This is a genomic window from Streptomyces sp. NPDC018019 (assembly GCF_044327805.1).
Classification (GTDB): Bacteria; Actinomycetota; Actinomycetes; order Streptomycetales; family Streptomycetaceae; genus Streptomyces.
This window is the reverse complement of sequence record NZ_JBIRGD010000027.1, coordinates 1-56,027: the sequence shown is the minus strand read 5'-3', so window position 1 is coordinate 56,027 and position 56,027 is coordinate 1. Positions and strand designations below refer to the sequence as shown.

Sequence of the window (56,027 nt, the reverse complement as noted above, 5' to 3'; positions counted from 1 at the left end):
GAGCACCGCGCCGACGCGCTCCCACTCGGGCGGGTTCTCCGCCCAGACGAAGGAGCCGTCGATCACGAAGAAGCCCACCAGCACCACCGCGGTGATGATGACCGCTTTGCGTGGCGGCAGCGCCGGTCTGCCGGCCTCCGCGGTCTCACCGCCCGGTCGAACGACCGCATAAGTCGTCACATGTCCCCCATAGTCCGCAGTGCTCGGTCGAAGCACTCATCCTCCCCGGATCATAAGGAATCCGGTTCGCCCGCCGACAGCCGTGTGCGCGGCAGCTGCGCAGGTCGGAGGCGGGTCAGACGCCGTCCGGCGCCAGCATCCCGGCGGCGGCGACATAGCTGCGGGCCGCCCGGACGGCGGCCGGCGGCAGGGGTGCCCCGCCCGGCGGAACAGGAGCGCCGCCCCTGCCGCGCCACTGCGCGAGCAACTGGTCCGCGTCGGGACCGTGCAGTTCGACGCGGTGGTCGGAATCCCTGGACAGCAGTACCTGGTCGCGCCCCGAAGGGCGCAGTAACACCCCGTCCCGCAGCCGGGCCCCGCCACCGGGCGCGTCCGCGGCCGGGCGGAACCGCGCGTGCCTGGTCACCGGCACCACGCTCAGCAGCGGCACGGCGCCCACCACCAGGTGGCGGGCCACCACGTGCTCCAGCTCCGCCAGCGCCGTCAGCAGCTCCCGCGAGGCGTCGTCCCAGCGTTCCTCGGGCACGTCGAAGCCCGGGAAGCCGGGCACCACGTTGGCCAGGGAGACCGGGCCGAGCAGCATCCGGCGCAGTGCCTCGCGCAGGTTGCGGCCCGGCCCGGCCGCCGCCAGCTCCCCCCACGGTGTCCGCAGCACCACACGCTCGCCGAACTCGACGGTGACGTCCTCACGCAGCGACCAGAACTCGGAGAGCTCCGGCGCCGCCAGGCGGTCGATGCGCATGGGGGTCCTTCCACGGTGGGGGCGGGGTCAGAGGAAGAGCGGTACGGGATTGAGGTCCGCGTACCGGGTCGGCGCGGCCAGCCGGCCGAGCGCGACGGGTACGTCGAAGAGCCGGCCGGGCGCGAAGCGCGCCCAGTGCGGCCGCAGGCCCGGCACCACGACCTTGACCACCGGCAGCCCGACGTCGGGCCGCGTCTGGTCCAGGACGAGCAGTTCCATGTCCTTTTCCCGCAGCAGGGCCACGGCGGCCTCGATGTCCTCGTACAGGTCGTCGCGCGGGGTGTAGGGGTGGGTCCCGGGTCCGGTGGGGGTGCGCCCGTCCGGGAGCAGGTAGGGGTGCCCGGCGACGGTCGCCGTGCCCAGCCAGTCCCGGAGGTCCGGATCGTCGGCCGCGGCTCGGAACGCACCCCCGCGTGCGTCCACCACGTGCGGCATCATCTGGTTCAGCTCGGTCAGGGCACGGCGCAGGGCGATCCGCGGATCGAAGTGCGCGCCGAACCCGAACATGATGTCCTCGGTCCCCGGGTCGGTGCGGCGCGAGACGGCCGCCATCACCGGTATGCCGAGGTCGGCGGTCAGGTCGAGCACCCACACGGAGCGGTGCAGCGCCGCGTGCACGGCCCGCAGTTCGCCGATCCACGGGTCGGCGAAGGCGTCGAGGTCGACGGCGGGCTGCCGGGTGCGGTTGTACCACCACAGGGCGAGCGCGTCGCGTTCGACCAGTTCCAGGAAGCCCTGGAGCACCGCGTCCTCCAGGGTGCCGCCGGCGGCGGTGCCGTTGGAGGTGGCCAGGCAGGAGACGCGGCCGGGCTCCTGGGGAACGCCGTAGTACAGCAGCGCTGTCGGCAGCAGCTTGTGCCGCTGTCCGGTCACCGACCACACCGGCGTCCAGTCGGTCGGCGCGTCCTCGTCGAACGGGTCGCAGACGTGCTGGAAGGGGGCGTGTGCGGCGTTCCACGCGGCCCGGTCCGCGTACTGGCGCGGATCGTAGAGCTGTACGGAGTCCGGGTGGACCGCTTCGGCGGCCAGCTCGCGGTAGCTGCCGCGCACCGTCGCCTCGCCGCCCTCGAAGTGCCCGGAGTGGCGCTCCAGCGCTTCGGCGAACGCGCCCACCCTGGCCTGTACGGCGGTGGTGCCCTTGCCTCCGCAGGTGGCGCGCAGACCGGCCCGGATCGTGCCGAGCCCGTGCGCGCCGGCGGCCGGGTTGGTGCCCGCCTGGAAGGAGTTGAAGAACTCCGGGCCGCGCGGGTCGCGGCGCACGTCGCGGACCAGGCCGGTGACCGGGTCGAGCAAGTGGCCGTAGCGGTCCAGCAGTTGCTCGGGCGAGACGGCGCGGTGGCCGCCGCCCGCCGTGTCGCGCTTGGCGCGTGGACGGAGCACGACCGGGGCCCGCACCTGGGCGGCCGTCATGCCGGGCGTACCGCAGGTGGGGCACTGGGGCCTGCGCCGTACCGGGTGGAGCGCGCTTTCCAGGGTCAGTCCGTCGAACGTGCGCAGCGCCTGCTGGCCGGCGTGCCGGTAGCCGGTGAGCCACTTGGCGGATTCGAGCGCGGCCAGGTGCAGCGCGGCGAGGCGGGCGGCGGGCAGGGAGCAGGAGGGACGCGGCACCGGGCCGGTACGGCCCAGCATGCGCTGGACGTGGGCCTCCACCGGCCGGGTGCGCCACAGCCGTTCGGCCAGGCAGGACCAGCAGGGGCCGTCGGGGTCGCCGAAGAACGGGCCGATCCACTGCTCGGTGCCCCCGGCCTTCACCGGCAGCCAGCGGCGGCCCGCCGCGCGCAGTTCGGCGTCCACGGCCGCGAGGGCGGGGTCGAGGTAGTCGTCGCAGAGGACCACCGTGAGGGCGGCGGGCGCGTCGCCGGTGCCGGGCCCGGCGGCCGTCAGGCCGGTGGCGGCCAGACAGGCGGTCAGTTCCGCCGCGCCGGCGCCGCTGCCGACCGAGCGGGTGGCGACCGTTCCGGTGGCGCGGGCGGCCATCGCCTCGGCGCCGTCCAGCCCGGCCGCTTCCCAGTACGCCAGCTCGGCGGCCTCCTGCGCGGTCACGGCCGGGCGGCTGCGGCCGCACAGCAGTCCGGCGCCGCTCAGGCGGGACATCAGGCGGGCGGTCTGCCCGTCGGGCAGGGCGCCCGCGGCCTCCCGGGCGATCCGGTCGAGGGGCCGGGTGCCGTCGAGCAGGGGCGCGAGGCGGGCGATCTGCTCGCCGTGCAGCGCGGTCACCCGCTGGTCGGAGATGAGGTAGACCGCTTCGCCCGGCACCTGTTCGACCCGCAGGTGCGGTTTGAACCCCAGCAGCGGGGCAGCGGTGGCGGGGGCGCCCATCAGGCGGCGTACCCGGCGGGCCCGTCGGCCGGCGACGCGGCCGGCGCGATGTGCGAGGCGAGGCACAGGCGGGCGGCGGGGCCCGGCCCGGTCTGCCCGAACTCCTCGATGACCAGGTCGTCCTGGACCGCAACGGCGTACGTGGTGTTCGTCAGCATGATCGTCATCCCTGGGTCGGTGATCGGGGGGTGTGACAGCCGGCGCTCGACTCCCGGTCGGGCCGGCCTGGAGAACTCTGCCGTGCCGGCCGCTTCGCCCCCAGTGCCGTGATCACGGGATGCACATGAAACTTTCACACCCGGCGCAGGAGAGGCACACGCCGGGTTCGGTAGCCCGGCACTGTTCGCGACGGCCCGCGCACTGAAGACTTCGCAGGAGTTCAACAAGAGGTCCCGCCGACTCCGAACCCATCGGGCGGCCGGCGGAACCGACACCGGAGGAACCCCCATGGAGATCAAGGTGCTCGGCCCCCTGGTGGCCGAGACGGGTGGCACGTCGATCGTCCCGAGCGCCGGCAAGCCCCGGCAGATCCTGGCGCTGCTGTCGGTCAACGCCAACCAGGTCATGCCCGTACCGACACTGATGGAGGAGATCTGGGGCGACGGGATGCCGCGCAGCGCGCTCACCACGCTCCAGACGTACATCCTCCAGCTGCGCCGGCTCATCGGCGCCGCGCTGGGCCCGGACAGTCCGTACACCGCCCGGGACGTCCTGGCGACCCGGCACGGCGGGTACCTGCTGGACGTCCAGCCCGGCGCGGTGGACGTGCACGAGTACGACCGGCTGGTGGCCGGCGGCCGGAGCGCGGCCGACCGCGGCGACGACGCGGGCGCCGCCGCGCTGTACCGCGAGGCGCTCGCCGTCTGGCGCGGCCCCGCCCTGGTCGACGTCCGGCTCGGCCCGCTGCTGGAGATCGAGCTGGTGCGGCTGGAGGAGAGCCGGCTCGGGGTGCTGGAGCAGCGGATCGACGCCGATCTGCGGCTCGGGCGGCACATGCAGCTGCTCGCGGAGCTGACGTCGCTGACGGCCCGTCACCCGCTGCACGAGGGCCTGCACGCGCAGTGCATGGTGGCGCTCTACCGGTCCGGCCGGCAGTGGCAGGCGCTGGACGTCTACCAGAACCTGCGCCGCGGGCTCGCCGACGAGCTGGGCCTCGACCCGTCGGTACGGCTGCGGCAGCTGCACCGCGCGGTGCTCGCCGGCGACCCGGCGCTGGACTTCGCGGCGGACGGGCGGCGGTCGGCGCTGGACCTCTTCGCCGCCTGACGGCCGGTCCGCACACCGGCCCCACCCCACACCCCCACACCCCCGCCGCGTCCCGCGCGCGGAACCCCGCCCTTGGAGCCCGTCTCCGAGCCCCGGCACGGCGCCCGCCGCCCGGCCGTGGTTCGGACATGGGCTCCGGCCTCCCACAGGGGCGGGCTCCGGCGCGGGCGGGACTCGATCGGCCCTCCAGTCCGGCCCCGCACAGTGCCCGGCAACGTCCCGCCGCCCCCGCGGACCGGGACGGCCGACCGACACCTGGGGGTTACCTTGCGAGTCATCGACCTCTCGTCGCCCGTGGACGCGTCCGGCTGGGAGCCGGACCCGGTCGTCCACGAGATCATGACGCCCGCGGAGGGCGCCGTGCACATGGCGGCGGAGATGAAGGAACACTTCGGCCTGGACTTCGACCCGGCCGACCTGCCCGGCGGCGAGCTGCTGTCGCTGGACACGCTCACCCTGACCAGCCACACCGGCACCCACGTGGACGCGCCCTCGCACTACGGCTCCCAGGGCGCCTACGGCAGGCCGCGGCACATCGACGAGATGCCGCTGGACTGGTTCCTGCGGCCCGCCGTGGTGCTCGACGTGCGCGACGCGGGCACCGGCGTCATCGGCGCCGACCGCGTCGCCGAGGCGCTGGCCGCGACCGGCTACGACGTACAGCCGCTGGACATCGTGCTGCTGCACACCGGCGCGGCCCGGCACGCGGGCACCCAGCGCTACTTCACCGACTTCGCCGGCCTCGACGGGCCCGCCACCGACTACCTCCTCGACCTGGGCGTACGGGTCATCGGCACGGACGCCTGGAGCCTGGACGCGCCCTTCGGGCACATGATCCGGTCCTTCCAGGAGACCGGCGACCGCTCGGTGCTGTGGCCCGCCCACTTCGCGGGGCGGCGCCGGGAGTACTGCCAGGTGGAGCGGCTGGCCCAGCTGGACGCGCTGCCCGCGCACGGGTTCCGGGTGGCCTGCTTCCCCGTGAAGATCGCCGGTGCGGGAGCGGGCTGGACCCGGGCCGTCGCCCTGATCGACGCGTGACGGCCGGCCCCCGCGGCCACTCCCCCGCCGCACCCTGGCTGTTCTGCTTCCACCACGCGGGCGCCGGTGTCTCCTCCTTCGCCCGCTGGCAGCGGGTGCTCGGGGACGCCGCCGAGGTCGTCCCGGTGCTGCTGCCGGGCCGCGGCCCGCGGGCGAAGGAGCGCCGCATCACCGACCCCGCCGAACTGATGGCCGAGCTAAGCGAGTTGATCACGCCGCTGCTCGGCGGGCGCCCGTACCTGCTGTACGGGCACAGCCTCGGCGGCCTGGTCGCGCACGCCCTGACCAGGACGCTGGAGGAGGAGGGCCAGCCGCCGCCCGCGCGGGTGGTCATCGGCGCCGTACCGCCGCCGCACCTGCGCAACCCGCTGCTGCGGGCCGCCGGGCTGCCGGACCGGGAGCTGCTGGAGGTGCTGGTGCGGTACGGGGCCGCGCCGCCCGAGGCGGTCGGCCGGGACGCCTCCCTGTGGCAGCGGCACGTGATGCCGGCGCTCCGCGACGACCTGCGGCTCGGCGAGGCGCTGTGCCGGGTCAACGCCCGCGCCGCCGTACGGACCCCGCTGCTGGCGCTGGCCGGCCGGGACGACCCGATCGCGCCGCTGACCGAGATGGCCGAGTGGGCCGACTACGCGCAGGACCGGTTCCGGCTCGAAGGGCTGACCGGCGGCCACTACTTCGTCCGCGGGCGGACCGTGCCCGAGCTGCTGCGCAAGGTCGCCGACGAGGCGCGAGCGGCGGTCCAACCCGAGTCGAGCGGGCGTCAAGAGGGCCGGGCGACGCTGAGCGCACCAGCGGACCGAGCAGAGAGGTGACGCAGCCATGCTGCATTCTCCCGGGGCACGCCCCCAGGACCGTCGCACCGAGGAGGACGGATGAGCCGGCGCGTAGTGATGACCGGGATCGGCGTGGTGGCGCCGGGCGGGGTCGGCACCAAGGCGTACTGGTCCCTGCTGACCGCGGGCCGCACCGCCACCCGGGCGATCTCGCTCTTCGACGCCTCCGCGTTCCGCTCCCGGATCGCGGCCGAGGCCGACTTCGACCCGGTGGCCGAGGGGCTGACCGCCGAGCAGGCCGGCCGGCTGGACCGGGCCGCCCAGTTCGCGCTGGTGGCGGCGCGCGAGGCGGTCGCCGACAGCGGCATCGAGTGGGAGGCGGCCGACCCGTTCCGTACGGGGGTGGCCATCGGCAGCGCCGTGGGCGCGACGACCGGCCTGGACACCGAGTACGCGGCGGTCAGCGGCAACGGCGCCCAGTGGCTGGTCGACCACGAGCGGGCGGTTCCGCACCTGTACGACTACTTCGTGCCCAGCTCCTTCGCGGCCGAGGTGGCCTGGGAGTTCGGTGCGCAGGGGCCCACCGCGGTGGTCTCCACCGGCTGCACCTCCGGGCTGGACTCGGTGGGCCACGCGGTGGAGCTGATCCGCGAGGGCAGCGCCGACATCATGATCACCGGGGCCACCGAGGCGCCGATCTCGCCGATCTCGGTCGCCTGCTTCGACGCGATCAAGGCGACCTCGGCGCGCAACGACGACCCGGCGACGGCGTCCCGGCCGTTCGACCGGACCCGCAACGGGTTCGTGCTCGGCGAGGGTTCGGCCGTCTTCGTCCTGGAGGACCGGGACCGGGCGCTGGCCCGCGGGGCGCACATCTACGCGGAGATCGCGGGGTTCGCCTCGCGCAGCAACGCGTACAACATGACGGGGCTGCGGGCGGACGGCGCGGAGATGGCGGAGGCGATCACCGCGGCGCTGGCCGAGGCCCGGGTGCCGGCGACCGACATCGACTACATCAACGCACACGGCTCGGGCACGCTGCAGAACGACCGGCACGAGACCGCGGCGTTCAAGCGCAGCCTCGGCGAGCACGCGTACGCGACCCCGGTCTCCTCGATCAAGTCGATGATCGGGCACTCGCTGGGCGCCATCGGCTCGCTGGAGATCGCCGCGTCGGCGCTCGCCATCGAGCACGGCGTGGTGCCGCCCACCGCCAACCTGCACGAGCCGGACCCCAAGTGCGACCTGGACTACACCCCGGTCACGGCGCGCGAGCGGGAGATCGGCACGGTGCTGAGCGTGGGCAGCGGATTCGGCGGTTTCCAGAGCGCGATCGTGCTCACCGGGCCCGAGCGGAGGACGGTATGACGAACCAGTTGGCCGAACGCACGGCGCACGCGCGCCCGGACGCCGGGCGGGGCCCGGCGGTGTTCACCGGCATCGGCGTGGCCGCGCCCAACGGCCTGGGCGCCGAGGCCTGGTGGCGGGCCACGCTCGCGGGCGAGAGCGGCATCCGGCCGGTCACCCGCTTCGACGCCACCGGCTACCCGGCGCGGCTGGCCGGGGAGGTGCCGGGCTTCGACGCGGCCGAGCACATCCCGAGCCGGCTGCTGCCGCAGACCGACCACATGACCCGGCTCGCGCTGACCGCGGCGAAGGAGGCCCTGGAGGACAGTGGCGCCGACCCCGCGGAGCTGCCGGAGTACTCCGCCGGCGTGGTGACCGCCGCGTCCGCGGGCGGCTTCGAGTTCGGGCAGCGGGAGTTGCAGGCGCTGTGCGCCAAGGGCGGGCAGCACGTCAGCGCGTACCAGTCGTACGCCTGGTTCTACGCGGTCAACACCGGCCAGATCTCCATCCGGCACAAGCTGCGCGGGCCGAGCGGCGTGCTGGTGACCGAGCAGGCGGGCGGCCTGGACGCGGTCGCGCAGGCCCGGCGCCAGCTGCGCAAGGGCAGCCGGCTGATCGTCACCGGCGGGGTGGACGGCGCGATCTGCCCGTGGGGCTGGACCGCGCAGCTGGCCGGCGGCCGGATGAGCACCGTCGAGGACCCGGCCCGCGCGTTCCTGCCGTTCGACACCCGGGCCGCCGGGTACGTCGCCGGCGAGGGCGGCGCGATCCTCGTCCTGGAGGACGCCGGGGCCGCCCGCGAGCGCGGGGCCCGGGTCTACGGGCAGCTGGCCGGGTACGCGGCGACCTTCGATCCGGCGCCCGGCCGGGGCGGCGAGCCGGGGCTGCGCCGCTGCGCCCAACTGGCGCTGGACGAGGCCGGGATGGCGCCGTCGGACGTGGACGTGGTGTTCGCGGACGCGTCGGGCGTGCCCGAGCTGGACCGGCAGGAGGCCGCCGCGCTGACCGCGCTGTTCGGTCCGCGCGGGGTGCCGGTGACCGCGCCCAAGACCATGACCGGACGGCTGTCGGCCGGCGGCGCCTCGCTCGACCTGGCGGCGGCGCTCCTGTCGCTGCGCGACCAGGTCCTGCCGCCGACCGTGGGCGTCGGGCGGCCGGTCGAGGGCGACCGGCTGGACCTGGTGACCGAGGCGCGGCGCGGCCCGGTACGCACCGCGCTGGTGCTGGCCCGCGGCACCGGCGGCTTCAACGCCGCGGCCGTGGTGACCGCCGAAGACCGCTCCTCGAATGCCGCCGGGTGAGCGAGGAGGAGACCGTGAGCACGACCATGAGAACAAATGCGAGAGAGGCGACGACCATGACGCTGAAGGAACTGACCACGCTGCTGCGCGAGTGCGCCGGTGTCGACGAGGGCGTCGACCTGGACGGCGACGTCCTGGACGTGCCGTTCGACGACCTGGGGTACGACTCGCTGGCGGTGCTCCAGACGACCGGCGTGATCGAGCGCGATTACGGCATCCAGCTGCCCGACGACACGGTCGCCGAGGCGTCCACGCCGCGGCTGCTGCTGGAGTTCATCAACGCATGCCTGGAGGCGGTGCCCGCCAAGGCGGCCTGACCGCAGGACAGCACGGCTGCCGGGCCCCGGCCGGGGCCCGGCAGCCGTTTGCCGTACCGGCCCGAAAACCCGGCGGGCTGATGACCGTTCGCTGCCGGGCGCCGGGTGGTGCCGTCCGGGCTCGCCGTACTCCTCCCGGGTGCGCCGGCCGCCATCGCCGTCCACCGCGCCGCGGGGGCCCGGCGGAGCCGGATCCGGTGGCGCGAGGGCAGGGGCGGACCGCCGGCCGGGCGGCCGCGGCGGGCCGCCGACTCGACCGGTACGCGTGAATTCGTACGCGGCAGGTGGCTGATGAACCCGCGAAACGGCGTTTCCCGGGACAGATCGACTCGTTGGGCGTGGACGAGCCTTGTCCGGCCGCGGGTCCCCAACGGGCCGCGGGGAGGCTCGTACGCGCCCGGGGCGCTGGGCTCCGGCGCAAGGAGAGAGGACGATCTGTGCGAAAGACGAGCTACGCGCTGGCCGCGGCCGTCGCGCTGAGCGGTGTGCTGTTCACCGGGGCGGCCACCGAGGCCGCCGCCACCAGCCGCCCGCAGGCGAAGCCGAGCGGCCCCCCGTTCCCGTACGCCGACTGCCTCCGGGAGGTCAAGCGGCAGTACAAGGGCAAGAAGGACCCGAAGGCGACCTGCGACGTGCTGGTGCAGAAGGGCTGGATCAAGAAGCCGGGAACCTGACCCGGCCGCTGCCCCGGCACGGGCCGCGCGTCCTGGGCTCCGCGCCCGGGGCCGCGGGCCCGTGCGGAGGCGGCCCTCGCGATGCGGCCCGCCGGGCCGTGGCCTCGATCTGGGCGAGGTGGGCGGCGAGGATCTCCTCGAACGCGGCGATGAGGACCCCGTCGACGACGCGCTCGCGGCTCTGTACCGCGTGGCGATGTACGGCTGACCGGGGCCGGGGACCTGGGCCTTCACCACTGGTGCGGGCCGGGTGCGTGCGCCGGCGTGCACTTCGGTCAGACGGAGGCGCACGCTGCCGTACGGCGAACGCCGCGCAGGCCCCTTGTGCGCCGGTGGCGGCCGGGGGAAGCTTCGTTAACTGTGAAAGTAAACCGGTCCGGGAAACAGCCGCGGCCCTCGAAGGGATAAGGACACTATCCGGGCGGCCCGTCCGTGGCGAATGCAGGGACCGGAATGCGGGAGCGACTCATCGGTCCGCCGTCTCCCCGGCGGGCGGGTGGTCATGAGTCTTTGGCCCTATTGGTACTGGCCGATCGGCCGACGGAGCAAGCGCGCGGTACAGCGAGACCCGGTGACAAGAAGGGGGACTCCATGCCGTCTCTGCAGTCGGTTCCACGGGTTTCCGCGGACGTGACGTTCATGGAATACGGAATTTCCACCGCCGCACGCCTTCTCGGCAGTGCGGGGCTGGATGCCGGACAGGGGGCGAGGGTACTGCGCAGGATGTTGTCACCGTGGGGAACGAGGCCCATAGGAAAGCAACCTGAATGGCGCTCGGACGTGTGCGCCGACGGTTCGCCGATCGAGTTCTCCGCCGCCTTTTCGCAGGAGTGCACACAGATACGGGTACTGGTGGAGGCCGTTCCCGACCGGCTCAGCACGTCGGCCGCACAGGAATCCGCGCTCGCGCTCACCCGTGGCCTCATCACGGAGTTCGGCGCCGTCGACGACCGCCTGGCGAAGATCCTGGACCTGTTCCTTCCGGACCGGGACCCGATCGGCTTCGCCATGATGCACGCCGTCGTCTTCTCGCCCACCGGCGGCCCCGAATTCAAGGTCTATCTGAATCCGGGGGCCGGCCGGGGCATGTCCGCCGCCGAGCGGACACGCGAGGCGCTGGACCGCCTGGGATTCGGCGCCGCGTGGAAAGCCGTCGGTGAATACGCCCGCCGGGGATTCGACACCGACCGGATCGTCTACTTCAGCCTCGACCTGACGGGCGGCCCCCGGTCGCGCATAAAGGTCTACTTCCGCCACTACGACACTTCTCCGGCGGAACTCGACGCCCGGATGGCGTTGTCGCTCCAGCACGAGACCGGATTCCTGGGGGATTTCTGCCGTGCGCTGACCGGCAGCGCCGACGGGGTGCGGCCCCAACCGCTCGTCAGCAACCTGACCTTCACGGCAGAGGGCGGGCCCACACCCGTGTCCGCCACGCTGTACGTCCCGCTGTGGGTGCACCCGGAGAGCGACCGCACCGTACGGGACCGCATCAGCTCGGTCATGGCCCGCACGGGCCTGCCCGTCGGCGGTTACCGGGCGCTGCTGGACCACGTGGCCCGGCGCCCGCTGTCGGACGGCCGCGGCATCCACACCTACGCGTCGGCGCGGATCCGGCACGGCCGCCCCCGTATGACCGCGTACTGGTCCTCGGAACTCTACGACCGGTACCCGCCCGCCCGTTACCAGCGGAGGTGAACGCCATGCCACAGCACGACACGCTCCGGCGGCTGTTCGACGACGCGCAGGTCCGCCCGGACCTGCTCCGGCAGCGGTCCCCGCTGCGCTGGGGCGCCTTCCCGCCCGGCGTCATCCCGCTGACGGCGGCCGAGCCGGACTTCCCCGGGCCCCGGGCGGTCACCGACGCCGTGCTCTCGGCGGTCGCCGACGGCTACTTCCCCTACGCGTCGCCCACGGGCTCCGAGGTGCTCCGGGAGACCTTCTCCGACGTGGCCGAGGCCCGGCACGGGATCGGCAACCACCCCGACCGCGTGGTGCCGGCGCCCGGCACGGCAGCCGCGCTCTGGGGCGTGGTGCGCCTGCTGTGCGGCGCGGGCGACGAGTGCATCGTGCTGGACCCGGTCGACCTGCTGTTCGGTCAGGCCGTCGACGCCGTGGGGGCCCGGCGGGTGTACTGCCCGGTCGACAAGAGGACGGGGCACCTGGACCCGGACCGGCTCGCCTCTTTGATCACTCCGCGAACCGCGCTGATCTGCCTGTGCACTCCGCACAACCCGCTGGGCACGGTCTTCGGCGGGGCGACCCTCCGGGCGGTGGCGGAGACCGCGGCGGCGCACCGCGTCCCGGTCCTTTCCGACGAAGTCTGGAGCGAGATCGTGTACCCGCCGAGGACGCACGTCAGCATGGCGAGCCTGGACACCGGTCGCAGCCCGCGCGTCTACACCGTGACCGGCCTTTCCAAGACGTTTGCGCTCCCGGGACTGCGGATGGGCTTCGTGATCGCCCCGAGCGCCCGGGAGGCGGACGCCCTGCGGCTCGCCTTCCAGCGTCTCGGCGCCACGTACAGCATGTCCCCGTTCGCCCAGGCCGGCGCCCTGGCCGCGCTGCGCCTCGGCTGGCCCTGGCGGAACGCCTTCCTGGAGCACCTACAGGGCCTGCGGGACCACTGCGTGGAGCGGCTGAACGCGATACCGGGCTTCTCCTGCGGCCGCCCGGACGGAACGTACGTCCTGTTCCCCGACGTGTCCGCCACCGGGCTGAGCAGCCGGGCGATGGGCGCGTTCCTCCTGGACAAGGCCCGGGTGGCGGTGGTGCCCGGCACGGCGGAGTGGTTCGGCCCGGCCGCCGAGGGCAACATCCGCATCAGCTACGCCACTTCGCGGGCGGTCATGGACGAGGCGCTCGACCGCGTCACGAGGGCGGTCGAGGAACTCGCCCCCGGTGGCCCGGCCGTGCTCCGGGCCACCGGGACGCGGTAGCGGGGTGCCGCCGCCCGGTCCGGCATCAGCCGCGCAGCCATGCTTTCACCGCGGCCCACCAGGACGTACGCCCCCTGGGGGCGGGCACCGAGGGGGCCGGAACAGCCGGCGGGGACGGGGCCGGGGGCACGGCCGGGGGCAGCGAGCCGCCCCCGGCACCGTTCCCCGGAGGGGGCTCGATCGCCGGGACGGCGAAGGCCGGGCCGCCGGACGGGGCGGAGCACAGGGGCCGGGTGGCGGTGAACTTCACCGGGAGGCTGGTCAGATGGCGTGTCATCCAGCCCGCCTTCCAGCGCAGGTCCTCCTCGGGGATGCTCAGCTGTACGTCGGGCAGCCTGGCCAGCAGCGTGTCGATGCCGGTGTCGGCGATGGCGCGGCCGATGTTCTGGCCGGGGCACTCCTGGGGGCCGCTGCTGAAGGCGAGGTGCGAGCGGTTCCCGTGCATCGGGACCGAGGGGTCCGGCCGGACGGACGGGTCGTGGTTCCCGGCGGCCAGGCCGAGCAGCAGCATGTCCCCCGCCTCGATCTTCTGGCCGCCGACCTCCGTGTCCACCGCGGCCCAGCGGCCGGGGATGGTCATGAGGGGCGGTTCGCTCCACAGCACCTGCTCCACCACGTCGGGCAGGGTCATCTGCCCGCCGGCCAGCGAGGCGTGGCACCGGGGATCGGTCAGCACCATGCGCAGCGTGGCCTTGAGGAGGTTGACCGTGGTCTCGTTCGCCGCGATGAGGATGACCCGCAGATGGTTCCACACCTCCTCGTCGGTCAGCCGGGAGTGGTGGTCGATCAGCCAGGACGCGATGTCCTGGCCGCGGGACGCCTGCTTGCGCCGCACCAGCTCCGTGAGGGTTTCCACGATGAACGCGTTGCTGGCCACCGAGGTCTCGGTGCCCGCCACCATGTCCCTGCTGGCCTTGACCAGCTGGGGCCCGTACTCGTCGGGCATGCCCAGCAGCTGCGTCAGGACGAGCATGGGCAGGTGTTCGCAGAACTCCTCGACCAGGTCCGCCTCCCCGCGCTCGGCGAAGCCGTCGATCAGCTCGTGCGTGAAGCGGGTGATGTGCCGCCGGATCCCGCGGCGGTTGAAACGGTCCAGGCTGTCGGTGACCGCCAGGCGCAGCCGGTTGCGCTCCGCGCCGTCCAGGAACAGGCAGACCGGCTGCCACGCGATCATCGGGAGCAGCGGCGAGTCGGGCGGGACCCGCCCTTCCCGGAACCAGCGCCAGATGCGCGAGTCGCGGCTGAACCGGGCGGGCGTGCCGGCGACCTCCAGGATCTCTCGGTAACCGAGGACGAGCCAGGCCGGGAGGTCGCCGTCGAGCAGGACGGGCGCGACGGCCCCGTGCCGGGCCCGCAGGCGCTCGTACAGGCCCATGGGGTCCTCGGCCGCCTCGCGGCCGAAGAGCCGCGCCAGTCCGTCCGTGGCGCCGAACCGGGCGTGTGCCGGGCACTCCGGGGGCGGGGTGGCCGCCCACCTGGTGCCGGGCTGTTCGGGAGAGGGGAAGGTCACCGTGGCTCCGGAGTCGTGGTGGTGAGGGTGTGCAGGTAGCGCATGAGGACCAGCAGGCCGTCGCGGCTGGAGACGCGCTCGCGGGCGTCGCAGTCGATCACCGGCACCGCGTCGGGGATGTCCAGGGCCTCCCGGAGCTCGGACACCGGATACGCGGGGGCGTCCGGGAAGGCGTTGACGGCGACGATGAAGGGCACGCCGCGTTCCTCCAGGCGGCCCATCACGTCGAAGCTGTCCTCCAGCCGCCGGGTGTCGATCAGGACCACCGCGCCCAGCGCGCCTTCGAAGAGCCCGTTCCACAGGAACCAGAAGCGCTGCTGGCCCGGGGTGCCGAAGACGTACAGGACCAGTTCGTCGCTGAGGGTGATCCGGCCGAAGTCCATCGCCACGGTGGTCTCGTTCTTGCGCTCGACCCCGGCGAGGTCGTCCACGCCGGCCCCGGCCTGGGTCATGATCTCCTCCGTGGTCAGCGGTCTGATCTCGCTGACCGAGCCGACCAGGGTGGTCTTGCCGACCCCGAAGCCGCCGACGATCACCACCTTCACCGCGGTGGTGATCGAGGCCGGCAGGGTGTCCTCGCACCGGGGGCCGACGACGGGTTCAGAGATTCTGTAGTCCATGCATCACCGCCTCCAAGAGTTCGACATCGGGCAGCGACTTGGCCGGCACCGACGCCCGGGCTTCGACATGGCCGCTCGCCAAGAGGTCCGTGAGCAGTACGGTGACCGCGCTGACCGGCAGGTGGAGGTAGGCCGAGATCTCGGCGACGGACAGCGGGTAGCCGCATATCCGGACGATGGCGGCGAGTTCGGGCTGCATCCCCGGACCGGCCTCGCCGCGGCTGACGATCAGTGTGACGACGTCCAGCGGAGCCTGCCGTTCGGACTCCTTGCGGCCGGGCGTGATGACGTAGAGCCGCTCGGGACCGCCCTCGTCCCAGGACCGCTGCTCCTTCTTCCCCGGATCACTCATGGGACCTGCCGGTCGGCCCGTGGCGGACTGGACAGGTGCTGGCCGATCCGGGCGACCAGGTCCCGCATCCGCTGCCCCATGAGGCCGGCGTCCACGTCCTCGTCGGCCAGCACCGCCAGATACGCCCCGGCGCCGGCCGCCATCAGGTAGAAGAAGCCGCCGTCGACCTCGACGACGACGAGTTTCATCCGGCCGTCGCCGCGCGGGAACTCCCCGGCGATGGCCGCCGACAGGCTCTGCAGCCCGGCACAGGCGGCGGCCAGGCGGTCGGCGGTGTCGTTGTCCGCACCGCACTGCGCCATGCACAAGCCGTCCGAGGACAGCACCACGATGTTGCGGGTCTGCGGCACGCTGGACGCCAGCTCCTCCAGCATCCAGTCCATGTTGAGCCGCTGCTTTGTCGCCACTTGCTCACTCATCCTTATCTGCCGGCTCGGTCACTGCTCGGGCTCCGCGTCGCCCGGACCGCGGGAGTCCGGGCCCGGGGACTCGGCCGGGGGCCCGGAGACACCGTCGAGGAAGGCGGACATCCACAGCCCGGCCTGCGGGGGCCCGTCGTCCGCCGCCGGGGCCGGAGTCCGGGCGGCGGAGGCCGCCTGCGGCGGTCCCGCGGGCCGGAAGACGGGGGTGGTGCGCCGCCTGCGCTGCGGAAGCCCGTTGGCGGTGCGCGAGGCGACGGTGGGCGCCGGCTCCCGGGCAGCCGGCACGGAACGGTAGCTCCGGCCGGTGGGGTCGCGGGGCGGCGGCAGGACGGCCGCCTTGGCGATGGCTCCGCCGGGCGCCGGGGTGACGGTGATCAGTTCGGGGGGGACGACCAGGACGACGCGCACGCCCCCGTACGCGGACACCCGCAGCGACACGGTGAAGTGGTTGCTGTGGGACAGCCGGCCGACCACCGCGAGGCCCAGGCGCGGTGTCTCGCCGATGTCGTCGAGGTCCAGTCCGCTGGTGGCGTGCTGGGCCAGGGCCCGCTCGGCGCGGATCCGGGCCTCGTCGGTCAGGCCGAGCCCGGCGTCCTCGATCTCGACGGCCACCCCGGACTGGACCTCGCTCGCGGTCAGGTGGACCCGGGTCTCCGGCGGCGAGTAGCGCGTGGCGTTGTCCAGCAGCTCGGCCACCGCGTGGATCAGCGGCTCGGCGGCGCGGCCGAGGATGCCGACGTCGGCCACCGAGTGCAGGTCGACGCGCCGGTAGTCGGTGATCCGGGACATGGCCCCGCGCAACACGTTGAACAGCGGGATGTCGTTGCGCCACTGACGTCCCGGCCGGGCGCCGCCGAGTACGGCGATGCTGTCCGCCAGGCGGCCGATCAGCGCGGTCCGGTGGTCGAGGTGCAGCAGGTCGCCGAAGACCTGCGGGTCCTGCCCGTGCCGGTCCTCCATCTCGCGCAGCTCCAGGGCCTGTTGGTGCACGATGGCCTGGACGCGCCGGGCGATGTTGACGAAGGCCCGCCGGGCGGCGTCGCGCAGGTCCTCCTCGGCGTCGACCGCCTCAAGGACGGAGCGCAGCACCGCGTGGTGTGCGGCCTCGAACCGGGGGCTCACCCCGGAGACCTGTGCGGTGCCGCGCAGGACGTCCTCCACCGAGGTGCCCTGTTCGAGCCGGGCCAGGGCCGCGGGCAGGGTCTCCCGGGCCAGCCGTTCCGTCTCGGTCTCCTGCTCGGCCAGCTGCCGCTGCAGGAAGGTCTCCCGCTCGGCGGACTGCCTGCGCAGCCGGTCGATCGTACGTCCCCGGCGGGCCGCCTCCGCGGCCACCACGGCCACGGCCGCGGTCGCGAGGACGCCGGTCCAGGCGGCGTGGGCACGAGCGGCCGACGGCAGCAGCGCCGCGGCCAGGGCCGTACATATGGCCAGAAGCACGGGCGGCAGCAGCCACGGCGCGGTGGCGGCCGCCCCCGGCTTCCCGGGTGGCGAATCAGCACGAACCATCGGCGTCCTCAAAAGCATTCATGGAAGGGACAAGGGCGGATACACGGTGTTCACGAGTGGGCGAAAAAGCAGCGGGAACACAAACTGCGGCATTCCGTGCGCGGAGCCGGGTCCCAGGACGCCCGTGCCTCGTGCGGCGGCGGCATCGCGACAGCCATCAGCGGCGTGCCGCAGCCGTCACAACTCGCTGCGCGGCAGTGAGCATAGCGGGGGCGGAATGGCCCCGCGGGGCACGTGCATATAACACATGAATGTACTCACGTACGAAATTCAGAAGAATCGTTTGGCGGTGGCAATTCGCCGATGGCGCAGCGCACCGGAACCGCACGGGAACAGAAAAAGGAAGTGCCCGCACGCCGGGGGAAAGCGTGCGGGCACTGGTTTTCGCGGCCCTTGAGGGCCGGCGGGATCAGATCAGATCGTCCCGGGTGATGCGGCGGTCCCGGACCTGCCAGGTGCTGCCGGCCCGGACGAGCTCGTCCTCGCAGAGGGTGCTGGCCTTGATCTCGGGACGGCCGCCGCGCGGGGTCTCGATCACCAGGGCGTAGCAGCGGGCCGTGACGGTGTCCCCGGTGCCGCCGGTCACGGCGACCATGCCCAGCCAGTGGCGGCGCTGCACACCGGCGGCCCGGTACGCCTCGGTGGCCTTCGCCGCGGCCTCGGTGATGGCCGCGCGGCCGACGGCCGGGGCGGGCTGGGCGTTCGCGGCGAACACGCCGTCGGGCGTGAAGGTTTCCGCCCACTCCGCCACCCGCCCGTCGTCGAGCAGGTGCATCTGCTGCGCGTAGAACTGCTGGATCTCCTGGTACAGCTCGGCGGGCGCGGTGGTCCACGTCGGCGCGGTGACGGTCATGGGGCGGGTCCTCTCCTGTGGTTCGTGCTGCTCCGCCACGGTGCCCGGGCCGGCTCGAAGCGCGGTGGTGGGCGCCTCGAACCGGAGCCGGGCGCGGGCGTCCACCGGTGCTCGATACCGGTTCTAGTGCGGCTCGGCACGTTGGGGCGCATACGTGCCGGTCCCTGCGCTCCGTACGGACCGGCGGCCCTAATGAGGAGAGTTGTCATGGCAGAAACCACGGACGTCGAGCGGACCGGGAACGGCGCGGCGCGCGAGGACGGCGGTCAGCGCCGGGTCGCGCTGATCACCGGCGGGACCAGCGGTATCGGGCTGGCCGCGGCGCGGACCCTGGCCGCGGCCGGGCTGGCGGTGTTCGTCTGCGCGCGCAGCGCCGAGTCGGTGGACCTCACCGTCAGGCAACTGCGCGAGGAGGGCCTGGAGGTGCGCGGCGGCACGGCCGACGTGCGCAGCCCGGAGTCCGTCAAGGAGCTGGTGGCGGCCGCGGTCGCGGCGTACGGGCGGATCGACGTGCTGGTGAACAACGCGGGCCGCAGTGGCGGCGGCGTCACCGCCGACGTGCCCGACGAGCTGTGGCACGACGTGATCGCCACCAATCTGACCAGCGTCTTCCTGCTGACCCGCGAGGTGCTGAACGAGGGCGGGATGCGCGAGCGCGGCTGGGGCCGGGTCATCAACATCGCCTCCACCGCGGGCAAGCAGGGCGTCGTCCTCGGCGCCCCGTACTCGGCGTCCAAGCACGGCGTCGTGGGCTTCACGAAGGCGCTGGGCAACGAGCTGGCGCCGACCGGCATCACCGTCAACGCGGTCTGCCCGGGGTACGTCGAGACGCCGATGGCCCAGCGGGTCCGCGAGGGGTACGCGGCGGCGTACGGCACGTCCGAGGAGGCCGTGCTGGCCAAGTTCCAGGCGAAGATCCCGCTGGGCCGCTACTCCACGCCGGAGGAGGTGGCCGGCCTGGTCGGCTACCTGGCCACCGACACCGCCGCCTCCATCACCGCGCAGGCGCTCAACGTCTGCGGCGGCCTGGGCAACTTCTGACCCGCCGCGCGGCCCCGCGCCCCCTCGACACCCCTGCTCCCGCACTTCGTACCGAAGGACCCACCGTGCCCAACTCCGTCTCCGTGACCGGCACCCACCGCACCCTGCACACCGTCACCGTCGACGCGCCCGCCGAGACCGTCTACGGGATCGTCGCCGACGTCACCGCCTGGCCGCAGTACTTCACGCCCAACGTGCACGTCGAGCACCTGGAGCGGGACGGCGCCACCGAGCGCATCCGCATCTGGGCCACCGCCAACGGCGAGGTCAAGAACTGGACCTCGCGCCGCGTCCTGGACGAGGCGGCGCTGCGCGTCGACTTCCGCCAGGAGGTCTCGCAGCCGCCGGTGGCCGCCATGGGCGGCGCCTGGGTCGTCACCCCGGTCGACGACCGCACCTCGCTGCTGGAACTGCACCACGACTTCGACGCGGTCGGCGACGACCCGGCGGGCGTGGAGTGGATCACCGCGGCGGTGGACCGCAACAGCGCCGCCGAGCTGGCGAACATCAAGGAGCTCGCGGAGGCCGCCGGGGACCTGGCGGAGCTGGTCTTCAGCTTCGACGACACGGTGCACATGGCGGCCGACGGCGCCGTGGTCTTCGACTTCCTCAACCGGGCCGACCTGTGGCCCGAGCGGCTGCCGCACGTGGCCCGGCTGGACCTCACCGAGGACGAGCCGGGAGTGCAGGTGATGGCCATGGACACCAGCGCGGCGGACGGCTCGGTGCACACCACCGAGTCCGTGCGGGTGGTGTTCGGCCAGGACCGCATCGTCTACAAGCAGACCACCGTCCCGGCCCTGATGACCGCGCACACCGGCCGCTGGACCATCGAGCCGGCCGGGGACGGCGTGGCCGTCACCTCGCGGCACACCGTCACCCTCAAGCCGTCCGCGGTCGAGAAGGTGCTCGGTCCGGGAAAGACCGTCGCGGACGCGCGGGAGTACGTGCACCGGGCGCTGAGCACCAACAGCACGCGCACCCTGGAACTGGCCCGGCAGTACGCGGAGGCCCGCCGTGGCTGAGCACCCGGGCGCGCTGCCCGAAGTGCCGCGCCGGTTCGACCAGTTGCTGTCCCGGGCGGCGGCCGCCCACCCGGAGCGCCGGGCCGTGGCCGCCGGCGGGCTGGAGCTGGACTACGCCACGTTCGACGCCCGGGTGACCGCCACCGCCGCCGCCCTGCGGGAGCGGGCGGAGCCCGGTGACGTGATCGCGGTCGCGTCGGTGCTGCACCCCGACTTCGCCGTGGCGTACTACGCGGCGGCGCGGGCCGGGCTGACCGCCGCCGTGGTCAACCCGCTGCTGCGCGAGGAGGACCTGCTCCACGTGCTGACGCTCGGCGGGGCGCGGGTGCTGTTCGCCGACGCGGCGCTGGGCGAGCGGCTGGCGCGGGTGCGCGACCGGCTGCCCGCGCTGCGCGAGGTGGTGGTGTACGGGGCCGGGGACCGGCTGAGCGGGTACGGCGCCGACGGGCCCGTGCCCGACCCGGGCACCGGGCCGGAGGACACCGCCGTGCTCCAGTTCACCAGCGGTACCACCGGCCGCCCGAAGGCGGTCCGGCTGACCCACCGCAACGTCACCGTCAACGCCGTGCAGGTGGCCCGCGCCCATCTGCTCGACGGCGGCTCGGTCGCCCTCAACCACCTGCCCACCTACCACCCGATGCACCTGAACTCGGCGGTCGCCGCGGGCGCCGTCCAGGTGCTGTGCGCGGCGCCGGACCCGTACACCGCGCTCACCACCGCGGCCCGGGAGGGCGCCACCATCCTCTACAGCCTGCCGGTGCGGCTGTCCCGGCTGGCGGGCCACCCGGATCTGGAGAGCACCCCGGCGCCCGCGCTGCGGCACGTCGCCTCGGGCGGTTCCGGCCTCCCGGCGGAGGCCGCCCGCACGCTGTCGCGGCGCCTGGGCGTGCCCGTCTTCCAGGGCTACGGCCTGGCGGAGACCTCGCCGCTGACCCACAGCGACGATCCCGCCGACCCGGTGCCGGGCTCGGTGGGCCGGCCGGTCGCCGCGACCGAGTGCCGCGTCGTGGACATCGACACGCGGGCGGTGCTGCCCGCCGGGGGCGTCGGCGAGGTGCAGCTGCGCGGCCCGCAGGTGATGCGCGGGTACGCGGGCGGCCCGGACGGTACCGGGCTGGAGCCGGACGGCTGGCTGAGCACCGGGGACGTCGGGCGGATCGCCGAGGACGGCCGGCTCTTCCTGGTCGACCGTCTCAAGGACGTCTTCAAATGCGACAACTTCCTGGTCGCGCCCTCCGACGTGGAACGCGTGCTGCGGCGCCACCCGCTGGTCGCGGACGCCGTCGTGGTCGAGGTGCCGGACGCCGCGCACGGCGCGGTGGCGGGCGCGCTGGTGGTGCTCACCGAGGAGGCGGACGGCGCGGCGGCGCTGGCGGCCGTGGTGGCCGCGGCCAACGACGCGCTCCCGTACTACCAGCACGTACGGGACGCGATCACCGTCGGCAGCATCCCGCGCTCCGGCAACGGGAAGATCCAGCGCCGCCTGCTCGCCGCGCGACTGACGGAGCGTCAACCCGCCTGACCCGCCGGCCCCATCGCCTTCTCCGCAACGAAAGAGGAACCATGACCTTCACCGTCGTCAACACCTTCACCCTCAAGGACCCGGCGGAGGCCGCCGAGTTCGAGCGCCGCTTCCTGTCCCACGTGGCGTGGATGCGCGCCCGGCCGGGGTTCGTCGCCCACCAGGCGGTCCGCGCGGCGGACCGGCCCGAGGTCTACGTCAACCTCGGCCGCTGGACATCGGGCGACGCCTTCCAGGACGTGCTCGCGCACCCGGTGTTCAAGGAGCACGCGGCCGAGTTCCACCGGATCGTCGACGTGGACGCCGACCCGTCGGCGGGCCTGCTGCGCCAGGTCGGCGCCGCGGCCCGGCCCGGCGACGCGCTGCTCGTCGAGTACTTCACGGTCACCGGCGACACCGGCGCGTTCGAGGCCGCGTACCGCGCGTACGCCGAGGCTGCCGCCGCCGCGGAGGGCTTCGTCCACACCGACCTCGCCAAGTCGCTGTTCGCCCGGCCCGGCGGCTACACCGCCGCCACCCGCTGGCGCACCGCCGCCGACCGGGACGCGGCGCACGCCCTGCCGGAGTACGCGGCCGTCACGGCCCTGGCCGAGGTGCGGGCCGTGCCCGCCACCCACGTCGCGGGCGAGGGCGCCCCGCTCGCCACGGCCGGCGCCTGACCGGCCGGCCGGCGCGACACGAGGAGGACTTTCACCATGGAGTACCGCCGTCTCGGCACGAACGGGCCGGTGGTGAGCCGGATCGCCTTCGGGAACTCGCTGACCGCGGGCAACCAGCTCGACGACCGGACCGCCATCGCCTGTGTACGGGCCGCCCTCGACGCGGGCATCACCACGTTCGACACCGCCGACGTCTACGCGGACGGCCGGGCCGAGGAACTGCTCGGCCGTGCCCTGGCCGGGGTGGACCGCGACTCCGTCGTGGTCTGCACCAAGGTGGGCCGGGGCGGCGGGGGCGGGCCGGGCGCGCTGTCGCCCGCCCGGATCGCCGACAGCCTGGACCGGTCGCTGCGGCGGCTCGGCACCGGGCACATCGACCTGTACCAGGCCCACCTGTACGACGACGGCACCCCGCTGGAGGAGACCATGCGGGCGTTCGCGGACGCGGTCGCGGCGGGGAAGGTCCGTTACGTCGGCGTCTCGGAGTGGGCCGCCGACGAGATCGGACGGGCCGCCGCGCTCGCCCGCGAGCTGGGTGTGCCGCTGGTGGCCAACCAGCCGCAGTACTCGATGCTGTGGCGGGTCATCGAGGCCGAGGTGGCCCCGGCCTGCGCCGCGCTGGGCATCGGCCAGCTGGTCTGGTCCCCGCTGGCGGGCGGCGTGCTGACCGGGAAGTACCGTCCGGGGCAGCAGCCGCCCGCCGGGTCGCGGGCGGTCGCCGCCCGGGGCGGGGACGTGTCGATCGGGCGGTGGCGGTTCCTGGAGGACGACGTGCTGGCCGCGGTCGCCCGGGTGGCGGCGCTGGCCGGCGAGGCCGGGCTGACGCCGGCCCAGCTCGCCCTCGCCTGGGTGCTCCGGGGCAGTTCGGTCACCGCCGCCGTGATCGGCGCCTCGGCGCCCGGCCAGATCGCCCGCAACCTCGCGGCGGCCGACGCCGTACTCGGCCCGGACCTGCTGCGCCGCATCGACGAGGCACTGGGCCCCGTCGTGGTCCGCGATCCCGCCCTGACCCTGAGCCGGATGCTCCGGGCCCGGCCGCCCGCCCGTACCGCCACCACCTGAGAGGTACCGCTGTGAGCACTTCCCTTCTGCACCGCACCCGCGCCGAGGTCGCCATCGACGCCCCGGCCGCGGCCGTCTACCAGGCGCTGACCGACGTCGGCGGCTGGCCGGTGCTCTATCCCTGGATCGCCCACACCGAGGTGCTGTCCCGGCAGGGCCCGCACGACGAGGTGAAGTTCTGGGCCGTACGGCCGGGCCCCGAGGGCGGGCTGCGCGTCTGGACGTCGCGCCGCACCCTCGACCCGCAGGCGCTGCGCATGGAGTTCGAACAGCAGGGGTCGGTGGGGCCGATCCGGCGGCTCGGCGGCACCTGGGACTTCCTGCCCCGGCCGGACGGCGGCTGCCGGGTGGTGTCCGGGCACTGGTTCGCCACGGACGCCGACCCGGCCGAGACCGCCGACGAGCTGGACCGGCACGGCGCGCGCCAGATGAGCACCCTCAAGGCGCAGACCGAGCGCCCCGCGGCGCTCACGGACGACGTCGTACGGGCCGAGGGCAGCGTGCTGGTCCCCGGCCCGGCTTCCGCCGCGTACGAGCGGCTGCTCGACGCGCTGCCGCCGCGCGCGGACGCGGGCAGCGCCTGGTTCGGCACCGTGGACGGCGTCCCGGCCGTCCAGATCGCGCACGAGGGACGCACCGTCGTGCAGAAGCCCCTCACCCCGCCGGAGCCCGCCCGGCTGTACCGGCGCCGCTGGCGGCTGGCCGAGGAGCCGGGCGGAGTGCGGGTCACCGCGGACGTGCTCGCGGTGGCCACGGACCGCCACGCCGAGGTGCGCGAGCTGGCCGAGGCCGGTGTGCGGGCCGCGCTGGCCCTGGCCGGGACCCGATGACGGGGGCGGAGGACGGTACGGCGGCGGCCCCCGGGGCGGCGGCCGGGACGGAGCGGCGTACGGCCGCTCCGCCGGCGATGGCACCGGCGCCGGAGCGCACCGACGTGTGCGTCGTCGGCGCCGGCCCCGGCGGTCTGACGCTGGCCCTGCTGCTGCTCAGGTCCGGTCTGCGGGTGACCGTCGTGGAGAAGACCCGGTCCCGGGACCGGGAGTTCCGCGGCGAGATCCTGCAGCCGGGCGCGCTGGCGGTCCTCGACCGGCTCGGTGTGCTGGCCGGGGCCCGCGCGCGGGGCTGCCACGAGCACTCCCGGTTCCGGCTGCTGGAGCGCGACCGGGTGCTGCTGGACGTCGACTACCGGACGCTGCCGGCGCCGTACGACCACCTGCTGTCCCTGCCGCAGTCCCATCTGCTGGCGGAACTGCTCGCGCACTGCGCCGCGTTCCCCGGCTTCCGGTACGCCGAGGGCCACCGGGTGGACGGGCTGCTGCGCGACGGCGACGGGCGGGTCACCGGCGTCACGGCCGGCGGCCCGGCCGTGACGGCGCGGATCGTGGTGGGCGCCGACGGCCGGTTCTCCAAGGTCCGCCGGCTGGCGGGCATCGGGGCCGGCCGCACCGAGGCGTTCGACCAGGACGTGCTGTGGTTCAAGCTGCGGCGGCCGGCGGACGGCGGGGCGCCGCCGTCGCGCGACGTGCGGGTGCTGCGGGGCCGGGACAGCAGCCCGGTGCTGGTGTACGGATCGTGGCCGGACCGGGTGCAGATCGGCTGGACGCTGCCGCACCAGGGCTACCGGGACGTCGTGCGGCACGGGCTGGACCACGTCAAGGAGCAACTGGCGCACGCCGTACCGGAGTACGCCGGTCTGATCGACGAGCAGATCACCTCGCTGCGCGACCTGACCCTGCTGGACGTCTTCTCCGGGCGCGCCGAGCGCTGGGCGGCCGACGGCCTGGTGCTGATGGGCGACGCCGCACACACCCACAGCCCGATCGGCGCGCAGGGCATCAACCTCGCCGTGCAGGACGCGGTCGTCCTGCACCCGCTGCTGGTCGAGGCGGTCGCCGCGGACCGGGCGGACGCGGCGTTCCTGAGCCGCTTCGAGGAGCGGCGGGCCCCGGACATCGCCGCGGTGATGCGCCTCCAGGAGATGCAGAGCAAGGCCATGCTGGCGTCCGGCGGGCTGGTGAACCGGGTACGGCCGCGGCTGGCCGCCGTGGTCCGGCACACGCCGGTGTACCGGAAGATCCTGCGGACCGTCGCGTTCGGCAACCCGTCGGTGCGGGTGGCCGAGCACCTGTTCACCGGCTGAGCGCGGACGCACGAAAGGGCGGGCCGGGTCGTTGCGACCCGGCCCGCCCTTCGTGTGCGCTCAGACCGCGACGGCCTCCGCGCGGGCGGAGTCGACCAGCACGGTGAACAGGCCGCCGCGCACCTCGGCGTGGGCCGCCATCGCCTGCGCGTCGGCCGCCATCTCCGGGCTGTTCAGCACCGGCCGGTACGCCGCGGCCCCGCTCCACCAGCCGATGTTGACGTACGCGCCGGCCTCCCGGTCGGAGTGCACCAGCTGGTGGGACAGGAAGCCGTCGTGGCCCTTCACGAAGGCGAGGTGGCCCAGGAAGGACGCTTCGAACGCCTGCCGGTCGGCGCCGTCGCGCAGGGTGAAGGCGGTCAGCGCGACCGCCGCCTCCTCCCCCGGCGCGGCGGCGGTGCCGAGGCCGTCCGCCGCGGTCCGCCCGGCCAGCACCTCGCCGTGCACGCTGGTGATCGCGGCCAGGTAGACGAAGCGGCTGCTGACCGCGGTGAAGAACTGCCAGTCGCCGACCACGGTGCGGTGCGCTTCCGCGTCCCGCCACCAGGTCAGGATGGCGTAGGTGTCGGGCGCGCCGATGCCGCGCAGCAGGGCGGTGCGCAGCAGGCCGTCCTTGGCGGCGACGGTCTTCTTGTACTTGGCGTACGCCTTCTCGAACTCGGCGCCCTTGTCCTTGTGCTTGTCCTTGAGGACGAAGTGCGCGACGGCGACGACGGGCGCGTGGCCCGGGGCCGGGGTGGTCTCGGTCATGGCTGTGCCTTTCGTTGGGTGGTTCCGAAGGGGCGGGACGCTTCAGCGGGACGGGGCCGGCTCCCCGGCCCCGTCCGCGTAGGCGGGTACGTACTTGTCGAGGACGCGGCGGTGGTAGTCCGGGCCGAAGCCGAGCCCGTACACGGTCGGTACGAGCCGGCAGAGCTTGTCGATGGAGACGGGCTGGGCGCCGGAGGCCGCCACGTACGTCTTCTCGGCGCCGGTGCCGAGCAGGCTCTCCATGTGGGCGACGATGTCCTCGATGCGCGGGGCGTGTCCGGAGGCGACGTTGACGACGTCGCGGGTGCGGCCGTCGACGAGCAGCGTGTGCACGATCTTGACGACGTCCTCGACGTCGATCAGGTCGCGCTGCGCGCCCCGGTAGACCCGCAGCCGGCCCGCGACGAGCTGGCGCACCAGTGCGGGCAGCAGCTGGTGGGCGGGCTGGCGGCGGCCCACGACGTGCGAGAGGCGCAGGATCAGGTACTCCACGTCGGAGGACTTGACCACCGCCTCCAGGGCGAGCTTGTGCCGCCCGTACGGGGTGGCCGGGTAGACCGGGCCGTCCTCGCGGCCCGGTGCGGCGCCCGGCACCGAGTACATGCCGGCCGACGCCGTCGAGAAGAACACCAGGCGCTTGCCGTGCTTCTCGCAGTACCGGAGCACCTCGTAGAGCCGCACGGACTCCCGGGTGTACTGCTCGGGCGGGATGTCTCCGGCGGCCGACACACCGGCGGCCAGCGCCACCACATCGGGGTGCTCCGCGCCGATGCCCGCCAGGTGCCCGGCCAGGAACCCCCTGCCGACGATCTCCATGGACTGTGCCAACTCCTTGCGGTGGACGGGGTTCAGGCCGCGGCGGGTCCGGCGGCCCAGGCGGGTATCCGGGTGATCTCCAGGACGGCGGCGGTGATCGTGTAGCCCGCGCCGCCGCCGTAGAGCAGCACCCGGTCGCCGGGCGACAGGGCGCCGGTGAGCAGCAGGTGCTCCAGTCCGGCCGCCCAGTCGCCGGCGCCGACGTGGCCGCTGCGGCGGGCGAAGTCCCAGGTGGTCTCCGACTCGTCGACGCCGAGCAGGTGGTGGATCTGGAAGGGGCCGTCGATCCGGCCGGTGGCGGGGATGACGACGTACGCAATGTCGTCGATCGTCAGGTCCGCGTCGTCGAGCACGGCCTGTTTGGCCTCGTTCATCACCTTGCCGAAGCGGATGTTGGTGAGCGTCTCGTCGGTCCTGGCCTTCTCGGCGTCGCCGCGGGCGGTCAGGTCGATCTGACGCTCGGCGGCCCGGGACACCGGGGCGAACGGCTCGTCGCCGCGGGCCATCGACTCCAGGCCGTTGTCGGCGGCGGTGGCGGTGGCCAGCAGGCGGGCGAAGCCGCCCCGCGCCGAGAGGACGGTGGCGGTGCCGCCGTCGGCGTACGCGTTGCCGTGCCGCAGCCGCCAGCGGTCGGCGCCGGGCCCGCCGAAGCGGTCGGCGGTGGTGACCATGACGGCGCTGCCCGTGCCGTAGCCGGCCTTGAGGTGGGCGGCGGCCAGGTCCAGGGCGCTGACGCCGATGTTGCAGCGCTGCTGCACGTCGAGCGCGGGCACCGCCCTGCCGACGGTGCGTCCCGCGATGTACGAGGCGGCCGGCCAGATGTCCAGGCCCTGGAACCACGTACTGCCGTGCAGCAGCAGGGAGTAGGCGGACCGGTCCAGGCCGGAGCGCTCGTGTGCGCGGCGGGCCGCGGCGACCGCCATGTCCGGCGGTGCCGTCCACGGCTCCCCCGGGCCTTCGCGGGCGATGCGGACGGATTCATAGCCGAAGGCGTCGATCCACTCCTGCCCGCACTCACCCGCCTCGACGGCCTCGCGCACCGGTACCGGATCGGGCAGCCATGTGCCCAGGCCGGCGACATAGATCTCGTCCCAACGCATCCAGGTGCTCCCCTACTCGTCGGTCTCAGCGGTTGTTCGGGCGTACGGCATGGGCCCACCGTCCCGGCCGGCTCTCGAAGCGCACTCGAATACGGCAGGGGAGCCGACGCAGGGACCCGGCGCCGCGCGTCCGGGGCGCGGGCCCCAGGGCGGCTCAAGGGCGGCTCAAGCAGCGGCCGTCACGCTCGGATCCGGCCGAACGGGCGGCAGCTCGCCGCCCCCACCCCTTCCGGAGACCCGTCGTGCGCATCCTGTTCACCGCCCATGCGGGCAAGTCGCATCTGCGTCTGCTGATCCCCCTGGCCCAGGCCGCCGTCCGGGCCGGGCACACCGTCGCCGTCGCCGACGACGCGTCCATGCGCGAGGAGTGCGCGCAGTACGGTCTGGAGTTCTTCCCGGCCGGGTGCGACTGGTCGACCGACCCGTTCTGCGTCGAGGCGATCGCGCTGCCGCTGTTCCAAGGCGACCAGGAGGCGTACGAGGACGGGCTGGTCGACTGTGTGCTCGGCCCGCCCGCACTGCTGGCCGCCCGCGACATCCTGGACGTCGCCGCACACTGGAAACCGGACCTGATCGTGCGCGAGGGCGAGGAGATGGGCGGCTACCTGGCCGCCGAGGCCCTCGGCATCCCGCACGTCGCGGTGGCCGGCGGCTCCACCCACCTGCTGCCGCCCGCCGTGGTGCACGGGCGGCTCAACGCGCTGCGCGCCGAACTCGGCCTGCCCGCCGACCCGGACGACCACACCGCCTACAAGCACCTGCTGGTCAGCTGGCTCCCGCCGCGCTGCACCGGCGACGGCCTGGCGCCGCGCACACTGCGCCACTACCGCCAGACCACCCCGTACCGCAGCGACGACCGGACCCTGCCCTGGCTGGCGGACCTGCCCGAGGACAGACCGCTGGTGTACGCGTCGATCGGCACCATGGCGCCGTCGATGCCGTGGCGCTCCGACGACCTCCTGCACGCCGTGATCGAGGGGCTGTCCGCCACCGACTGCACCGCCGTCGTCTCGATCGGCGTGGGCCGCGACCCGGAGCCGTTCGGGCCGGTCCCCGAGCATGTGCGGCTGGTCACCGAGTGGGTGCCGCAGGACGTGCTCCTGGAGGCCGCCGACGTGTTCGTCACCCACGGCGGCCACAGCAGCATCCGCGAGGGCCTGCGCAGCGGCACCCCGATGCTCGTCACGCCGATGTACGACGACCAGCCGCACTCGGCCGAGCGCTGTGCCGAGGTCGGCTCCGCGCTCAGCCTGCCGAGCTACCTGGCCACCGGCGAGACCGTCGCCGAGGCGCTCGGCACGCTGCTGACCGACCCGTCCTTCCGGCGCCGGGCGGCGGCGGTGCGGCGCGAGATCCTCGCCTGCCCGCCCGTGGAACAGCTGGTCACCGATCTCGAACGACTCGTCGCCGCCGCGGCGGCCCAGGAGGAGACATGCGCGTCCTGCTGACGGCCCTGGTGCCCAGCCACATCGTGCCGATGGTGCCGCTGACCTGGGCGCTGCGCGCGGCCGGGCACCAGGTCCTGGTGGCCGGCGACGCCGAACTGGTGCGGTTCGCCTCGGCCGCGGGCCTGGACACCCGGCTGGTCGGCGCCGGTGACACGATCCGGCAGCGGCTGACCCGGCCGGGCGCGGTCCGGATGCCGGACCGGGCGGCGATGGACCGCCGCGCGGACGGCGAGTGGGACGCGGTCGGCGAGCGCTGGCGCACCCGGCTCGGCGGCTACCTCGGCGACTTCGTCCGGCTCGGCCGGGACTGGGAGCCGGACCTGGTGGTCACCGATCCGGTGGAGTTCGGCGGCCTGGTCGTGGCCAGTGCCCTCGGCGTGCCCGGTGTGGTGCACCGCTGGGGCCCGGACGACTTCACCAGCCCGCTGCTGCGCCGCGCCAAGGAGCAGCTGCACGGGCTGTGCGTCTCGTACGGCGCCGCCGGCTTCCCCGACCCGGCGCTGCTCGTGGACCCGAGCCCCGCCTCGCTGCTGCCCGGCGGTGACAACACCCCCGGTCTGCTGACGCGGTACGTGCCGTACTGCGGTACCGCGGAGCTGCCCGACTGGGCGGTCCGGCGGCCCGCGCGCCCACGGGTGCTGCTGTGCCTGGGCATGTGGCACGGCCGGGTGCTCGCCGAGACCGGTCGACTGCCGCTGGGCTTCCGGCACGTACTGGACGCCTGCACCGAGCAGGGCCTGGACGTGCTCTTCCCGATCGACGCGCAGTACCACCCGGCGCTGGCCGGCATCCCGTCCTCGGTCCAGGTCGTCGACCGCTTCCCGATCGGGCCGGTCATGCGGCACACCACCGTCGCCGTGCACCACGGCGGCAGCGGGACGAGCATGACCTCGTTCGCCTCCGGCGTGCCGCAGCTCGTGCTGCCCGGCGACAAGCCGTTCCTCCAGACCACCGGGCGGCTGGTGGCGGAGTCCGGCGCGGGCGCCGCGCTGGCCACCGAGGACGCGCAGCACGACCCCCGCCTCGTACGCGAAGCCCTCGCGGGCCTCGTCGCCGAGGAGCGCTTCCGCACGGCCGCGCGGCAGGTCCGCGCGGAGATCGCGGGCCTGCCGGGCCCCGCCGAACTGGTCCGCACCTTGGAAGGGCTGATCTGACATGTCTCCACTCACCCAGGAAAGGGAACAGGTGCCATCCCCCATGGCAGAACACCACGGCCCGCCGGCGGTCGTCTTCAAGGGCGTCGTCAAGGAGTACGGGAACGTCCGTGCCGTCGACGGCATCGACCTGACGATCCGCCGTGGGGAGACGGTCGCCCTCCTCGGCCCCAACGGCGCGGGCAAGTCCACGACGATCAACATGCTGCTCGGGCTCTTCCCGCCGGAGCAGGGCACCATCGAGGTCTTCGGCAAGAAGCCGGAACTGGCCATGCGGGCGGGCCACCTGGGCGCCATGCTCCAGGAGGGGAAGATGATCCCCCGGGTGTCGGTGCGCGAGCTGGTCTCCTTCGTACGGCAGACCTACCGCGATCCGCTGCCGCTGGCGGAGATCCTGGAACTGGCCGAACTCACCAAGATCGCCGATCGTAAGGTGGACCGGCTCTCCGGCGGCCAGGCGCAGCGGGTGCGGTTCGCGCTGGCGCTGGCCGGCGACCCGGACCTGGTGGTGCTGGACGAGCCGACCGCCGCCCTGGACGTGGAGTCGCGGCGGGAGCTGTGGGCGGCGATGCGGCGGTACGCCGAGCGCGGCAACACCGTGCTGTTCTCCACCCACTACCTGGAGGAGGCCGACGACAGCGCGGACCGGGTCGTGGTGATCGCGGCCGGGCAGGTGGTGGCCGACGGCACCCCGGGGCAGATCAAGTCCATGATCGAGGGCCGTACGGTCAGCTTCGTGCCGCGCGGCGGCCGGCGCGACGACTTCGCGCTGCTGCCGGGCGTCGGCTCCGTGGAGTTCCACGGCGGCCGGGTCCACCTGCGCAGCAGCGACTCGGACGCGACCGTGCACGCGCTGTCGCGCGCCGACGCCTTCACCGACCTGGAGGTCTCCGGCGTCGGCCTGGAGGAAGCCTTCATCGCGCTGACCCACCGGTCGCGCCACGAGCCCGCGCCGGAAGGACGGACCCACTGATGCTCGGTTACATCCGCCTCGAAATCCTGCGGCTGGTCCGCAACGGCGGCTACCTGATGATGAGCCTGATCATGCCGGTCGGCCTCTACGTCACCCTAGCGGGCGGCGGCCCGGACCAGGAGTCGCTGGTGCGGGCGATGGTGGGGGCCGCGGCGTTCGGCGCGCTGGGCGTGGTCATCACCAACGGCACCGGCATCGCCGAGGACCGGGCGCTGGGCTGGCTGCGCCAGCTGCGGCTCACCCCGCTCTCGCCCGTCCAGGTCGTGGTCGCGCGCGGCGCGGTCGCCACCTGCCTGGGCATCCTGCCGATCGTGGTCATCGGTCTGATCGGCCGGTTCTACCGGGGCATCGACCTGCCGCTGGGCACCTGGCTGGAGATCTTCCTGCTGCTGTGGGTCGGCATCGCGCCGCTGGCCATGCTCGGCATCGGCATCGGCTACCTCTTCAAGGCCCAGCTCGCGCAGATCGCCGGCACCGTCTGCTACCTGTCGCTGACGCTGCTCGGCGGGCTGATGATGCCGACCGAGAGCCTGCCGGAGTGGCTGCAGCCGATCTCGCAGGAGACGCCGGTCTACCGCTACGCCGAACTGTCGTGGCACGCGGCCGACCACACCGCGCCGAGCGCCATCGGCCTGGGCGTGCTCGCGCTGTGGACGGCGCTGCTCGCGGCGTTCGCCGCGTTCGCCTACCGCAGGGGCGGCCGCCGCGCCTGAGTCCGCGTCACACACCGGTGCCCGTGGGGGGCCTCCCCCCCGCGGGCACTTTCGCGTTCCTGGCGCACGCGAGCCGCATTCGAGCGGCCGGCCGCACTGTGTCCCTGCTTTCCCTGCCACTGGCCGTACGCGGAAGAGTGAGGCTACTGCATGCGCGTGTTGTTCGTGGGTCACGGCCCGGCCCATGTCCCCTGGATCGTCCCGCTCGCCTGGGCCTGCCGGCTCGCGGGGCACGACGTACGGGTGGCGGTGCGGCCCCAGTGCGTGGCGCCGGTCACCCGGGCCGGACTGGTGGCCGTACCGGTCGGCGACGAGGCGGCGGCGGGCGCTGCCGCCCGACGGCAACTCGCTCTGGGGCCGGGCCGGTTGCAGGATTCCGGTGCCTCGGCGACGGCGCTCGACGCGGACCTGGCCGAGGCGCTGACCGAGAAGATGATCGCGGTCGCCGACACCCTCACCGACGACCTGGTGGCCTTCGCCCGGTTCTGGCGCCCGGACATCGTGGTGCACGACACCGCTGCCGCCGCCGGTCCGGTGGCCGCCGCGGTCCTCAAGGTGCCGGCGGTGGGGCACACCTGGGGCGTGTCGCTGGGCGTGCACTGCGAGCGGGCGGCGGAGCTGCGCCCGTCCTACGCCCGGCTCTTCGAGCGGTTCGGCGTCGAGCCACTGGTGGGCCCCTCGGTGTGGATCGACCCGTGCCCGCCGGGCCTGCGCCCGCCGCACGGGGTGCGCCGGGCCGACATGCGGTACGTGCCGTTCGCGGGCCCCGCCGAAGTGCCGTCCTGGCTGCGCGCGCCGCGCCCCGGCGGCCGTCCGCTGGTCTGCGTCACCGGAGGTGTTACCACGTCGGCACTGGACGAGGTGCGCGACCAGGTGGTCGGCGCGCTGCGCGAGCAGGGCGCCGAGGTGGTCCTCGCGGTCACCGCCGAGCAGGCCCGGACCACCGGCCCGCTGCCGGACGGTGTGCGGCTGGTGGCGTCGTTCCCGCTGGACGTGCTGCTCGCGCACTGCGACGCGCTGGTGCACCACGGCGGCGTCGGCAGCGGCCTGATCGCCGTCACCCGCGGTCTGCCGCAGCTGCTCCTCCCCCGCAACGCCTTCCAGGAGCACTGGGCCCATCTGGTGCGCGCGTCCGGCGCGGGCGACGCGCTGCCCGCCGGTGCCACCGGGGACGCGGTCGGCACCGCCGTACACGGCCTGCTGGCCCGGCCCTCCTACCGGGAGCGGGCCGCGGCGCTGCGCGACGAGATCGACCGGATGCCCGCCCCCGACCGGCTCGTGGGCTTCCTGGAGGACTGCGTACGGGCCGGTCACACGGACGTTTCCACACCGGAGAAGGCGAGCAGATGACCGTACTCCTCGAACCCGCCCCGGACACCGCGCCGTTCGTGCGGGGCACCACCATGCACGGCCTCTTCCAGGACGCGGCCCGCCGATTCCCCGGCGCGACCGCCCTGGTCCACGGCGATGTCCGGGTCGGCTACCGCGAGCTGGACGCGGCCTCCGACGGGTACGCGGCACTGCTCCAGGCGCGCGGGGTGCGCCGCGGCGACCTGGTGCCGGTGCTCATGGAGCGCGGGACGCCCCTGATCGCGGTGCTGCTGGCGCTCTTCAAGTGCGGTGCCGCGTACTCGTACCTGGACCCGCGGTGGCCCGCCGACCGCATCGCCGGGCACCTCGCCCTGCTGGACGCGCGGCTGCTGGTGACCACCGCCGACGGCGCCTGGCCGGTGCCCGTCTGGGCGCCGCCCGCCGAGGACCTGGCCGTGACCGCCGCGCGCGGGCTGCGCCCGGAGCCGGTCGAGGTGACCGGTGCCGACGCCTGCTCGGTCTTCTTCACCTCGGGCTCCACCGGTACGCCCAAGGGCGTGGTCGCCGCCCACGAGAACGCGGTGCGGCTCTTCGACACCGACACCTTCGCCCGGTTCGGCCCCGGCACGGTCATGCCGCAGACCGCTCCCCCGACCTGGGACGGCTTCACGCTGGACTGCTGGAGCGTGCTGCTGACCGGCGGGACGACGGTGCTGCTCGACGAGCAGGTGCTGCTGCCGCGCACACTGCGCGCGCTGATCGCCGAGGCGGGCGTCAACGCGGCCTTCCTGACGACCCAGTTGTTCAACATGCTGGTCACCACCGATGTGACGGCCTTCGCCGGGATGGCGTGGGTGGCCATCGGCGGTGAGCGGGCCGCGCCCGCGCGGGTCCGGGCCTTCCTCGACGCACACCCCGGCACCGAGCTGATCAACGTGTACGGGCCGGTCGAGTGCGGCGCGCTGGTCACCGCGCACGCGGTACGGCCGGAGGACTGCGACGACCCGGCGGGCGTCCCGCTGGGCACGGCGCTGCCGCACACCGACGTGCTGGTCCTGGACGGTACGCGGGTGTGCGCCCCGGGCGAGACCGGCGAACTGTGCCTGGGCGGGCCGGGGCTGGCGCGCGGCTACCTGGGCCGCCCGGACCTGACGGATGCCGCGTTCGTGACGGCCGAGGTGGACGGCGTACGGCGGCGTCTGTACCGCACCGGCGACCTGGGGCACCGGACCGCCGAGGGTGTCCACCACTACGCCGGGCGGGCCGACCGGCAGATCAAGGTGCGCGGGCACCGGATCGAGCCCGCGGAGGTGGAGCGGGCGGCCGAGCGGGTCGCCGGGGTCACCGGCGCGGCGGTGCTGCCGGTACCGCGGCCCGACGGCGCGTACCACGGCCTGGCGCTGTTCTACACGCGCGGCGGTACGGCGGGGCCCGGCCCCGACGCGCTCCGCACCCGCCTGGCGGAACGGCTGCCGGAGTACCTGGTGCCGCGCCGCGTCCAGCTCCTCGACCGCTTCCCGCAGCTGGCCAACGGCAAGATCGACCGGGCGGCGCTGGGCGACCGCGTCCGCCCGGAGCAGGAGCGCCCCGAACGGCCCGCCGAGACCTTCGACGGCACCGCGGCCGTGGTCGCCGCCGCGTTCCGCGCCGTCCTGGACGGCTGCCCCGTCACGGCCGACGCGTCCTTCTTTGAACTGGGCGGCAGCTCGCTGGACGCGGCGCGGCTGTGCCAGCACCTCGACTCCGCGCTGGGCGCCGCCGTCCAGCCCTCGCAGATCTTCCGCACGCCGACCGTGCGCGGGCTCGCGGCCTGGCTGGACGCCACCGCGCCCGACGCCGCGGCCGGCACCGGACCGGTGCCGGGCCTCCGCCCCGGCGAGGTCCTGCTGCCACCCGAACAGGCCGGGTTCCTCTTCGCGGGCGCCCACGACACGGAGGGCCTGGGCGGCCTCTGCCGGGTGACCTGGTGGATCGAGGGCGCGCTCGACCTCGACGTACTGGAACGGGCCGTCGGCGACGTGCACCGGCGCCACCAGGCGCTGCACGCCCGGTACTTGATCCGGGACAACGAGACCGGGTACGCCGTGGTGCCGGACGACCCGGGAGCGGCGGAGCTGATCCGGCTGCCCGACGCACCGGACGGGCCGGCCGCCGTCACCGCCTGGCTGACGGCCGCGCTCCGGCCGCTGGCGGTGCGCGACGGGCGGGTGTGGCGGTGCGCCGCCGTGCGCGACACCACCACTGGACGCACCCTGTTCGGCCTGGTCGTCCATCACGTGGCCTTCGACGGCGCGTCCGAGACGGTGCTCGCCGCCGACCTCGGCCTCGCCTACGCCGCACGCCTGGCGGGCCGTGTGCCCCGGTTCCCGGCCCCTGCCGCCACCCTCGCGGACGTGGCCGCCGACCACCGGCGGGTGCTCGCCCGGGTGGACCTGGCGGCCCAGCACACCTACTGGGAGGAGCACCTGGAGCTCCAGGAGGCCCTGGAGCTGCCCGGCCGCACCGACACCGACCACAACGCCGGGCCGGGGCACTCCCGTTCGGCCGTGGTGTCCGCCGCCGGCATCGCCCCCTGGGACGAGCGGGCGCGGGCGCTCGGCACCACCCGGTTCGCGGTGCTCGCCGCGCTGTTCGGGCTCGTCCTGCGCGAGCTGAGCGGCCAGGCGGACATCGCGGTCAAGGTGCCGGTGGCCCGCCGGGGCAGCGGTGTGCTGGCCACCGCGGTCAGCTGCCGCGTCGACCTGCTGTACCTGCGCTTCTGGCCGCCGCACCAGGACGCGGCGCCGGACGGCGGCCTGCTGGCGCAGGCGGTGGCGAACGTGGACGACGCGCTCGCCGCGCAGGAGACCGGCGGCGCCACCCTGGCCCGCACCCTGGTGCTGACCGGCGGCGGCGAGGCGCTGCGCCCGATGCCCAGCTTCCTCATGCAGGACGACCCCGACCCCCGGCTCGACCTGCCGGGCTGCTCCAGCGCGGTGTCGCGGATCGGCAGCCCGTCGATGTTCACCGAACTGGAGCTGGACGTGCGCCCGGTGCCGGACGGCTTCGCGGTCACCGCGTCCGTACGCACCGACCGGCTGCCCGCCGCGACCGCCGAACGGGTCGTGACCGCCTACGCCGAAGCCGTCCGCCGGGGCCCGGCCGCGTACGGCGCGGACGGCTCGCGTGCCGCCCGTACCGCGCCCGCCGCCGGCGCCCCGCTTTCGACCGTATCCATCCCGTCCGAGGACACCCGATGCGCGTACTGATCCTGAGCAGTCCCGAATCCACCCACTTCACCTGCATGGTGCCGCTCGCCTGGGCGCTGCGCGGCGCCGGGCACGAGGTGCTGGTCGCCGGCCAGCCCGACATCGTGCCGACGGCCCGTTCGGCGGGCCTGAACACCGTCACGGTGGGCCGGCAGTTCTTCGGCAAGGACCTGCTGACCCCGCCGCTGCCGCCCGGCAAGCGGCCCATCGAGGTGGTCGGCCCGCTCACGCCCGAGATGACGCTGATCGGCTCGCGGGTGTGGGTGCTGCACTCCCGCTACCTGGCGCCGCGCTACCTGGAGGTGGCCCGGCGGTTCCGGCCCGACCTCGTGGTGTCGGAGATCTTCGACTGGGCCGCGTGCCTGGTCGGCGGGGCCCTGAAGATCCCGGTCGTCTCGCACCGCTGGGGCGTGGACCCGATGAGCCACCTGATGCGCTCGACCGCGGAGGACCTGCTGCGCGGCGCCGCCGAACGGCTCGGCATCGAGGGCGGCCTGCCCGTGCCGGACGTGCTGCTCGACCCGGCGCCGCCCGAACTGCTGGTGCCGGGCGCACCGGCCGGCACCCCGGTCCGGCACGTCCCGTTCAACGGCACCGGTCCGGTGCCCGCCTGGCTGCGCGAGCGGGGCGGGCGGCCCCGGGTCTGCGTCTCGATGGGCCGCCAGACCATCGCGCTCGGCGGGCTGCCGATGTTCCGGGGCATCATCGAGGCGTTCGGCGCCCTGCCGGAGACCGAAGCCGTCATGACGGTGCAGGAGGAGTTCCTCGGCGGCCTGGGCACCCTGCCCGCCAACGTGACGGTCGTACCGCCGACACCGCTCAGCGGCTTCCTGCACACCTGTGACGCGGTGGTCTCCCACGGCGGCGCCAACACCCTGCTCACGGTGGCCGGGGCGGGGGTGCCGCAGCTGATCATGCCGCAGCTGGTGGACCAGTTCCAGGGCGGCGAGCTGCTCGCCGCCGCCGGTGCCGGGCTGACCCTGGCCACCGCCGACGAACAGAACGCCCCGGAGTCGATCACCGAGGCGGTCCGCACCCTGCTCGCCGAGGAGCGCTTCGCCGAAGGCGCGCGCGAGCTGGCCGCGTCCATGGCCGCCATGCCGAGCCCCGCCGCCGTCGTCCGAGACCTGGAGACCCTCCGATGCGCGTACTGACCGTCAGCAGCCCCGCCGAGACCCACTTCCTGCCCCTGCTGCCCCTGTTGCGGGAACTCGCCGCCGCCGGGCACGACGTGCTCGTCACCGGGCAGCCGGACGTCACCGGGCCCGCCGCGGCGGCCGGGTTCGACACCGTCCCCTTCGGCGACCCGTTCCACGCCCTCGACCTGCGCCGGGGCGGCCTGCCCGCGGGACTGCGGCCCATCGAGGCGACCGGCCGGCCGCCCGCCCGGCAGATCGACGGCGCGGCCCAGATGTGGCGCAACCACGCGCCGTACTTCCTGCCCGACTACCTGGAACTCGCCCGCGAGTGGCGTGCCGACCTGGTGCTGTCCGACCACATGGACTACACGGGCGCGGTCATCGGCAAGGTGCTGGGCGTCCCGAGCGTCTGGCACCGCTGGGGCGTCAACCCGACGAGTACGTTCATGCTCGGCCAGACCCGGATGTGGCTCGGCCCGCTCTGCGAACGGCTCGGTCTCGCCGCCGTGCCCGTCCCCGACCTGGTCCTCGACCCGGCGCCGCCCGCGCTGGCGAGCACCGAGGCGCCGCCCGCCCGGCCGGTACGGCCCGAGCCGCACACCGGCGGCGGCACCCCGTGGACGTACACCACGCCGCCGGGGCGCCGGGTCGCGGTGGCCCTCGGCGGGCACACCCTCGACCTCGGCGGCGCGCCGCTGCTGCGCCGCGTCGTGGACGCGCTGGCCGCGGCCGGTGCGGTGGAGGCGGCCGTCTCCGCGGCTCCGGAACACCGGGCCGCAGTCGGCCCGCTGCCCGCGGGCATGACGTACACCTCCCGCACGGCGCCGGGGCTGCTCTTCCCTGGCGCCGACCTGGTGGTGCACCACGGCGGGGCGGGCTCCACGCTGGCGGCCGCCGCGCTCGGCGTACCGCAGCTGGTGCTCCCCCAGCTCGGGGACGCGTTCGTGGCGGGCGACCGGGTCGCCGCCGCGGGCGCCGGGATCACCCTGGACTCCGCCGAGGCGCAGAACAGCGACGGACGGCTGGCCGGCGCGCTCGCCGGCCTGCTCACCGGTCCCGCGTACCGGACCGCCGCCGGACGGCTGCGCGCGGAGGTCGCCGCCATGCCGTCGGCCGCCGAGACGGTGGCCGTACTGGAAGAGCTGACGGCCCGTCAGGCGGTGGCGCGATGAGCGCGACGACTACGGAGACGCCCGGGAAGGCCGCCACTCCCGCCAAAGAGAAGAAGCCCAACCCGTACGGCATGACCGACATCCAGGTGCTGGTCTTCATCGTGTGCGCGATGGGGACCATGGGCCTGGCCCTGCTGGACGGCTCGATCATCTCCTCGGCGGTGCTGCCGATCGTGCGGGACCTCGACCCGGCGCACGGCATCGAGCGGTTCCCCTGGCTGATCACCGCGTACCTGCTCGCCGCCACGGCGGCCCAGCCGCTGTACGGCCGGCTCAGCGACAGCTTCGGGCCGCGGCGCATCTACCTCGCCGCACTCGCCACCTTCCTCGCCGGGTCCGGCCTGTGCGCGGTGGCCGGCAGCCTCACCCAGCTGATCGTCTTCCGTGCGGTGCAGGGCCTCGGCGGTGGCGGGCTGATGAGCATGACGCTGATCGTCATCGCGACGCTCTACCCGCCCACGTCCCGCGCCGGGCGCTCGAACACGGGCGGCGCGCTGATCGCGGCCGGTCTCGTCGCGGGCCCGATGATCGGCGGCCCGATCAGCCAGGAACTGTCCTGGCGCGGCATCTTCTGGCTCAACGTGCCGCTGGCGGGCCTGGCGCTCGCCGGCATCGGCTGGGCGCTGCGGCTGCCGGTCAGGGGCACCCGGCAGCGGGTCGACGTGCTCGGTTCGGTGCTGATCGCGGGCGCCGCCTGCGCGCTGCTGCTGGGCGTCAAGGCGTTCGGCGAGCAGCGCTCCCTCTCCGGTCCGGTGCTGCCGTACTTCTACGGCACCGCGCTGATGGCCGGGGGCTTCGTGGCGCGCCAGCTGAAGGCCGCGGACCCGCTGATGCCGCTCGCCCTCTTCAAGGACCGGGTCTTCCGGCCCGCCGCCATCCTCCAGTTCACCGGCGGCTTCGCGCTGCTGTCGCTGCCGGTGTTCCTCGTCAACCACCTGAACATCGTGCGGGGCGTGGACCTCGACGCGGTCGGTCTGCACCTGCTCCCGCTCGCGCTCGGCGTGGTGCTGGTCTTCGCGGGCTGGGGGAAGGTGATCAACCGTACCGGCCGGTGCAAGGCCGTCCTGGTCACCACCACGGCCACCGCCGCCACCGCCACCGCGCTGCTGGGCCTCACCGCGGCCGACGCGCCCGTCTGGCAGCTCGACGCGCTGCTCCTGCTGCTCGGCGTCGGGCTGGGCGGCGTGACGCAGATCGCCCTGTTCATGACCCAGTCGGCCGCGCCCGCGGACCAGTTGGGCGTGGTCACCACCACGTCCCGGTTCGCCACGATGCTCGGCTCCACCATCGGCGGCACGGTGCTCGGTGTCGTGCTCAGCACGCGGTTCGCCGCGGTGGCCGGGGACGCGGGGGTCGGCGACCCGGACGCCGCCGCGGCCCGGCTCGCCGGGCTGGACCCGGCCCCGCGCCGCATCGTCACCGACGCCTTCGCGGACGCCACCGGGGCCGTCCTGCTGACCTCGTCGGCGCTGCTGCTGGTGGCGCTGCTGACGGCCCTGCTGATGAAGGACGTCAACGTCCATGACGCCGCGCCCGCGGCGGCCCCGCACACCGCCCCCGGCCCCGGGACCGATCCCGCCGTACCCGACCACCCCTCCCAGGAAGACGACCATGCGCGTACTGATGCTGAGCACCCCCTTCCCCACCCACTTCACCCCGATGGTTCCGCTGGCCTGGGCGCTCCAGGGCGCGGGACACGAGGTGACGGTCGCGGCGCAGCCTGACGTCACCGACGCGGCCCGGGCCGCCGGGATCTCCGCCGTGGACATCGGCGACCGGTTCCACGGCCTGGACGTCCTGCTGCGCCATCTGCCGCCCGGCAAGCGCCCGCTGGAACTGATGGGGCCGACCCCGCCGGAGAAGATGGCGGGCGCCACGAAGCTGTGGGAGACGCACGCCCGCTACCTGCTGAGCGCCTACCTGGAGTTCGCCCGCGGGTGGCGGCCCGACCTGATCGTCTCCGAGCAGATGGAACTGGCCGGCCAGCTCGTCGCCGGCGCCCTCGGCGTCCCCTGCGTCCAGCACCGCTGGGGCGTCGACCCGCTCAGCGGCCCGTCCCGGGCCTCGGCCCGCAACTTCCTGCACGGCGCCGCCACCCGGCTCGGCCTGGCCGGGCTGCCCGACCCCGACCTGCTGCTCGACCCGTGCCCGCCCGCGCTGCGCCACCCGAGCGCGGCGCCGGGCGCGCCCATCGGCTACGTGCCGTTCAACGGCGCCGGCACCGCGCCGGAGTGGCTGCGCACACCCCCGGCCGAGGGGGTGCGCCGGGTGGCGGTGTGCCTCGGCCGCCAGACGCTGGTCCTCAACGGGACCGGCCTGTTCCGCTCGATCATCGCGGCCTTCGACGGACTGGCGGACGTGGAGGCGGTGGTCACCGCCGACCCGGACTTCCACGCGGGCTTCGGCGAGGTGCCCGGCAACGTGCGGGTGGTGGAGCCGGTGCCCCTCAACCTCTTCCTGCGCGACTGCGACGCCGTCGTGCACCACGGCGGCGCCAACACGACGATGACGGCCTGCGCGTTCGGCCTGCCGCAGGTGGTGCTGCCGCAACTGGTCGACCAGTTCGCCTCCGCCGAGCACCTGGAGAAGGCCGGCGCCGCGCGCGCCCTCCCGGAGGCCGCGCCGCAGAACGACCCGGCGCGGGTGCGCGAGGCGCTCCGGGACGTCCTGGCGGACCCGCGGTACGCGCAGGGCGCGGCCGGGCTGCGCGCGGACATGGCCGCGATGCCGAGCCCGGCCCGCGTCGTGGAGGACCTGGAGCGCCTGGCCGCCCGCTGACGCCGCTCGTACGAAAGGAGCCCCCGGCCTTCCCGGCCGGGGGCTCCTTCGGTGTACGGGCCGTTCAGCGGCGGCGCTTCTTCAGCGCGTCACCGCCGAACTTCATGATCAGGCAGGCGACGACGGTGATGCCGAGTCCGATGAAGAGGTGGCTCATGGTGGTCCTCCGGTAAGCGGGATGTACGGGGCGGGTCAGGCGTGGGCGGTGGCGCGCTGGGCGGACAGGACCGTCCAGAGCGCCGCCGGGGTGGCGAAGGTCGCGGCCGTGAGGGCGTCCTCGGGGAACTCCACGCGGTAGGCGGCCTCCAGGCGGACGAGCAGCTCGATGGTGGCCATCGAGTCCAGGCCGGCCTTCTTCAGGTCCAGGTCCGCGGTGAGCGGCCCGGTCCGGTCCCGGCGCGGCAGCACCGAGGACAGCAGCTCCTCGAAGCCGGCGTCCCAGGGCGCGTCAGCGGTGGTCATCGGGTCTCCTTCAGGGTCGTGACGGGGTCGTACAGGGGCTGTACGGGGGTCGTTCGGGAGTCGTACGGGAGGGGCGGGAGCGCTCAGCCGGTGCGGCGGGCGTCCTGTTCGCGGCGCAGCCGCTGCTTGTCGGTCTTGCCGTTCGGGGTGAGCGGCAGCGCGGGCAGGGGGTGGCAGACCGCGGGGACCTTGGCGGCCTCCAGCCGTTCGGCGAGCTGCGCCAGTACGTCGTCGGGGGTCAGTTCCGTCACGGCGTACAGGGTCAGGTCATGGCCGTCGGCGGGAGCCAGGGCGGCGGCGGCCGAGACGCCGGGGATGTCCAGCGCGGCCGTCTCGATCTCCAGGGTGCCCATCCGCACGCCCTTGCGCTTGAACAGGTCGTCACGGCGGCCCTCGAAGTAGAGGTGGCCGTCGGCGTCGAGGTGACCGTAGTCGCCGGTGTGCAGGGTGACCTCGCCGGTGACCGGGTCGGGACGGAACCGCAGCGCGGTCTGTTCGGGGGCGCGCCAGTACCCGGACATGACGTGCGGGCCGCGTACCGCGATCTCGCCGACCGTGCCGGGCGGCAGCGGCCGTCCGTCGTCGTCGAGGATCAGCACCTCGGTGCCGTCCAGGGCGCGGCCCACCGAGCCCGGCCGCGCCAGGTCGCCGTCCGGCTCCAGCACGGTGATCCGCTTGCACTCGGTGGTGCCGAACATCGGGGACACCTGGGCGTGCGGGAAGGCGGCGCGCAGCTGCGCGATGACGGGCGCGGTGAGCGCGGCGCCGGTGTTGGTGAACAGGCGCACCGGCGGCGCCTCCCGGCGGTCGCGGGCGGACAGCCTCAGCAGCATCTCGCCGAGCGAGGGGACCAGCGGCACGACGGTGACCCGGTGCTCGTGCAGCGTGCCGAGCAGCCGGACGTGCCGGTCGGGTTCGCTCAGCACGGCCTCGGCGCCGGCCAGTACGGACAGCAGGACCTGGTAGAGCCCGTAGTCGAAAGAGAGCGGCACGGCCACCAGGACCACGTCGTCCGGGCGGTAGCGCAGGCGGGCCGCGATGGCCTTCGCGGCGAAGACGACGGGCGCGTGGGTGCTCAGCACGGCCTTGGGCGCCGAGGTGGAGCCCGAGGTGTAGATCAGCAGGACCGGGTCGCCGGGGCGCGCCTCGGCGTCCCGGCCGTCCGGCCCGGCGGCGTACCGCCGCGCGGCGGCCCGGTGGACCGCGTCCGGCGTGTGCACGGGGCGGTCGGTCAGCTCGCGGAGGGCGACGGCGTCCTGGCCGTCGTGCGCGACGAGCAGCGCGGGGTCGCAGTCCGGCACCACGGTCTTGAGGTGGAAGTGCTTCATCGCCGGGTTGACCGGCACGAACACCACGCCCCGGCGCAGGGCGCCGAAGAGCAGGGCGGTGAACTCGCGGACGTTGCCCAGCCGTACGAGGATGCGGTCCCCGCGGCGGACGCCCTGTCCGTCGAGCCAGTCCGCGTACGCGCGCGACCAGGCGTCCAGCTCGGCGTAGGTCCAGCCGCCCGCGGCGTCCCGCACCGCGGGCGCGCCGGGCCGGGCGGCCACCGCCGCGGCGAGCAGTCCGTGCACGGTGCCGGTGTCGGTGTCCGGCGCCACCAGTGTCTGAGTCGTCATCCAGCAACCTCGGTCGGCTCGGGTCGGAGTGGTCCCGGCGACCCTCGCGCGCGGCGCTGGAGCCGTACTGGAGCCGTGCTGGTCCCGCGCGGCCTGCCCGGCGCTCAAGTCGGCTGCGAGGTGACCGCCCGATGGTGACCGCGGGCAGCAAGCCCCCACGAAGACGACCCCGCCGTGACGACGTCCGACGGGGAAGGAGGCAGCACAGGATGAACGCGGATTCCCGGCAGGCCCCAGGTACGCACGCGGGTGAGCAGCCGCTGGACCTCGGCGTCTTCTTCTTCGCCGCGGTCGGCGACCAGGCGCGGGAGACCTACCGGCTGATGCTGGACGCGGCCCGCCGCGCCGACGAGCTGGGCTTCGGCTTCGTGTCGACGCCCGAGCGGCACTTCCACCGCTTCGGCGGTGCCTTCCCGAACCCGGCCGTCACCTCGGCGGCCATCGCCGCGGTGACCGAGCGGGTGCAGATCCGGGCGGGCAGCGTGGTCACCCCGCTGCACCCGGCCGCCCGCGTCGTCGAGGACTTCGCGATGGTGGACGGCCTCTCCGGCGGCCGGGCGGCGATCTCGGTGGGCTCCGGCTGGAACGTCAACGACTTCGTCATCGCGCCCGAGAAGTACGCGGACCGGCGCGCGCAGCTGGTCCGGGACGTGGCGGACATCCGCGCGGCCTGGCGCAGCGGGCGGTGGACCGGCACCACCCCGCTGGGCGACGAGGTCACCCTGCCGGTCTACCCGCGCCCGGTGCAGGACGAGCTGCCGGTGTGGGTGACCGCGTCGCGCAGCGAGGACACGTTCCGCGAGGCCGGCCGGCTGGGCTGCAACATCCTCACCCACCTGGAGAACCAGGACGTGGCCTCGCTCGCCGGGAAGACGGCGGTGTACCGGGCGGCCCGGACGGCGGCCGGCTGGACCACACCTGGCAAGGTCACGGTGATGATGCACACGTACGTCGCCGAGGACCCGGCCGAGGCCCGCCGCGTCGGCGGCGGCAGCCTCAAGGACTATCTGCTGACCGCCATCGACCTGGAGGCGCGGGCCGTCGGCGCCGGCGGCCGGATGAGCGGTGACAAGGCGGGCAGCGAGGTGCTCGCCGCCGAGTCGGCCCGGCGCAAGCTGGCCAACCTGGGCGTGGACCGCTACCTGTCCGGCAACGCGCTGATCGGCTCGGTCGAGGAGTGCACCGCGACCGCCCGCCGGGTGCACGCCGCCGGTGCCGACGAGATCGCCTGCCTGGTCGACTTCGTCGACGGCCCGCACCGGGTGCTCGCCTCGCTGGAACTGCTCGACGAGGTGCGCCGCGCCGCCGCACGGCCCGGTACGGCCGCCCCGGAGCCCGCCGTCCCCACCCCGGCCGGCTGACGCCCGCTCTCCCCTCTGGAGGTTGTCCCATGCCGACGATCCTCGCCGTCTCCGGCAGCCCGTCGCCGGTCTCCTTCACCCACCAGGTGCTGCTGCGCGCCGCCGAAGGGCTGCGCGCCCATGGCCACCGGGTGGACACCCTCGCGGTACGCGGCCTGCCGGCGGCGGCGCTGCTGGCCGGTGACACGGCCGACCCGCACCTCGCCGGCGCCGCGGCGCGGCTGGCCGGCGCGGACGCCGTCGTGCTGGCCACCCCGGTCTACAAGGCCGGGTGCTCGGGGCTGCTCAAGACGTTCCTCGACGTCCTGCCGCAGCACGCGTTGGCGGACAAGGTGGTGCTGCCGCTGGCCACCGGCGGCTCGCCGGCCCACGTCCTGGCCCTCGACTACGGGCTGCGGCCGGTCCTGATGTCGATGCGCCCGGCCGCGGTGGCGGAGAGCTGCTTCGTACCGGCCGGGCGGGCGCGGCAGGGTCCCGGCGGCCTGGACGCCGAGGCCGGCGCGCGCCTGGACGGCGCCACCGCCCGGTTCGCCGCCCTGGTGGACGCGCTCGGCGGCCACCGTACGGCGCACCGCCCGGCGCAGGCTGCCTGACCCGCGGGACCCGGCCGGCCGGCGGCGCCGCGCCCGCACCGACAGACATCACGACACACCACGGAAGAGGACCCCATGAAGGCTCTGGTTCTGGCCGGCGGGACGGGTACCCGTCTGCGCCCGTTCAGCTACTCCATGCCCAAGCAGCTCATCCCGATCGCCAACCGGCCCGTGCTCGAACGGGTGCTGGACAACATCCGCGACCTCGGCGTGACCGAGATCGGGGTGATCGTCGGCCACCACGGCAAGGAGATCGCCGATGTGCTCGGCGACGGCTCGCGGCTCGGCGTCGCGCTCACCTACATCCCGCAGGAGTCCCCGGCCGGCCTCGCCCAGTGCGTGTCGCTGGCCCGGGACTTCCTCGGCGACGACGACTTCGTGATGTACCTCGGCGACAACATGCTGCCGCAGGGCGTCGCCGAGGCCGCCGCCGAGTTCCGCGCCCTGCGCCCGGCCGCGCAGGTGGTGGTCCAGCAGGTCGCCGACCCGCGCGCGTTCGGCGTCGCCGAGGTGGACGCCGGGGGCGTGGTGCGGCGCCTGGTGGAGAAGCCGGCGGTGCCGCGCTCGAACCTGGCCATGATCGGCGTGTACTTCTTCACGCCCGCCATCCACGAGGCGGTCGACGCCATCGAGCCCAGCGCGCGCGGCGAACTGGAGATCACCGACGCCATCCAGTGGCTGGTGTCCCACGGCGCCACCGTGCGGGCCCAGGAGTACGCCGGGTACTGGAAGGACACCGGCAAGGTCGAGGACGTCCTGGAGTGCAACCAGATGCTCCTGGACGCCGTGGAGCGCCGCGTCGAGGGCGACGTGGACGGCGAGAGCGTGCTGATCGGCGCGGTCGTCGTGGAACCGGGGGCGCGCATCCGGCGGTCCTTCGTCGAGGGCCCCGCGGTGATCGGCGCCGGTACCGTGCTGGAGGACAGCCACGTCGGCCCGCACACCTCCATCGGCCGGGACTGCGTCCTGACCGGCACCCACCTGGACCACTCCATCGCCCTGGACGGGGTGACGGTCTCCGGCGTGCGCGGGCTGCACGGCTCGCTGCTCGGCCGGTCCGCCGCGGTGACCGGCACCCATGTCGCGCACCGCCACCACCGCCTGGTCGTCGGCGACCACACCCGGGTGGAGGTCGCGGCGTGAAGATCCTGGTCACCGGCGGCGCCGGGTTCATCGGCTCGCACTACGTCCGTACGCTGCTGGACGGCGGCTACGAGGGATACGAGGACGCCGAGGTCACCGTCCTCGACAAGCTCACCTACGCGGGCAACCGCGACAACCTGCCGGCCGCGCACCCCCGGCTCACCTTCGTCCAGGGCGACATCTGCGACCTGCCGCTGCTGCTGGAGGTCGTCCCCGGCCACGACGCGGTGGTGCACTTCGCGGCCGAGTCGCATGTGGACCGCTCGCTGGAGTCGGCGGCCGAGTTCGTCACGACGAACGTGGGCGGCACCCAGAACGTCATGGAAGCGGCCCTGCGCGCCGGCGTTCCCCGGGTGGTGCACGTCTCCACCGACGAGGTGTACGGCTCGATCGAGGAGGGCTCCTGGACGGAGGAGTGGCCGCTGCTGCCCAACTCCCCGTACGCCGCGTCCAAGGCCGGTTCGGACCTGGTCGCCCGCGCCTACTGGCGCACCCACGGCCTGAACGTCTCCGTCACCCGCTGCTCCAACAACTACGGCCCCTACCAGCACCCCGAGAAGCTGATCCCCCGCTTCGTGACCAGTCTCCTGGAGGGCGGCACGGTCCCGCTGTACGGCGACGGCGGCAACGTCCGCGAGTGGCTGCACGTGGACGACCACTGCCGGGCGATCCAGCTGGTGCTGACGCGCGGCCGGGCGGGCGAGATCTACAACGTCGGCGGCGGCAACGAGCAGACCAACCGGCAGATCACCGAACGGCTGCTGGAACTGACCGGCCGCGACTGGTCGCACGTGGTCGAGGTCGCCGACCGCAAGGGCCACGACCTGCGCTACGCGCTCGACGAGAGCAAGATCCGCGCGGAGCTGGGCTACGCGCCGCGCATCCCCTTCGAGGAGGGCCTGGCCGCCACGGCCGCCTGGTACCGGGACAACCCGGACTGGTGGAAGGCGGCCCGGGACGCGGCACCCGCGCACGACGCAGACCCGAACACCGAAAGGCAGCACCACGCATGACCGTGACCCACGAGACGGCGCCCGGACCGCAGGTCCTGGTCGTGGGCGCCGGGCCGGTCGGCCTGAGCGCCGCGCACGAACTGGCCCGGCACGGCGTCCGGGTCCGCCTGGTGGACGCGGCGGAGGGGCCGGCCACCACCAGCCGGGCGCTGGCCACCCACGCCCGTACGCTGGAGACCTACGACCAGATGGGCGTCCTCGGCGACCTGCTGCCGCGCGGCCGGCGGGTGGAGCACTTCACGCTGCACCAGAACGGCCGCCGCCTGATCCGCTTCGACACCGACTACAGCCGGCTGCCCACCCGCTTCCCCTTCACGCTCATGGTCGACCAGGCGGTCACCGAGGAGGTGCTGCGCACCGCCGCCGCCCGGCACGGCGTCGCGCCCGAGTGGGGCGTGCGCCTGGAGCACTTCGAGGACCGCGGCGCGGACGGCGTCCGGGCCCGGCTGCGGCACGCGGACGGCCGGACCGAGACGGTGACCGCCGGCTGGCTGGTCGGCTGCGACGGCGGCCACAGCACGGTCCGCAAGCAGCTGGGCCTGAAGCTGACCGGCGAGAGCAGCGAGACCTGGCTGATCGCGGACGCCTTCGTGGACTGCGACCTGCCGCAGGACAGCATCCACTGGATGCGCACGCCCACCGGGACGGTCATGATGGTGCCGTTCCCCGAGCCCGGCAAGTGGCGGCTGCTGGACACCGCGGAGACCTCCTACGGCGGGGACGACGCCATGGTGGCCCGGCGGTTCGCCGCGAAGATCCGTACCGGTACGGGCAAGCCGGCCGAGGTGGCGGAGCCCAGCTGGGTCTCGGTGTTCACCATCCAGCAGCGCATGATCGGGCGGATGCGCCAGGGCCGTGTGCTGCTCGCGGGCGACGCCGCGCACGTGCACAGCCCCGCCTCCGGCCAGGGCATGAACACCGGTGTGCAGGACGCGGTGAACCTCGCCTGGAAGCTGGCCGCGGTCCTGCGCGGCGAGGCCGCCGAGCCGCTGCTCGACACCTACAGCGAGGAACGGGTGCCGGTGGGCGCCGAGTTGCTGCGCACCACCCGGATGGCCACGATGCTGGTGCAGCTGCGCAGCCGCCGGGCGGCGGCCGCGCTGCGGACCGCGTTCACGGTGCTGCGCACCCTGCGTCCGCTGAAGGGCCGCATCCAGCGCAAGATCATGGGCGGGATGTCCGCGCTGGGCCTGTCGTACGCCGAGGGCCCGCTCACGTACGCGGCCGGGCCCGGGGCCCCGCGCGGCGCGCTGCGGCCGGGCGAGCGCGTCAGCCGGGTGGACGGCGCCGGGCACGCCGCCAGTGAGGGATGGCAGCGGCTCACGGACGAACTGGGGTGCCCCGGCTGGCTGTTGCTCACCTTCGGCGAGCTGCCCCCGGACACCGTGCGGGAGCTGCGGGACATCGCCGGACGGTACGGGGACGGCGTGCGGATCCGTACGGTCAACGGCGACCAGGCGGGCGGTGCGGCGACGCTGGCCGACCCCGGGAACCGGCTCGCCACCGCCCTCGGGGTGGCGCCCGGCGGCTGGCTGCTCGTACGGCCCGACGGCTACCTGGCCGCGCGCGGTGACTCCCCCACCGGGCCGGCGGGTGCCCTCGCGGCGCTGGGCCTGCGCCCGGCCGCCCGGGTCGCCGAGAGCGCCGCGCGCTGAGCGGCGGAACCGGCCACACGACGAAGCCCGCCTCCGGCACTGCCGGGGGCGGGCTCTCGTATGGCGTCACGGGCACGTCGTGGACGCGTACGTCGTCACAGCCGGGCGGCGGGCGGTGGAGGGGCGGCCGGACCGCCGCTCAGCTGCGCTCCGTTGGCCCGGTACAGCGCCCGGCACGTCGCGTAGTCCGGGAGCAGCCCGCGCTCCGCGGCCTCGGCCACGGTGGGCGCCGCGGCGTCCTTCTCCGAGAGCAGCGGTTCGCCGGTCAGCCACCGGGCCCACGGCAGCCCCAGCTCCGGGTCGAAGGCGCGCAGGTCCAGCTGGGTGCCGGGCCGGTATTCCGTCGAACAGAGGTAGCTGATGCAGGTGTCGTCGGTCAGCGCCACGAAGCCGTGCGCCAGGCCCTCGGCGACGAAGACCGCCCGGCCCTCCCGCGCGTCCAGCACGGTGCAGTCGTGCCGGCCGTACGTCGGCGACCCGACCCGTACGTCCACGACCACATCCAGCAGCACCCCGCGCACACAGCTGACCAGCTTGGCCTGGCCCGGCGGGATCGCCACCCCGTGCAGCCCGCGCACCGTGTTGCGCCCGGACACCGAGTAGTTGACCTGGCGCGGCACGAAGTGGTGGCCGGTGGCGGCGGCGAGGAGGTCGTACCGGTACGACTCGTGGAAGGTCCCCCGCGGGTCCGGCAGCAGCTTCGGGGTGATGCGGTACGCGTCCGGTACGGCGGTCTCTTCGATCCTCATGGGTCCCGGACCGTAGGGGGCCCGGCTCGAATCCTGGTAGCGCCGCGTGAGCGCCTGTCCAGCGGCCCGCGAGCGGCCCGCGCCACAGTGCCCGTCCCAACGGACGACCAGGAGGCGGGGACGGTGTCGGTGATCGACCGGACAGCAGACGGCGAGCGGGGTGGCGCGGCGCCCTCGGTGGTGGTGCTGGGCGCCACCGGGTTCGTGGGCCGGCACCTGTGCGCGGCCTTCGCCGCGGCGGGCTGGGCGGTGACCGGCGTCGCCCGCGGCACGCCGGCCGTGCCGCCGCCGTACCGCACGGTCGCCCTCGACCTCGTGCGGGCGGCGCCCGAGCGGATCACCCGGCTGCTCGCGGAGTGCGGCGCGCAGGTGGTGGTCAACGCGGCGGGCGCGGTGTGGGGCGTCGGCGAGGACGAGATGGCGCTCGCCAACACGGTCCTGGTGCGGCGGCTGGTGGCCGCCGTGGCGGCGCTGCCGGACCGGCCGCGGCTGGTCCAGCTGGGCTCGGTGCACGAGTACGGGCCCGGCCCGCGCCGCGGCATCACCGAGGACACCCCGGCCCGGCCCGTGACCCCGTACGGCCGGTCCAAGCTGGCCGGCGGGCTGGCCGTACTCGAAGCGGCCCGGGCGGGCCGGGTGGACGGGCTGGTGCTGCGCGTCTCGAACGTGTCCGGCCCGGGCACCGACCCGGTCAGCCTGCTCGGCAGGGTGGCCCGCCACCTCACCGCCGCGTCCCCCGGAGCGCTGCGGCTGGCCCCGCTGCTGGCCCATCGCGACTTCGTGGACGTACGGGACGTCGCGGACGCCGTGCTGGCCGCGGCCGGGTCCCCGGCCACCGGGCGGGTCGTCAATATCGGCGGCGGCCGGGCCGTGCCGGTCCGCGACCTGGTGACCCGGCTGACCGAACTGGCGGGCCGCGGCACCGAGATCGTCGAGGCGCCCGCCCCCGGCGGCCGGCCCCCGGAGGCGGAGTGGCAGCGCATGGACATCGGCCTCGCCCGGACGCTGCTCGGCTGGCGGCCCCGCCGCAGCCTGGACGACTCGCTGCGCGACCTGCTGGCCGAGGCGCGGACCGCCGCCAGGCTGCGACCCGTTGTCCAGTGCCGTTCAAGTCGGCCCGGCCACCATGGCCGCGACGGGTAACGGTGTGACGGACTTCGTGCCGAACCGACCATGGAGGCAGGCAAGATGAGCGAGACCAAGGCACGGATCCTCGATCAGGTGCGGGAGTACCACCGGGCGGCCGAGCCGGCCGGCGCGTTCGTCCCGGGCGTCAGCGAGATCTGGCCGTCGGGCGCGGTGCTCGGCCCGGAGGACCGGGCGGCGCTGGTCGAGGCGGCCCTCGACATGCGGATCGCGGCCGGCCGCGACTCCCGGCGCTTCGAGACGCGGTTCGCGCGCTACATGAAGCGCCGCAAGGCCCACCTCGTCAACTCCGGCTCCTCGGCGAACCTCCTGGCAATGACGGCGCTCACCTCGCCGCACCTGGAGGACCGCCGGCTGCGCCCCGGCGACGAGGTGATCACGGTGGCCGCCGGCTTCCCCACCACCGTCAACCCGATCCTGCAGAACGGCCTGGTGCCGGTCTTCGTCGACGTCGAGCTGAAGACGTACAACACCACCGCGGAACGCATCAAGGCCGCCATCGGTCCCCGCACCCGCGCCGTCATGGTGGCCCACGCGCTCGGCAACCCCTTCGAGGTCGCCGAGGTCGCACAGCTCTGCGAGGAGCACGACCTCTTCCTGATCGAGGACAACTGCGACGCGGTCGGCTCCACCTACGGCGGCCGGCTCACCGGCACCTTCGGCGACCTGACCACGGTCAGCTTCTACCCGGCGCACCACCTGACGATGGGCGAGGGCGGCTGCGTGCTGACCTCCAACCTGGCGCTGGCGCGCGTCGTGGAGTCGCTGCGCGACTGGGGCCGGGACTGCTGGTGCGAGCCCGGCGAGAGCGACCGCTGCTTCAAGCGGTTCCAGTACCAGCTGGGCACCCTGCCGGCCGGCTACGACCACAAGTACATCTACTCGCACGTCGGCTACAACCTGAAGGCCACCGACCTCCAGGCCGCGCTGGGGCTGACCCAGCTGGCCAAGGTGGACGACTTCACCGCGGCCCGGCGGCACAACTGGCAGCGGCTGCGGGCGGCGCTCGACGGGGTGCCGTGGCTGATCCTGCCGGAGGCGACGCTGGGCAGCGAGCCCAGCTGGTTCGGCTTCGTGCTGACCGTCGATCCCGAGGCGCCGTTCTCCCGCAAGGAGCTGGTGAACTTCCTGGAGGACCGGAAGATCGGCACCCGCAACCTCTTCGCGGGCAACCTCACCCGCCAGCCGGCCTACGTGGACGTACCGCACCGCGTCGTCGGCGACCTCACCAACTCCGACGTGATCACGGAGCAGACGTTCTGGATCGGCGTCTACCCGGGCCTGACCGACGAGATGACCGACTACATGGCGGCCTCGGTGCGCGAGTTCGTCGCCGCGCGGGGCTGAGCGCCCGTGTCCGGCCGGCCGCCGGGCCCCCTTCGACCACCGCACCACCGCACTCTTGACGAGGAGAGACCGTACATGTCGACGCATCTTGCGGAGCGGACGGAGCCGCAGCCGGCCGTCCGGCCCCGCGAGCCGGTTTCGGTCGCCGGCCGGCTCGCCCGCTCCGCCGCCGCGGGCCGCGGCCGGCTGTCCACCGAGGAGTTCCACCGCTGGTTCGCGGCGCGCGGGGCGGCGGGCCGCTTCCACGTCGAGCGCATCCCCTTCGCCGCGCTGCGCGGCTGGTCCTTCGCGCCCGGCACCGGGAACCTGGTGCACGCCAGCGGACGCTTCTTCAGCGTGGAGGGGCTGCACGTCACGGTCGACGACGGGCCGCACCGGGAGTGGTACCAGCCCATCATCAAGCAGCCCGAGGTCGGCATCCTGGGCATCCTGGCCAAGGAGTTCGACGGCGTCCTGCACTTTCTGATGCAGGCCAAGATGGAGCCGGGCAACCGCAACGTGCTCCAGCTCTCCCCCACCGTCCAGGCCACCCGCAGCAACTACACCAAAGTCCACCGCGGCACCGACGTGAAGTACATCCAGTACTTCACCGGGCCCGGCCGCGGCCGGGTGCTCGCGGACGTCCTCCAGTCGGAGCACGGCTCGTGGTTCCTGCACAAGAGCAACCGCAACATGATCGTCGAGGTGGACGGCGAGGTGCCCGCCGACGACGACTTCTGCTGGCTCACCCTCGGCCAGATCTCCGCGCTGCTGCACCGCGACAACCTCGTCAACATGGACTCCCGTACGGTGCTGGCCTGCCTGCCCGCGTACGCGCCGCCACCGTCCGCCGCCGGCCGGGACGGCTTCGGCCGGGCCCTGGCCCGCGCGCGGGACCCGGAGGCGGGCGCCCTGCACAGCGACGTGGACCTGCTGTCCTGGTTCACCGCCGAGCGCTCCCGTTACGACGTACGGGCCGAGCGGGTACCGCTCGACGGGCTGCCCGGCTGGACCCGCCGGGCGGACCGCATCGGCACGGCGGACGGCCGCTGGTTCGACGTGGTCGCGGTCGGGGTGCAGGCCGGCAACCGCGAGGTCACCGGCTGGACGCAGCCGCTGATCGAGCCGCGCAGCCGGGGTGTCGCGGCGTTCCTGGCCCGGACGATCGGCGGGGTGCTGCACGTGCTGGCCCACGCCAAGGTCGAGGGCGGCTTCCTGGACACCGTGGAACTGGCGCCCACCGTGCAGTGCTCGCCGGAGAACTTCGCGCGCCCGGGCGCCCGGCCCCCCTTCCTCGACCTGGTGCTCTCCGCGGCCCCGGACCGCATCCGCTACGACCGGGTGCACTCCGAGGAGGGCGGCCGCTTCCTGCACGCCGAGAACCGGTACCTGGTCATCGAGGCGTCCCCCGACGAGGCGCCCCTGGAGCCGCCGGCCGGCTACCAGTGGGTGTCCGTCGGCCAGCTCACCGCCCTGGTCAAACACGGCCACTACGTCAACGTGCAGGCCCGGACCCTCCTCGCCTGCCTCAACGCCATGGGACACCACCCGCATGACTGAACACCCCCTGCGCATCGCCGTCCTCGGTACCGCCGGCATCGCCCGCCGCCGGGTGCTGCCCGCCATGGCGGCGGAGCCCGGCGTCGAGCTGACCGCGGTGGCCAGCCGCGACGGGGGCCGCGCGCGGGAGGTGGCCGCCCGCTACGGGTGCGCTGCCGCCGACTCCTACGACGCGGTGCTGGAACGCCCCGACGTGGACGCCGTCTACGTCCCGCTGCCCATCTCGCTGCACGCCGAGTGGGCCGGGCGGGCCCTGCGCGCGGGCAAGCACGTCCTGGCCGAGAAACCGCTGACCACCGACCGCGCCGCGACCGCCGCCCTGCTCGAACTGGCCCGCACCCGCGGGCTGGTGCTGATGGAGAACGTGATGTTCGTCCATCACCCGCAGCACACGGTGGTCCGCGAACTGGTCGGCAGCGGGGCGATCGGGCAGCTCCGGGCGTTCAGCGCGGCCTTCGCCGTGCCCGCGCCGCCCCCCGGGGACATCCGGCACGACCCCGCGCTCGGCGGCGGCGCGCTCCTGGACATCGGCTACTACCCCGTGCGCGCCGCGCTGCACTTCCTCGGCGGCGGCCTGGAGATCGTCGGCGCTGCCCTGGAACACGCCCCCGGCTCGGCCGTGGAGACCTCGGGGGCGGTACTGCTCCGCTCCCCCGGGGGTGTGCTGGGCCAGCTGGCGTTCGGCATGGACCACGCGTACCGGTCGGTCTACGAACTGTGGGGCAGCAAAGGGACGATCCGCGTCGAGCCGGCCTTCACCCCGCCCGCCGACCACAAGCCCACCCTGTGGATCAGCGACGGGCGCGGGCCCCGCGAGCTGACCCTCGCACCGTACGACCAAGTGGCCGCCACCGTGCAGGCGTTCGTCCGCGCGGTGCGCTCCGGTGTCGCCGGGTCGCCCGACGCGGACCGGTGCCTGGAGCAGGCCACGCTGCTGGACGCCGTACGGGCCCGCGCAGCGCGCCGTCCGGGAGGAGACGAGACATGAGCACGGCCCACGAAACGCAAGGCGCTCGCGGGCGGGTCGCCGAGCTGCATGCCATCCGTGAGCAGGCCCGGCGCGGGCCCGGTGAGCGGGCGACCGCGGCGCAGCATGCCAAGGGCAAGCTCACCGCGCGTGAGCGGATCGGGCTGCTGCTGGACGAGGGCTCCTTCAGGGAGGTCGAGCCGCTGCGCCGGCACCGGGCCAC

General features: G+C 74.4%; 52 protein-coding genes (1 of these 52 running past the window's edge). 36 read left to right on the top strand and 16 right to left on the bottom strand.

The genetic code is table 11. The features are described from left to right. The 4 genes from ACH4FX_RS33850 to ACH4FX_RS33835 all read right to left on the bottom strand — a co-directional run. On the bottom strand, window positions 1-180 hold the start of the coding sequence (locus ACH4FX_RS33850) for a sensor histidine kinase (protein WP_398485273.1). 2,196 nt of this gene lie to the left of the window's left edge; only the first 180 of its 2,376 coding nucleotides appear in the window; the start codon lies at window positions 178-180; the stop codon falls past the left edge of the window. Between the two features lie 115 nt (window positions 181-295). Next, window positions 296-922, bottom strand: a complete 627-nt coding sequence (locus ACH4FX_RS33845) for a hypothetical protein (protein WP_398485272.1) — start codon at window positions 920-922, stop codon at window positions 296-298. Between the two features lie 27 nt (window positions 923-949). After that, window positions 950-3,241: a TOMM precursor leader peptide-binding protein gene (locus ACH4FX_RS33840; RefSeq protein WP_398485271.1), complete on the bottom strand. Its 2,292-nt coding sequence runs from the start codon at window positions 3,239-3,241 to the stop codon at window positions 950-952. Further along, window positions 3,241-3,399, bottom strand: coding sequence for a hypothetical protein (locus ACH4FX_RS33835; protein ID WP_398485270.1), 159 nt, complete (start codon window positions 3,397-3,399; stop codon window positions 3,241-3,243). The genes ACH4FX_RS33840 and ACH4FX_RS33835 overlap by 1 nt, the downstream gene beginning before the upstream one ends. A 289-nt stretch (window positions 3,400-3,688) precedes the next feature. Here ACH4FX_RS33835 and ACH4FX_RS33830 point away from each other — a divergent pair, with 289 nt between their 5' ends. The 9 genes from ACH4FX_RS33830 (at window position 3,689) to ACH4FX_RS33790 (ending at window position 12,896) form a co-directional block, all read left to right on the top strand. Further along, window positions 3,689-4,507 carry a BTAD domain-containing putative transcriptional regulator gene (locus ACH4FX_RS33830; protein WP_398485269.1) on the top strand — a complete coding sequence of 273 codons (819 nt, stop codon included), beginning with the start codon at window positions 3,689-3,691 and terminating at the stop codon, window positions 4,505-4,507. Between the two features lie 267 nt (window positions 4,508-4,774). Further along, window positions 4,775-5,545 carry a cyclase family protein gene (locus tag ACH4FX_RS33825; protein WP_398485268.1) on the top strand — a complete coding sequence of 257 codons (771 nt, stop codon included), beginning with the start codon at window positions 4,775-4,777 and terminating at the stop codon, window positions 5,543-5,545. Continuing rightward, a complete protein-coding gene (locus ACH4FX_RS33820; protein WP_398485267.1) occupies window positions 5,542-6,357 on the top strand; it encodes a thioesterase II family protein in 816 nt (271 codons plus the stop codon). The genes ACH4FX_RS33825 and ACH4FX_RS33820 overlap by 4 nt, the downstream gene beginning before the upstream one ends. Window positions 6,358-6,417: 60 nt before the next feature. Beyond that, entirely contained in the window at window positions 6,418-7,686 is a 1,269-nt protein-coding gene (locus ACH4FX_RS33815) for a beta-ketoacyl-[acyl-carrier-protein] synthase family protein (protein WP_398485266.1), read from the top strand. Further along, a complete protein-coding gene (locus tag ACH4FX_RS33810; protein WP_398485265.1) occupies window positions 7,683-8,966 on the top strand; it encodes a ketosynthase chain-length factor in 1,284 nt (427 codons plus the stop codon). Before ACH4FX_RS33815 ends, ACH4FX_RS33810 begins: the two co-directional genes overlap by 4 nt. A gap of 56 nt (window positions 8,967-9,022) precedes the next feature. Then, the gene (locus ACH4FX_RS33805; RefSeq protein WP_398485331.1) at window positions 9,023-9,283 is read left to right on the top strand and encodes an acyl carrier protein; all 261 of its coding nucleotides are present in this window, start codon (window positions 9,023-9,025) and stop codon (window positions 9,281-9,283) included. Window positions 9,284-9,720: 437 nt separating this feature from the next. Continuing rightward, a complete protein-coding gene (locus ACH4FX_RS33800; protein WP_398485264.1) occupies window positions 9,721-9,957 on the top strand; it encodes a hypothetical protein in 237 nt (78 codons plus the stop codon). A 453-nt stretch (window positions 9,958-10,410) separates the two neighbouring features. Beyond that, entirely contained in the window at window positions 10,411-11,655 is a 1,245-nt protein-coding gene (locus ACH4FX_RS33795; protein WP_398485263.1) for a tryptophan dimethylallyltransferase family protein, read from the top strand. Window positions 11,656-11,660: 5 nt separating this feature from the next. Further along, the gene (locus ACH4FX_RS33790) at window positions 11,661-12,896 is read left to right on the top strand and encodes a pyridoxal phosphate-dependent aminotransferase (protein ID WP_398485262.1); all 1,236 of its coding nucleotides are present in this window, start codon (window positions 11,661-11,663) and stop codon (window positions 12,894-12,896) included. 25 nt (window positions 12,897-12,921) lie between these two features. On the opposite strand, the gene ACH4FX_RS33785 is transcribed toward ACH4FX_RS33790, so the two are convergent. From ACH4FX_RS33785 to ACH4FX_RS33760, 6 genes are all read right to left on the bottom strand, one after another. After that, window positions 12,922-14,406: a cytochrome P450 gene (locus tag ACH4FX_RS33785; protein ID WP_398485261.1), complete on the bottom strand. Its 1,485-nt coding sequence runs from the start codon at window positions 14,404-14,406 to the stop codon at window positions 12,922-12,924. Then, on the bottom strand, window positions 14,403-15,026 hold the full coding sequence (locus tag ACH4FX_RS33780) for a GTP-binding protein (RefSeq protein WP_398485260.1): 624 nt from the start codon (window positions 15,024-15,026) through the stop codon (window positions 14,403-14,405). Before ACH4FX_RS33780 ends, ACH4FX_RS33785 begins: the two co-directional genes overlap by 4 nt. Further along, window positions 15,007-15,378, bottom strand: a complete 372-nt coding sequence (locus tag ACH4FX_RS33775) for a DUF742 domain-containing protein (RefSeq protein WP_398485259.1) — start codon at window positions 15,376-15,378, stop codon at window positions 15,007-15,009. Before ACH4FX_RS33775 ends, ACH4FX_RS33780 begins: the two co-directional genes overlap by 20 nt. Then, window positions 15,375-15,761, bottom strand: a complete 387-nt coding sequence (locus ACH4FX_RS33770) for a roadblock/LC7 domain-containing protein (RefSeq protein WP_398485330.1) — start codon at window positions 15,759-15,761, stop codon at window positions 15,375-15,377. Before ACH4FX_RS33770 ends, ACH4FX_RS33775 begins: the two co-directional genes overlap by 4 nt. A gap of 54 nt (window positions 15,762-15,815) precedes the next feature. Further along, a complete protein-coding gene (locus ACH4FX_RS33765) occupies window positions 15,816-17,306 on the bottom strand; it encodes an ATP-binding protein (RefSeq protein ID WP_398485258.1) in 1,491 nt (496 codons plus the stop codon). Window positions 17,307-17,715: 409 nt separating this feature from the next. Next, window positions 17,716-18,159: a nuclear transport factor 2 family protein gene (locus tag ACH4FX_RS33760; RefSeq protein ID WP_398485257.1), complete on the bottom strand. Its 444-nt coding sequence runs from the start codon at window positions 18,157-18,159 to the stop codon at window positions 17,716-17,718. Between the two features lie 207 nt (window positions 18,160-18,366). Here ACH4FX_RS33760 and fabG point away from each other — a divergent pair, with 207 nt between their 5' ends. The 7 genes from fabG to ACH4FX_RS33725 all read left to right on the top strand — a co-directional run bounded on the left by fabG (window position 18,367) and on the right by ACH4FX_RS33725 (window position 25,608). Beyond that, entirely contained in the window at window positions 18,367-19,200 is an 834-nt protein-coding gene (gene fabG, locus ACH4FX_RS33755; RefSeq protein WP_398485256.1) for a 3-oxoacyl-ACP reductase FabG, read from the top strand. A 65-nt stretch (window positions 19,201-19,265) separates the two neighbouring features. Next, window positions 19,266-20,225 (top strand): aromatase/cyclase, encoded by a 960-nt coding sequence (locus tag ACH4FX_RS33750; RefSeq protein ID WP_398485255.1) that lies wholly within the window; start codon window positions 19,266-19,268, stop codon window positions 20,223-20,225. Then, window positions 20,218-21,747, top strand: coding sequence for a class I adenylate-forming enzyme family protein (locus ACH4FX_RS33745; protein ID WP_398485254.1), 1,530 nt, complete (start codon window positions 20,218-20,220; stop codon window positions 21,745-21,747). The genes ACH4FX_RS33750 and ACH4FX_RS33745 overlap by 8 nt, the downstream gene beginning before the upstream one ends. A 41-nt stretch (window positions 21,748-21,788) precedes the next feature. Beyond that, window positions 21,789-22,406 (top strand): antibiotic biosynthesis monooxygenase family protein, encoded by a 618-nt coding sequence (locus ACH4FX_RS33740; protein ID WP_398485253.1) that lies wholly within the window; start codon window positions 21,789-21,791, stop codon window positions 22,404-22,406. Between the two features lie 36 nt (window positions 22,407-22,442). After that, window positions 22,443-23,468, top strand: coding sequence for an aldo/keto reductase (locus tag ACH4FX_RS33735; protein ID WP_398485252.1), 1,026 nt, complete (start codon window positions 22,443-22,445; stop codon window positions 23,466-23,468). Window positions 23,469-23,479: 11 nt separating this feature from the next. Next, window positions 23,480-24,298, top strand: a complete 819-nt coding sequence (locus ACH4FX_RS33730; RefSeq protein WP_398485251.1) for an SRPBCC family protein — start codon at window positions 23,480-23,482, stop codon at window positions 24,296-24,298. Beyond that, window positions 24,295-25,608, top strand: a complete 1,314-nt coding sequence (locus ACH4FX_RS33725; protein WP_398485250.1) for an FAD-dependent monooxygenase — start codon at window positions 24,295-24,297, stop codon at window positions 25,606-25,608. The genes ACH4FX_RS33730 and ACH4FX_RS33725 overlap by 4 nt, the downstream gene beginning before the upstream one ends. A 60-nt stretch (window positions 25,609-25,668) precedes the next feature. Here ACH4FX_RS33725 and ACH4FX_RS33720 read toward each other — a convergent pair whose 3' ends face one another. Genes ACH4FX_RS33720 through ACH4FX_RS33710 form a run of 3 tightly spaced genes read right to left on the bottom strand, consistent with a single transcriptional unit; the run spans window position 25,669 to window position 28,274 of the window. Further along, window positions 25,669-26,358: an antibiotic biosynthesis monooxygenase gene (locus tag ACH4FX_RS33720; RefSeq protein ID WP_398485249.1), complete on the bottom strand. Its 690-nt coding sequence runs from the start codon at window positions 26,356-26,358 to the stop codon at window positions 25,669-25,671. Between the two features lie 42 nt (window positions 26,359-26,400). Beyond that, window positions 26,401-27,174 carry an NAD-dependent epimerase/dehydratase family protein gene (locus tag ACH4FX_RS33715; RefSeq protein WP_398485248.1) on the bottom strand — a complete coding sequence of 258 codons (774 nt, stop codon included), beginning with the start codon at window positions 27,172-27,174 and terminating at the stop codon, window positions 26,401-26,403. Between the two features lie 32 nt (window positions 27,175-27,206). Further along, a complete protein-coding gene (locus ACH4FX_RS33710; protein WP_398485247.1) occupies window positions 27,207-28,274 on the bottom strand; it encodes a ketoacyl-ACP synthase III family protein in 1,068 nt (355 codons plus the stop codon). Between the two features lie 242 nt (window positions 28,275-28,516). Between ACH4FX_RS33710 and ACH4FX_RS33705 the strand changes: the two genes are divergently transcribed. The 10 genes from ACH4FX_RS33705 (at window position 28,517) to ACH4FX_RS33660 (ending at window position 42,210) form a co-directional block, all read left to right on the top strand. Then, window positions 28,517-29,722 carry a glycosyltransferase gene (locus ACH4FX_RS33705; RefSeq protein WP_398485246.1) on the top strand — a complete coding sequence of 402 codons (1,206 nt, stop codon included), beginning with the start codon at window positions 28,517-28,519 and terminating at the stop codon, window positions 29,720-29,722. Further along, window positions 29,707-30,876 carry a nucleotide disphospho-sugar-binding domain-containing protein gene (locus tag ACH4FX_RS33700; RefSeq protein WP_398485245.1) on the top strand — a complete coding sequence of 390 codons (1,170 nt, stop codon included), beginning with the start codon at window positions 29,707-29,709 and terminating at the stop codon, window positions 30,874-30,876. The genes ACH4FX_RS33705 and ACH4FX_RS33700 overlap by 16 nt, the downstream gene beginning before the upstream one ends. A gap of 43 nt (window positions 30,877-30,919) precedes the next feature. Further along, on the top strand, window positions 30,920-31,849 hold the full coding sequence (locus tag ACH4FX_RS33695) for an ABC transporter ATP-binding protein (protein WP_398485244.1): 930 nt from the start codon (window positions 30,920-30,922) through the stop codon (window positions 31,847-31,849). Continuing rightward, a complete protein-coding gene (locus ACH4FX_RS33690; RefSeq protein WP_398485243.1) occupies window positions 31,849-32,562 on the top strand; it encodes an ABC transporter permease in 714 nt (237 codons plus the stop codon). The genes ACH4FX_RS33695 and ACH4FX_RS33690 overlap by 1 nt, the downstream gene beginning before the upstream one ends. A gap of 150 nt (window positions 32,563-32,712) precedes the next feature. Then, window positions 32,713-33,912 (top strand): nucleotide disphospho-sugar-binding domain-containing protein, encoded by a 1,200-nt coding sequence (locus ACH4FX_RS33685; RefSeq protein WP_398485242.1) that lies wholly within the window; start codon window positions 32,713-32,715, stop codon window positions 33,910-33,912. After that, a complete protein-coding gene (locus tag ACH4FX_RS33680) occupies window positions 33,909-37,121 on the top strand; it encodes an amino acid adenylation domain-containing protein (RefSeq protein ID WP_398485241.1) in 3,213 nt (1,070 codons plus the stop codon). The genes ACH4FX_RS33685 and ACH4FX_RS33680 overlap by 4 nt, the downstream gene beginning before the upstream one ends. Then, complete coding sequence (locus tag ACH4FX_RS33675) at window positions 37,109-38,275, top strand: nucleotide disphospho-sugar-binding domain-containing protein (RefSeq protein ID WP_398485240.1); 1,167 nt, start codon at window positions 37,109-37,111, stop codon at window positions 38,273-38,275. The genes ACH4FX_RS33680 and ACH4FX_RS33675 overlap by 13 nt, the downstream gene beginning before the upstream one ends. Then, window positions 38,263-39,432, top strand: a complete 1,170-nt coding sequence (locus ACH4FX_RS33670) for a nucleotide disphospho-sugar-binding domain-containing protein (RefSeq protein WP_398485239.1) — start codon at window positions 38,263-38,265, stop codon at window positions 39,430-39,432. Before ACH4FX_RS33675 ends, ACH4FX_RS33670 begins: the two co-directional genes overlap by 13 nt. Continuing rightward, window positions 39,429-41,156 carry an MFS transporter gene (locus ACH4FX_RS33665; RefSeq protein WP_398485238.1) on the top strand — a complete coding sequence of 576 codons (1,728 nt, stop codon included), beginning with the start codon at window positions 39,429-39,431 and terminating at the stop codon, window positions 41,154-41,156. Before ACH4FX_RS33670 ends, ACH4FX_RS33665 begins: the two co-directional genes overlap by 4 nt. Next, window positions 41,044-42,210, top strand: coding sequence for a nucleotide disphospho-sugar-binding domain-containing protein (locus tag ACH4FX_RS33660; protein WP_398485237.1), 1,167 nt, complete (start codon window positions 41,044-41,046; stop codon window positions 42,208-42,210). Before ACH4FX_RS33665 ends, ACH4FX_RS33660 begins: the two co-directional genes overlap by 113 nt. A gap of 192 nt (window positions 42,211-42,402) precedes the next feature. Here the strand turns inward: ACH4FX_RS33660 and ACH4FX_RS33655 are convergent, their stop codons facing one another. Then, window positions 42,403-42,672: a phosphopantetheine-binding protein gene (locus ACH4FX_RS33655; protein ID WP_398485236.1), complete on the bottom strand. Its 270-nt coding sequence runs from the start codon at window positions 42,670-42,672 to the stop codon at window positions 42,403-42,405. Between the two features lie 83 nt (window positions 42,673-42,755). Continuing rightward, complete coding sequence (locus ACH4FX_RS33650; protein ID WP_398485235.1) at window positions 42,756-44,291, bottom strand: class I adenylate-forming enzyme family protein; 1,536 nt, start codon at window positions 44,289-44,291, stop codon at window positions 42,756-42,758. Window positions 44,292-44,500: 209 nt separating this feature from the next. Between ACH4FX_RS33650 and ACH4FX_RS33645 the strand changes: the two genes are divergently transcribed. The 5 genes from ACH4FX_RS33645 (at window position 44,501) to ACH4FX_RS33625 (ending at window position 50,056) form a co-directional block, all read left to right on the top strand. Then, window positions 44,501-45,652 carry a MupA/Atu3671 family FMN-dependent luciferase-like monooxygenase gene (locus tag ACH4FX_RS33645; RefSeq protein ID WP_398485234.1) on the top strand — a complete coding sequence of 384 codons (1,152 nt, stop codon included), beginning with the start codon at window positions 44,501-44,503 and terminating at the stop codon, window positions 45,650-45,652. A 29-nt stretch (window positions 45,653-45,681) separates the two neighbouring features. Then, entirely contained in the window at window positions 45,682-46,245 is a 564-nt protein-coding gene (gene ssuE, locus ACH4FX_RS33640) for an NADPH-dependent FMN reductase (protein WP_398485233.1), read from the top strand. A gap of 75 nt (window positions 46,246-46,320) precedes the next feature. After that, window positions 46,321-47,388: a glucose-1-phosphate thymidylyltransferase gene (locus ACH4FX_RS33635; protein WP_398485232.1), complete on the top strand. Its 1,068-nt coding sequence runs from the start codon at window positions 46,321-46,323 to the stop codon at window positions 47,386-47,388. Continuing rightward, window positions 47,385-48,401, top strand: coding sequence for a dTDP-glucose 4,6-dehydratase (gene rfbB, locus ACH4FX_RS33630; protein WP_398485231.1), 1,017 nt, complete (start codon window positions 47,385-47,387; stop codon window positions 48,399-48,401). Before ACH4FX_RS33635 ends, rfbB begins: the two co-directional genes overlap by 4 nt. Further along, the gene (locus ACH4FX_RS33625; protein WP_398485230.1) at window positions 48,398-50,056 is read left to right on the top strand and encodes an FAD-dependent oxidoreductase; all 1,659 of its coding nucleotides are present in this window, start codon (window positions 48,398-48,400) and stop codon (window positions 50,054-50,056) included. The genes rfbB and ACH4FX_RS33625 overlap by 4 nt, the downstream gene beginning before the upstream one ends. A 95-nt stretch (window positions 50,057-50,151) precedes the next feature. On the opposite strand, the gene ACH4FX_RS33620 is transcribed toward ACH4FX_RS33625, so the two are convergent. Then, the gene (locus tag ACH4FX_RS33620; RefSeq protein WP_398485229.1) at window positions 50,152-50,805 is read right to left on the bottom strand and encodes a dTDP-4-dehydrorhamnose 3,5-epimerase family protein; all 654 of its coding nucleotides are present in this window, start codon (window positions 50,803-50,805) and stop codon (window positions 50,152-50,154) included. Window positions 50,806-50,928: 123 nt separating this feature from the next. Here ACH4FX_RS33620 and ACH4FX_RS33615 point away from each other — a divergent pair, with 123 nt between their 5' ends. The 5 genes from ACH4FX_RS33615 to ACH4FX_RS33595 all read left to right on the top strand — a co-directional run. Next, window positions 50,929-51,948, top strand: coding sequence for an NAD-dependent epimerase/dehydratase family protein (locus ACH4FX_RS33615; protein WP_398485228.1), 1,020 nt, complete (start codon window positions 50,929-50,931; stop codon window positions 51,946-51,948). Window positions 51,949-51,993: 45 nt separating this feature from the next. Further along, a complete protein-coding gene (gene rfbH / locus ACH4FX_RS33610) occupies window positions 51,994-53,298 on the top strand; it encodes a lipopolysaccharide biosynthesis protein RfbH (RefSeq protein ID WP_398485227.1) in 1,305 nt (434 codons plus the stop codon). 75 nt (window positions 53,299-53,373) lie between these two features. After that, window positions 53,374-54,837 (top strand): NDP-hexose 2,3-dehydratase family protein, encoded by a 1,464-nt coding sequence (locus ACH4FX_RS33605; protein WP_398485226.1) that lies wholly within the window; start codon window positions 53,374-53,376, stop codon window positions 54,835-54,837. Then, window positions 54,830-55,825 carry a Gfo/Idh/MocA family protein gene (locus ACH4FX_RS33600; protein ID WP_398485225.1) on the top strand — a complete coding sequence of 332 codons (996 nt, stop codon included), beginning with the start codon at window positions 54,830-54,832 and terminating at the stop codon, window positions 55,823-55,825. The genes ACH4FX_RS33605 and ACH4FX_RS33600 overlap by 8 nt, the downstream gene beginning before the upstream one ends. Beyond that, the coding region (locus tag ACH4FX_RS33595) for a carboxyl transferase domain-containing protein (protein ID WP_398485224.1) at window positions 55,822-56,027 on the top strand (206 nt) is incomplete at its 3' end. The genes ACH4FX_RS33600 and ACH4FX_RS33595, both read left to right, overlap by 4 nt.

Bases quoted from the DNA above. Each gene is read 5' to 3' on its own strand.
- ACH4FX_RS33845 (WP_398485272.1), bottom strand. From the start codon at position 922: ATGCGCATCGACCGCCTGGCGGCGCCGGAGCTCTCCGAGTTCTGGTCG.
- ACH4FX_RS33840 (WP_398485271.1), bottom strand. From the start codon at position 3,241: ATGGGCGCCCCCGCCACCGCTGCCCCGCTGCTGGGGTTCAAACCGCAC.
- ACH4FX_RS33835 (WP_398485270.1), bottom strand. From the start codon at position 3,399: ATGCTGACGAACACCACGTACGCCGTTGCGGTCCAGGACGACCTGGTC.
- ACH4FX_RS33830 (WP_398485269.1), top strand. From the start codon at position 3,689: ATGGAGATCAAGGTGCTCGGCCCCCTGGTGGCCGAGACGGGTGGCACG.
- ACH4FX_RS33815 (WP_398485266.1), top strand. From the start codon at position 6,418: ATGAGCCGGCGCGTAGTGATGACCGGGATCGGCGTGGTGGCGCCGGGC.
- ACH4FX_RS33810 (WP_398485265.1), top strand. From the start codon at position 7,683: ATGACGAACCAGTTGGCCGAACGCACGGCGCACGCGCGCCCGGACGCC.
- ACH4FX_RS33805 (WP_398485331.1), top strand. From the start codon at position 9,023: ATGACGCTGAAGGAACTGACCACGCTGCTGCGCGAGTGCGCCGGTGTC.
- ACH4FX_RS33795 (WP_398485263.1), top strand. From the start codon at position 10,411: ATGCGGGAGCGACTCATCGGTCCGCCGTCTCCCCGGCGGGCGGGTGGT.
- ACH4FX_RS33790 (WP_398485262.1), top strand. From the start codon at position 11,661: ATGCCACAGCACGACACGCTCCGGCGGCTGTTCGACGACGCGCAGGTC.
- ACH4FX_RS33780 (WP_398485260.1), bottom strand. From the start codon at position 15,026: ATGGACTACAGAATCTCTGAACCCGTCGTCGGCCCCCGGTGCGAGGAC.
- ACH4FX_RS33775 (WP_398485259.1), bottom strand. From the start codon at position 15,378: ATGAGTGATCCGGGGAAGAAGGAGCAGCGGTCCTGGGACGAGGGCGGT.
- ACH4FX_RS33770 (WP_398485330.1), bottom strand. From the start codon at position 15,761: ATGGACTGGATGCTGGAGGAGCTGGCGTCCAGCGTGCCGCAGACCCGC.
- ACH4FX_RS33765 (WP_398485258.1), bottom strand. From the start codon at position 17,306: ATGGTTCGTGCTGATTCGCCACCCGGGAAGCCGGGGGCGGCCGCCACC.
- ACH4FX_RS33760 (WP_398485257.1), bottom strand. From the start codon at position 18,159: ATGACCGTCACCGCGCCGACGTGGACCACCGCGCCCGCCGAGCTGTAC.
- fabG (WP_398485256.1), top strand. From the start codon at position 18,367: ATGGCAGAAACCACGGACGTCGAGCGGACCGGGAACGGCGCGGCGCGC.
- ACH4FX_RS33740 (WP_398485253.1), top strand. From the start codon at position 21,789: ATGACCTTCACCGTCGTCAACACCTTCACCCTCAAGGACCCGGCGGAG.
- ACH4FX_RS33735 (WP_398485252.1), top strand. From the start codon at position 22,443: ATGGAGTACCGCCGTCTCGGCACGAACGGGCCGGTGGTGAGCCGGATC.
- ACH4FX_RS33725 (WP_398485250.1), top strand. From the start codon at position 24,295: ATGACGGGGGCGGAGGACGGTACGGCGGCGGCCCCCGGGGCGGCGGCC.
- ACH4FX_RS33720 (WP_398485249.1), bottom strand. From the start codon at position 26,358: ATGACCGAGACCACCCCGGCCCCGGGCCACGCGCCCGTCGTCGCCGTC.
- ACH4FX_RS33715 (WP_398485248.1), bottom strand. From the start codon at position 27,174: ATGGAGATCGTCGGCAGGGGGTTCCTGGCCGGGCACCTGGCGGGCATC.
- ACH4FX_RS33710 (WP_398485247.1), bottom strand. From the start codon at position 28,274: ATGCGTTGGGACGAGATCTATGTCGCCGGCCTGGGCACATGGCTGCCC.
- ACH4FX_RS33700 (WP_398485245.1), top strand. From the start codon at position 29,707: ATGCGCGTCCTGCTGACGGCCCTGGTGCCCAGCCACATCGTGCCGATG.
- ACH4FX_RS33695 (WP_398485244.1), top strand. From the start codon at position 30,920: ATGGCAGAACACCACGGCCCGCCGGCGGTCGTCTTCAAGGGCGTCGTC.
- ACH4FX_RS33690 (WP_398485243.1), top strand. From the start codon at position 31,849: ATGCTCGGTTACATCCGCCTCGAAATCCTGCGGCTGGTCCGCAACGGC.
- ACH4FX_RS33685 (WP_398485242.1), top strand. From the start codon at position 32,713: ATGCGCGTGTTGTTCGTGGGTCACGGCCCGGCCCATGTCCCCTGGATC.
- ACH4FX_RS33680 (WP_398485241.1), top strand. From the start codon at position 33,909: ATGACCGTACTCCTCGAACCCGCCCCGGACACCGCGCCGTTCGTGCGG.
- ACH4FX_RS33675 (WP_398485240.1), top strand. From the start codon at position 37,109: ATGCGCGTACTGATCCTGAGCAGTCCCGAATCCACCCACTTCACCTGC.
- ACH4FX_RS33670 (WP_398485239.1), top strand. From the start codon at position 38,263: ATGCGCGTACTGACCGTCAGCAGCCCCGCCGAGACCCACTTCCTGCCC.
- ACH4FX_RS33665 (WP_398485238.1), top strand. From the start codon at position 39,429: ATGAGCGCGACGACTACGGAGACGCCCGGGAAGGCCGCCACTCCCGCC.
- ACH4FX_RS33660 (WP_398485237.1), top strand. From the start codon at position 41,044: ATGCGCGTACTGATGCTGAGCACCCCCTTCCCCACCCACTTCACCCCG.
- ACH4FX_RS33655 (WP_398485236.1), bottom strand. From the start codon at position 42,672: ATGACCACCGCTGACGCGCCCTGGGACGCCGGCTTCGAGGAGCTGCTG.
- ACH4FX_RS33650 (WP_398485235.1), bottom strand. From the start codon at position 44,291: ATGACGACTCAGACACTGGTGGCGCCGGACACCGACACCGGCACCGTG.
- ACH4FX_RS33645 (WP_398485234.1), top strand. From the start codon at position 44,501: ATGAACGCGGATTCCCGGCAGGCCCCAGGTACGCACGCGGGTGAGCAG.
- ssuE (WP_398485233.1), top strand. From the start codon at position 45,682: ATGCCGACGATCCTCGCCGTCTCCGGCAGCCCGTCGCCGGTCTCCTTC.
- ACH4FX_RS33635 (WP_398485232.1), top strand. From the start codon at position 46,321: ATGAAGGCTCTGGTTCTGGCCGGCGGGACGGGTACCCGTCTGCGCCCG.
- ACH4FX_RS33625 (WP_398485230.1), top strand. From the start codon at position 48,398: ATGACCGTGACCCACGAGACGGCGCCCGGACCGCAGGTCCTGGTCGTG.
- ACH4FX_RS33620 (WP_398485229.1), bottom strand. From the start codon at position 50,805: ATGAGGATCGAAGAGACCGCCGTACCGGACGCGTACCGCATCACCCCG.
- rfbH (WP_398485227.1), top strand. From the start codon at position 51,994: ATGAGCGAGACCAAGGCACGGATCCTCGATCAGGTGCGGGAGTACCAC.
- ACH4FX_RS33605 (WP_398485226.1), top strand. From the start codon at position 53,374: ATGTCGACGCATCTTGCGGAGCGGACGGAGCCGCAGCCGGCCGTCCGG.
- ACH4FX_RS33600 (WP_398485225.1), top strand. From the start codon at position 54,830: ATGACTGAACACCCCCTGCGCATCGCCGTCCTCGGTACCGCCGGCATC.